Annotated in this window: 57 protein-coding genes (2 of these 57 cut by a window edge); 13 read left to right on the top strand and 44 right to left on the bottom strand. The window is 48.1% G+C overall.

What is annotated here, in order from left to right:
• Window positions 1–278: the 5' portion of a tRNA adenosine(34) deaminase TadA gene (gene tadA, locus SD53_RS02540; RefSeq protein WP_082101753.1), read on the bottom strand. The gene continues 244 nt to the left of window position 1, outside the view; the window shows 278 of its 522 coding nt (coding positions 1–278); its start codon is at window positions 276–278; the stop codon falls past the left edge of the window.
• 193 nt (window positions 279–471) lie between these two features.
• On the opposite strand from tadA, the gene SD53_RS02535 reads away from it, so the two are divergent.
• Complete coding sequence (locus SD53_RS02535) at window positions 472–690, top strand: hypothetical protein (protein ID WP_046518652.1); 219 nt, start codon at window positions 472–474, stop codon at window positions 688–690.
• 79 nt (window positions 691–769) lie between these two features.
• On the opposite strand, the gene guaA is transcribed toward SD53_RS02535, so the two are convergent.
• On the bottom strand, window positions 770–2,347 hold the full coding sequence (gene guaA / locus SD53_RS02530; RefSeq protein WP_046518651.1) for a glutamine-hydrolyzing GMP synthase: 1,578 nt from the start codon (window positions 2,345–2,347) through the stop codon (window positions 770–772).
• A gap of 74 nt (window positions 2,348–2,421) precedes the next feature.
• Entirely contained in the window at window positions 2,422–3,891 is a 1,470-nt protein-coding gene (guaB, locus tag SD53_RS02525; RefSeq protein ID WP_046518650.1) for an IMP dehydrogenase, read from the bottom strand.
• A gap of 254 nt (window positions 3,892–4,145) precedes the next feature.
• Here guaB and xseA point away from each other — a divergent pair, with 254 nt between their 5' ends.
• The 3 genes from xseA to SD53_RS02510 all read left to right on the top strand — a co-directional run bounded on the left by xseA (window position 4,146) and on the right by SD53_RS02510 (window position 6,603).
• Entirely contained in the window at window positions 4,146–5,498 is a 1,353-nt protein-coding gene (xseA, locus tag SD53_RS02520; protein ID WP_046518649.1) for an exodeoxyribonuclease VII large subunit, read from the top strand.
• Window positions 5,485–5,955, top strand: coding sequence for a hypothetical protein (locus SD53_RS02515; protein ID WP_046518648.1), 471 nt, complete (start codon window positions 5,485–5,487; stop codon window positions 5,953–5,955). The genes xseA and SD53_RS02515 overlap by 14 nt, the downstream gene beginning before the upstream one ends.
• 114 nt (window positions 5,956–6,069) lie before the next feature.
• Complete coding sequence (locus tag SD53_RS02510) at window positions 6,070–6,603, top strand: dihydrofolate reductase family protein (protein ID WP_046518647.1); 534 nt, start codon at window positions 6,070–6,072, stop codon at window positions 6,601–6,603.
• Between the two features lie 340 nt (window positions 6,604–6,943).
• On the opposite strand, the gene der is transcribed toward SD53_RS02510, so the two are convergent.
• The 18 genes from der to trmJ all read right to left on the bottom strand — a co-directional run bounded on the left by der (window position 6,944) and on the right by trmJ (window position 24,179).
• On the bottom strand, window positions 6,944–8,419 hold the full coding sequence (gene der / locus SD53_RS02505) for a ribosome biogenesis GTPase Der (protein WP_046518646.1): 1,476 nt from the start codon (window positions 8,417–8,419) through the stop codon (window positions 6,944–6,946).
• A 186-nt stretch (window positions 8,420–8,605) separates the two neighbouring features.
• Window positions 8,606–9,790, bottom strand: coding sequence for an outer membrane protein assembly factor BamB (gene bamB, locus SD53_RS02500; RefSeq protein ID WP_241481741.1), 1,185 nt, complete (start codon window positions 9,788–9,790; stop codon window positions 8,606–8,608).
• A 9-nt stretch (window positions 9,791–9,799) separates the two neighbouring features.
• Complete coding sequence (locus SD53_RS02495) at window positions 9,800–10,438, bottom strand: YfgM family protein (protein ID WP_046518645.1); 639 nt, start codon at window positions 10,436–10,438, stop codon at window positions 9,800–9,802.
• Between the two features lie 11 nt (window positions 10,439–10,449).
• Window positions 10,450–11,724, bottom strand: coding sequence for a histidine--tRNA ligase (hisS, locus tag SD53_RS02490; protein WP_046518644.1), 1,275 nt, complete (start codon window positions 11,722–11,724; stop codon window positions 10,450–10,452).
• Window positions 11,725–11,768: 44 nt separating this feature from the next.
• Window positions 11,769–12,884, bottom strand: coding sequence for a flavodoxin-dependent (E)-4-hydroxy-3-methylbut-2-enyl-diphosphate synthase (gene ispG, locus SD53_RS02485; protein WP_046518643.1), 1,116 nt, complete (start codon window positions 12,882–12,884; stop codon window positions 11,769–11,771).
• Window positions 12,884–14,068, bottom strand: a complete 1,185-nt coding sequence (locus tag SD53_RS02480) for a RodZ domain-containing protein (protein ID WP_046518642.1) — start codon at window positions 14,066–14,068, stop codon at window positions 12,884–12,886. Before SD53_RS02480 ends, ispG begins: the two co-directional genes overlap by 1 nt.
• A complete protein-coding gene (gene pilW / locus SD53_RS02475; protein ID WP_052749221.1) occupies window positions 14,065–15,381 on the bottom strand; it encodes a type IV pilus biogenesis/stability protein PilW in 1,317 nt (438 codons plus the stop codon). Before pilW ends, SD53_RS02480 begins: the two co-directional genes overlap by 4 nt.
• A 23-nt stretch (window positions 15,382–15,404) precedes the next feature.
• Window positions 15,405–16,529, bottom strand: coding sequence for a dual-specificity RNA methyltransferase RlmN (gene rlmN, locus SD53_RS02470; protein ID WP_046518641.1), 1,125 nt, complete (start codon window positions 16,527–16,529; stop codon window positions 15,405–15,407).
• Between the two features lie 163 nt (window positions 16,530–16,692).
• Window positions 16,693–17,124, bottom strand: coding sequence for a nucleoside-diphosphate kinase (gene ndk, locus SD53_RS02465; protein WP_046518640.1), 432 nt, complete (start codon window positions 17,122–17,124; stop codon window positions 16,693–16,695).
• 181 nt (window positions 17,125–17,305) lie between these two features.
• Window positions 17,306–17,644, bottom strand: a complete 339-nt coding sequence (gene fdx, locus SD53_RS02460; RefSeq protein WP_046518639.1) for an ISC system 2Fe-2S type ferredoxin — start codon at window positions 17,642–17,644, stop codon at window positions 17,306–17,308.
• Window position 17,645: 1 nt separating this feature from the next.
• Window positions 17,646–19,502 (bottom strand): Fe-S protein assembly chaperone HscA, encoded by a 1,857-nt coding sequence (gene hscA, locus SD53_RS02455; protein ID WP_046518638.1) that lies wholly within the window; start codon window positions 19,500–19,502, stop codon window positions 17,646–17,648.
• An 8-nt stretch (window positions 19,503–19,510) separates the two neighbouring features.
• A complete protein-coding gene (gene hscB / locus SD53_RS02450; protein ID WP_046518637.1) occupies window positions 19,511–20,035 on the bottom strand; it encodes a co-chaperone HscB in 525 nt (174 codons plus the stop codon).
• 12 nt (window positions 20,036–20,047) lie between these two features.
• Entirely contained in the window at window positions 20,048–20,371 is a 324-nt protein-coding gene (gene iscA, locus SD53_RS02445) for an iron-sulfur cluster assembly protein IscA (RefSeq protein ID WP_046518636.1), read from the bottom strand.
• A 3-nt stretch (window positions 20,372–20,374) separates the two neighbouring features.
• Window positions 20,375–20,758: a Fe-S cluster assembly scaffold IscU gene (gene iscU, locus SD53_RS02440; RefSeq protein ID WP_046518635.1), complete on the bottom strand. Its 384-nt coding sequence runs from the start codon at window positions 20,756–20,758 to the stop codon at window positions 20,375–20,377.
• Window positions 20,759–20,786: 28 nt separating this feature from the next.
• Entirely contained in the window at window positions 20,787–22,001 is a 1,215-nt protein-coding gene (locus tag SD53_RS02435; RefSeq protein WP_046518634.1) for an IscS subfamily cysteine desulfurase, read from the bottom strand.
• 19 nt (window positions 22,002–22,020) lie between these two features.
• Window positions 22,021–22,503 carry a Fe-S cluster assembly transcriptional regulator IscR gene (gene iscR / locus SD53_RS02430; protein ID WP_046518633.1) on the bottom strand — a complete coding sequence of 161 codons (483 nt, stop codon included), beginning with the start codon at window positions 22,501–22,503 and terminating at the stop codon, window positions 22,021–22,023.
• Window positions 22,504–22,636: 133 nt separating this feature from the next.
• Window positions 22,637–23,446, bottom strand: a complete 810-nt coding sequence (gene cysE, locus SD53_RS02425; protein ID WP_046518632.1) for a serine O-acetyltransferase — start codon at window positions 23,444–23,446, stop codon at window positions 22,637–22,639.
• A 10-nt stretch (window positions 23,447–23,456) separates the two neighbouring features.
• Window positions 23,457–24,179, bottom strand: coding sequence for a tRNA (cytosine(32)/uridine(32)-2'-O)-methyltransferase TrmJ (gene trmJ, locus SD53_RS02420; RefSeq protein WP_046518631.1), 723 nt, complete (start codon window positions 24,177–24,179; stop codon window positions 23,457–23,459).
• Between the two features lie 250 nt (window positions 24,180–24,429).
• On the opposite strand from trmJ, the gene SD53_RS02415 reads away from it, so the two are divergent.
• The 3 genes from SD53_RS02415 (at window position 24,430) to SD53_RS02405 (ending at window position 28,615) form a co-directional block, all read left to right on the top strand.
• Window positions 24,430–25,254, top strand: coding sequence for a class I SAM-dependent methyltransferase (locus tag SD53_RS02415; protein ID WP_046518630.1), 825 nt, complete (start codon window positions 24,430–24,432; stop codon window positions 25,252–25,254).
• Window positions 25,255–25,343: 89 nt separating this feature from the next.
• Window positions 25,344–26,630: a phosphoribosylamine--glycine ligase gene (purD, locus tag SD53_RS02410; protein ID WP_046518629.1), complete on the top strand. Its 1,287-nt coding sequence runs from the start codon at window positions 25,344–25,346 to the stop codon at window positions 26,628–26,630.
• Window positions 26,631–26,836: 206 nt separating this feature from the next.
• Entirely contained in the window at window positions 26,837–28,615 is a 1,779-nt protein-coding gene (locus tag SD53_RS02405) for an ExeM/NucH family extracellular endonuclease (protein WP_046518628.1), read from the top strand.
• Here SD53_RS02405 and SD53_RS02400 read toward each other — a convergent pair.
• Window positions 28,612–29,481 carry a TolB-like translocation protein gene (locus SD53_RS02400; protein WP_125060853.1) on the bottom strand — a complete coding sequence of 290 codons (870 nt, stop codon included), beginning with the start codon at window positions 29,479–29,481 and terminating at the stop codon, window positions 28,612–28,614. The two genes, SD53_RS02405 and SD53_RS02400, sit on opposite strands and share 4 nt — an antisense overlap.
• A 107-nt stretch (window positions 29,482–29,588) precedes the next feature.
• On the opposite strand from SD53_RS02400, the gene SD53_RS02395 reads away from it, so the two are divergent.
• Window positions 29,589–30,482 (top strand): phosphoribulokinase, encoded by an 894-nt coding sequence (locus SD53_RS02395; protein ID WP_046518626.1) that lies wholly within the window; start codon window positions 29,589–29,591, stop codon window positions 30,480–30,482.
• Between the two features lie 209 nt (window positions 30,483–30,691).
• Here the strand turns inward: SD53_RS02395 and speD are convergent, their stop codons facing one another.
• The 11 genes from speD to rpe all read right to left on the bottom strand — a co-directional run bounded on the left by speD (window position 30,692) and on the right by rpe (window position 41,158).
• Window positions 30,692–31,498 carry an adenosylmethionine decarboxylase gene (speD, locus tag SD53_RS02390; RefSeq protein WP_046518625.1) on the bottom strand — a complete coding sequence of 269 codons (807 nt, stop codon included), beginning with the start codon at window positions 31,496–31,498 and terminating at the stop codon, window positions 30,692–30,694.
• A 187-nt stretch (window positions 31,499–31,685) separates the two neighbouring features.
• Window positions 31,686–32,114 carry an OsmC family protein gene (locus SD53_RS02385; RefSeq protein WP_046518624.1) on the bottom strand — a complete coding sequence of 143 codons (429 nt, stop codon included), beginning with the start codon at window positions 32,112–32,114 and terminating at the stop codon, window positions 31,686–31,688.
• Window positions 32,115–32,183: 69 nt separating this feature from the next.
• Entirely contained in the window at window positions 32,184–32,534 is a 351-nt protein-coding gene (locus SD53_RS02380) for a DUF3802 family protein (protein WP_046518623.1), read from the bottom strand.
• A 171-nt stretch (window positions 32,535–32,705) separates the two neighbouring features.
• Entirely contained in the window at window positions 32,706–34,178 is a 1,473-nt protein-coding gene (gene astD, locus SD53_RS02375; protein WP_046518622.1) for a succinylglutamate-semialdehyde dehydrogenase, read from the bottom strand.
• 20 nt (window positions 34,179–34,198) lie between these two features.
• On the bottom strand, window positions 34,199–35,215 hold the full coding sequence (astA, locus tag SD53_RS02370; protein ID WP_046518621.1) for an arginine N-succinyltransferase: 1,017 nt from the start codon (window positions 35,213–35,215) through the stop codon (window positions 34,199–34,201).
• 103 nt (window positions 35,216–35,318) lie between these two features.
• Window positions 35,319–36,536 (bottom strand): aspartate aminotransferase family protein, encoded by a 1,218-nt coding sequence (locus SD53_RS02365; protein ID WP_046518620.1) that lies wholly within the window; start codon window positions 36,534–36,536, stop codon window positions 35,319–35,321.
• Between the two features lie 322 nt (window positions 36,537–36,858).
• Window positions 36,859–37,974, bottom strand: a complete 1,116-nt coding sequence (locus SD53_RS02360; RefSeq protein ID WP_046518619.1) for an HDOD domain-containing protein — start codon at window positions 37,972–37,974, stop codon at window positions 36,859–36,861.
• Window positions 37,975–38,004: 30 nt separating this feature from the next.
• The gene (locus SD53_RS02355) at window positions 38,005–38,601 is read right to left on the bottom strand and encodes an anthranilate synthase component II (protein WP_173425679.1); all 597 of its coding nucleotides are present in this window, start codon (window positions 38,599–38,601) and stop codon (window positions 38,005–38,007) included.
• Between the two features lie 167 nt (window positions 38,602–38,768).
• Window positions 38,769–39,800: a tryptophan--tRNA ligase gene (gene trpS / locus SD53_RS02350; protein WP_046518617.1), complete on the bottom strand. Its 1,032-nt coding sequence runs from the start codon at window positions 39,798–39,800 to the stop codon at window positions 38,769–38,771.
• The gene (locus SD53_RS02345; RefSeq protein WP_046518616.1) at window positions 39,801–40,484 is read right to left on the bottom strand and encodes a phosphoglycolate phosphatase; all 684 of its coding nucleotides are present in this window, start codon (window positions 40,482–40,484) and stop codon (window positions 39,801–39,803) included. It lies immediately after the preceding gene.
• Window positions 40,484–41,158, bottom strand: a complete 675-nt coding sequence (rpe, locus tag SD53_RS02340; RefSeq protein WP_046518615.1) for a ribulose-phosphate 3-epimerase — start codon at window positions 41,156–41,158, stop codon at window positions 40,484–40,486. Before rpe ends, SD53_RS02345 begins: the two co-directional genes overlap by 1 nt.
• Before the next feature lie 239 nt (window positions 41,159–41,397).
• Here rpe and SD53_RS02335 point away from each other — a divergent pair, with 239 nt between their 5' ends.
• The 3 genes from SD53_RS02335 to SD53_RS18990 all read left to right on the top strand — a co-directional run bounded on the left by SD53_RS02335 (window position 41,398) and on the right by SD53_RS18990 (window position 42,783).
• A complete protein-coding gene (locus tag SD53_RS02335; RefSeq protein WP_046518614.1) occupies window positions 41,398–42,150 on the top strand; it encodes a TorF family putative porin in 753 nt (250 codons plus the stop codon).
• A gap of 169 nt (window positions 42,151–42,319) precedes the next feature.
• Window positions 42,320–42,586 (top strand): hypothetical protein, encoded by a 267-nt coding sequence (locus SD53_RS02330; protein WP_046518613.1) that lies wholly within the window; start codon window positions 42,320–42,322, stop codon window positions 42,584–42,586.
• Window positions 42,587–42,588: 2 nt separating this feature from the next.
• Entirely contained in the window at window positions 42,589–42,783 is a 195-nt protein-coding gene (locus SD53_RS18990; RefSeq protein WP_082101752.1) for a DUF2970 domain-containing protein, read from the top strand.
• Here the strand turns inward: SD53_RS18990 and SD53_RS02325 are convergent.
• From SD53_RS02325 to SD53_RS02285, 9 genes are all read right to left on the bottom strand, one after another.
• A complete protein-coding gene (locus tag SD53_RS02325; RefSeq protein ID WP_046518612.1) occupies window positions 42,702–43,601 on the bottom strand; it encodes a Dam family site-specific DNA-(adenine-N6)-methyltransferase in 900 nt (299 codons plus the stop codon). The two genes, SD53_RS18990 and SD53_RS02325, sit on opposite strands and share 82 nt — an antisense overlap.
• Before the next feature lie 36 nt (window positions 43,602–43,637).
• Complete coding sequence (locus SD53_RS17895) at window positions 43,638–45,419, bottom strand: SPOR domain-containing protein (RefSeq protein WP_052749220.1); 1,782 nt, start codon at window positions 45,417–45,419, stop codon at window positions 43,638–43,640.
• Window positions 45,416–46,483, bottom strand: coding sequence for a 3-dehydroquinate synthase (gene aroB, locus SD53_RS02315; RefSeq protein ID WP_046518611.1), 1,068 nt, complete (start codon window positions 46,481–46,483; stop codon window positions 45,416–45,418). The genes SD53_RS17895 and aroB overlap by 4 nt, the downstream gene beginning before the upstream one ends.
• A gap of 38 nt (window positions 46,484–46,521) precedes the next feature.
• Window positions 46,522–47,040, bottom strand: a complete 519-nt coding sequence (gene aroK, locus SD53_RS02310; protein ID WP_008900467.1) for a shikimate kinase AroK — start codon at window positions 47,038–47,040, stop codon at window positions 46,522–46,524.
• A 158-nt stretch (window positions 47,041–47,198) separates the two neighbouring features.
• Window positions 47,199–48,908 carry a type IV pilus secretin PilQ gene (locus SD53_RS02305; protein ID WP_241481740.1) on the bottom strand — a complete coding sequence of 570 codons (1,710 nt, stop codon included), beginning with the start codon at window positions 48,906–48,908 and terminating at the stop codon, window positions 47,199–47,201.
• Between the two features lie 12 nt (window positions 48,909–48,920).
• The gene (locus SD53_RS02300; RefSeq protein ID WP_046518609.1) at window positions 48,921–49,460 is read right to left on the bottom strand and encodes a pilus assembly protein PilP; all 540 of its coding nucleotides are present in this window, start codon (window positions 49,458–49,460) and stop codon (window positions 48,921–48,923) included.
• The gene (locus SD53_RS02295) at window positions 49,457–50,056 is read right to left on the bottom strand and encodes a type IV pilus inner membrane component PilO (protein ID WP_046518608.1); all 600 of its coding nucleotides are present in this window, start codon (window positions 50,054–50,056) and stop codon (window positions 49,457–49,459) included. Before SD53_RS02295 ends, SD53_RS02300 begins: the two co-directional genes overlap by 4 nt.
• Entirely contained in the window at window positions 50,053–50,658 is a 606-nt protein-coding gene (locus SD53_RS02290; protein ID WP_046518607.1) for a PilN domain-containing protein, read from the bottom strand. Before SD53_RS02290 ends, SD53_RS02295 begins: the two co-directional genes overlap by 4 nt.
• Window positions 50,646–51,725: a pilus assembly protein PilM gene (locus SD53_RS02285; RefSeq protein WP_046518606.1), complete on the bottom strand. Its 1,080-nt coding sequence runs from the start codon at window positions 51,723–51,725 to the stop codon at window positions 50,646–50,648. Before SD53_RS02285 ends, SD53_RS02290 begins: the two co-directional genes overlap by 13 nt.
• Window positions 51,726–51,873: 148 nt before the next feature.
• Between SD53_RS02285 and SD53_RS02280 the strand changes: the two genes are divergently transcribed.
• Both SD53_RS02280 and SD53_RS02275 read left to right on the top strand, forming a co-directional pair.
• The gene (locus SD53_RS02280; RefSeq protein WP_046518605.1) at window positions 51,874–54,495 is read left to right on the top strand and encodes a penicillin-binding protein 1A; all 2,622 of its coding nucleotides are present in this window, start codon (window positions 51,874–51,876) and stop codon (window positions 54,493–54,495) included.
• 131 nt (window positions 54,496–54,626) lie between these two features.
• Window positions 54,627–55,322 (top strand): tellurite resistance TerB family protein, encoded by a 696-nt coding sequence (locus SD53_RS02275; RefSeq protein WP_046518604.1) that lies wholly within the window; start codon window positions 54,627–54,629, stop codon window positions 55,320–55,322.
• A gap of 69 nt (window positions 55,323–55,391) precedes the next feature.
• On the opposite strand, the gene argH is transcribed toward SD53_RS02275, so the two are convergent.
• The gene (gene argH / locus SD53_RS02270; protein ID WP_046518603.1) at window positions 55,392–56,771 is read right to left on the bottom strand and encodes an argininosuccinate lyase; all 1,380 of its coding nucleotides are present in this window, start codon (window positions 56,769–56,771) and stop codon (window positions 55,392–55,394) included.
• Window positions 56,772–56,838: 67 nt separating this feature from the next.
• Window positions 56,839–57,671, bottom strand: partial view of an argininosuccinate synthase gene (locus tag SD53_RS02265; RefSeq protein ID WP_221621808.1) — the 3' portion only. It continues 382 nt past the right edge of the window; only the last 833 of its 1,215 coding nucleotides appear in the window; the start codon falls outside the window, past its right edge — the gene reads right to left on this strand; it ends in the stop codon at window positions 56,839–56,841.

Here is a 57,671-nt window from a genome sequence, read left to right as displayed (position 1 = left end):
ACTAGAAGACCCGCACACATAGCACAAGGCTCTAAAGTGACATACAAAGTGCAGTCCAGCAGACGGTAATTGCCGACTTTTTCTGCAGCCTGGCGAATCGCCATCATTTCAGCATGAGCCGAAGGGTCGTTCAGTTGAATTGATTGATTCCAGCCTTCCCCCAGCACCAGACCGTCTTTGATCAGCACAGCCCCCACCGGAATTTCGCCACTTTGTTCGGCCTTATCGGCCAGTTGCAAGGCATACTGCATCCAGTATAAATCGTCGTCTGCTGTCACCTTGGCCTCTTCTCTCACTTCTGGATCTGGCTAATTTTACCAGCTCTGGTTAAGATTTTGACTATCTTTTAGTTATTTTGTTACAAATGAAATAGCCTAAAAAGAGCTAACACTTTGATAATCAATAAAATAATGACTATGGTATAGCTATTGCTTAATCAGTACTGTTTTTAATCTACACAGAGGGATGATCATGGGTGTATTTGACGTAGGCTTTATCGCAGTGTTAGGCGCTTTTGCCTATGCGTTTTATGAAAACCACAATAAAACTAAAATTAAGTTACAACAATCCTCAGCCAGCAGTGATGAGCTTCGTCAGCAAATTGAACAGCTCAAACAACGGGTTGCGACTTTAGAAGCCATAGTGACGGATAAATCCTATCAGCTAAAACACGAAATCAATAAGCTGTAAAAAACAAAAGGGGCAGAGTTAATCTGCCCCTTGTTGACCCAATAGACCCAAAGCTGCGGCTTCAAGTACGAAGGGGAGATTATTCCCACTCAATAGTTGCTGGTGGCTTACCGGAGATGTCGTACACCACGCGGGAAATGCCATTCACTTCATTGATAATGCGGTTAGAGATAGTACCTAACAGCTCATAAGGCAAATGCGCCCAATGTGCTGTCATAAAGTCGATGGTTTCTACCGCACGAATTGACACCACCCAGTCGTATTTACGGCCATCGCCCATTACGCCGACAGATTTCACCGGCAGGAAGACGGTAAAGGCCTGACTGACTTTGTCATACCAACCTGAATTACGCAGCTCTTCGATAAAAATTGCGTCGGCTTTGCGTAATAAATCACAGTATTCTTTTTTCACTTCACCCAGTACCCGTACCCCTAAACCCGGGCCTGGGAAAGGGTGACGATACAGCATGTCGTAAGGTAAACCTAACGCCAAACCTACTTTGCGCACTTCATCTTTAAACAGCTCACGCAACGGCTCGACTAAGCCCATTTTCATATCCGCGGGTAAACCACCGACGTTATGGTGCGACTTAATTACATGCGCTTTACCGGTTTTAGACGCGGCAGATTCAATCACGTCAGGATAAATAGTGCCTTGTGCTAACCACTTGGCATTGGTCAGTTTTTTCGCTTCTTCGTCAAAAACTTCGACGAAAACGCGGCCAATAATTTTACGTTTGGCTTCAGGTTCGGACACACCTTTTAACGCATCCAGGAAGCGATCTTCGGCTTTAACATGGATAATGTTCAGACCAAAATGATCACCAAACATTTCCATCACTTGCGTGCCTTCATTTAAACGCAATAAGCCGTTATCGACGAAAACACAAGTCAGGTTTTTGCCGATGGCACGGTGTAACAGCATGGCGACCACTGAAGAGTCAACCCCACCTGATAAACCTAAAATCACCTGATCATCACCGACCTGCTTTTTGATGTTAACAATAGCGTCATCAATGATAGTGGCTGGCGTCCAGAGTTTTTCACAACCACAGATATCGACCACAAACTGCTCTAACATCCGCAGGCCCTGACGGGTGTGCGTCACTTCAGGGTGGAACTGCACGCCGTAGAACTGACGGGCCTCATCGGCCATGGCAGCATGAGGGCAAGTTGGAGTTTGTGCCGTCGTGACAAAACCTTGTGGGATTTGCACCACTTTGTCACCGTGACTCATCCAGACATCCAATAAACCACGGCCTTGTTCGTTCAGATGATCTTCAATGCCTGTGAACATGGCATTCGGAGCAATCAGTTCCACCTGAGCATACCCAAATTCGCGCTGCTCAGAACTGGCGACTTTACCGCCCAGTTGCTCTGCCATAGTCTGCATGCCGTAGCAGACACCCAGCACTGGCACACCAGCTTCAAACACATAAGCAGGTGCACGGGGCGAGCCGGCTTCGGTCACACTCTCAGGACCACCGGATAAAATAATACCTGTTGGCGCAAATTCAGCGATTTGTTCAGCAGTAACGTCCCATGCCCAGAGTTCACAGTACACGCCAATTTCACGCACCCGACGGGCGATAAGCTGAGTGTATTGTGATCCGAAATCGAGGATCAAAATACGATGGAAGTGAATGTTTTTGCTCATAATCACCTTATTTTCACAAATATCGACTATCAAAAAAGACAGAGGCTGGCGCTAAGCCAGCCTCGAAAACACTATTAGCCCAGACGGTAGTTGGGGGCTTCTTTGGTGATTTGCACATCATGTACGTGCGATTCACCCATACCAGCAGACGTCACTTTCACAAACACCGGCTTAGTGCGGACTTCAGCAATAGTAGCGCAACCTGTTAAACCCATAGAAGAGCGCAGGCCACCCATTTGCTGGTGAATAATAGTGCCGATTGGGCCTTTATAAGCCACACGGCCTTCAATACCCTCTGGTACTAACTTCTCGGCATTATTGCTGCCCTGGAAATAACGGTCCGACGAGCCATTACGTTGTGCCATAGCACCTAAGGACCCCATACCACGGTAAGACTTGTAGTAACGGCCCTGATACAGCTCCACTTCACCCGGTGCTTCTTCAGTGCCGGCAAACATAGAACCGACCATCACACAATGTGCGCCAGCGACCAGTGCTTTGGCGATATCACCGGAGAAACGAATACCACCGTCAGCAATAATACAAACGTCCATACCCTGCACGCCATCTACTGCATCAGAGATAGCGGTCAGTTGAGGAACACCACAACCTGTCACTATGCGGGTGGTACAAATAGAACCTGGGCCTATACCCACTTTTACCGCGTTAGCACCAGCTAACGCTAAAGCTTTGGCGCCTTCGGCAGTGGCGACGTTCCCCGCTACGATTTGTAAATCCGGATACATGGCGCGGGTTTGACGCACGCGCTCTAACACACCTTCCGAGTGGCCGTGTGAGGTATCTATTAATAACACATCGACACCGGCTTCGACTAAAGCGGCAATACGCTCGTCAGTACCAGGACCAACACCCACAGCAGCACCTACACGTAAGCGACCAAATTCGTCTTTACAGGCATTTGGTTTGCTGGCGGCTTTGTTGTAATCCTGTACTGTGATTAGGCCTTTAAGTTTAAAGGCGTTGTCGACCACTAATACTTTTTCGATACGGTGTTTATGCATTAAAGCCAGAGCTTCTTCACGCGGGCCAGCTTCGTTGACCGTGACTAAACGCTCTTTTGGTGTCATCACAGAAGAAATCGCAGCTTGCGGATTGGTTTCGACGTTCAGATCCCGTCCTGTCACTATGCCCACCAGATTATTGTCGGCATCGACCACAGGGAAACCAGAAAAACCATGCTGAGCGGCCAGTTGCTGCACTTCGCGGATACTTTGTTCCGGACGTACAGTCACAGGGTCTGACACTACACCACTTTCGTATTTTTTTACTTTACGAACATTGGCTGCCTGCTCTTCGATAGTCATATTCTTGTGAATAAAACCTAAGCCACCTTCCTGTGCCAAAGCAATAGCTAAACGCGCCTCGGTCACAGTGTCCATAGACGCTGATACCATAGGAATATTTAACGTAATTTTGCTGGTCAATTGAGTCCGCAGGTCTGCGGTATGGGGTAACACAGTGGAGTGTGCCGGTACAAGTAACACGTCGTCAAATGTAATGGCTTCTTTCACGATCCTGAGCATTGCAACAATCTCGCTGTTAACTAAAGATGGGGGGAATGTTGCGGCGCAATTTTATCCGCTTTTGCCCTTTGCCACAATCAGTTTTTCGCTTTTGTGTTACATTAACCACAAAGTAAGCCCCAAAGTAATTGGAGTTGCAGCGCGACGACAAGTACTCGAGACCCCAGGAGCATAGTTAACCTATGTGACTGGGGCGAGAGAACGCAGTCAACAAAGCTGCGGCTTCAAGTACGAAGGGGGTTGAGGAATCCTTTATGTCGCAAGCTGATATTTACACTGTCTCCCGCTTAAACTCTGAAGTTCGCCTGACTCTGGAGCTGCAATTTCGCCAGCTTTGGTTAGTAGGTGAAGTCTCCAATTTTATCGCCGCCTCTTCCGGTCACTGGTACTTTTCACTCAAAGATCAGGCCGCTCAGGTCAAAGTGGCAATGTTTAAACAAAGCAACAGATACGCCAGCCTGCAGCCAAAAAATGGTCAGCAAGTTCTGATCCGCGCCCGTATCAGTGTGTATGAACCCCGGGGTGAATATCAGTTACTGGCTGATATGCTAGAACCTGCTGGTGATGGTTTACTGAAGCAGCAGTATGAACAAATCAAAGCTACACTGGCTGCTGAAGGTTTATTCGCGCCAGAGCGCAAAAAGCCGCTGCCGAAAAAAGTACAAAAAGTTGGGGTGGTCACCTCCCCTACTGGTGCAGCCATCCGCGATATCATTACAGTACTGCAACGCCGCGCTCCGGCTTTGGAAGTGATTATTTATCCTTGTTTAGTGCAGGGCACTCAGGCGCCGGCGCAAATTTACCATGCCATCCAAAAAGCTATATCCCGCAATGAAGTGGATGTGTTGCTGATTGGCCGGGGGGGTGGTTCGCTGGAAGATTTGTGGTGTTTTAACGACGAACAGGTGGCACGTTTAATAGCCCATTGCCCTATTCCAACCGTCAGTGCTGTAGGTCATGAAATTGACTTTACCATAGCTGATTTTGTGGCCGATGTGCGCGCAGCCACACCTTCTGCCGCCGCTGAGCTGGTATCACCGGATCAGCAACAACAACTGCAGTTGGTGCAAGCTGCAGAGCAGCGCTTGCAACGCTCCATGCAAAGTTATTTACGGCAGCAGCAACCCCGTTTAACCGCCTTAGTGCATCGTTTAACCCTGCTCGACCCGGCCCGGGGTTTACAGCAACAACAGCAGTATCTGGATGAACTGCAAATGAGGCTACAAACTGCATTACTACGGCGTATCGATAAAGCGGCGCAGCAACAGCAGTTTTTACAACATCGCCTGCAACAATTAACTCCGCTGGTGCGGATTAAACAGCAACAACAAAAGCTGAGTCAGCACCAGCATCAGTTGCATCAGTCGATGCAACACTTACTGAAACAAAAGCAGCAGCAATGGTTATTGCAAAGCAGCCGTTTGCATACCGTCAGTCCCCTCGCCACGTTAGAGCGTGGCTACAGCATCAGCTTTGACGCAGAGCAGCAAGTCATTACTGACGCTTCATCACTTGTGATAGGCCAACAGATAAAAACCCGGTTGGCGAAGGGGCATTTTATCGCCCGTGTCGAACAGGTTTCTCCGGGTACCGATGCAAACCACTGAGATCAGGCAAGTCGCCGCAGAGTTAGTGCAACTGCTCGGACCCACAGACTGGGCCATAGGCGGCAGTTTTTTACTACAAAGTTATGGCATAGAAGCCCAGGCCAGGGATTTGGATCTCGTTTGCACACTGGAACGCTTTGAGCAGTTTAAAACCCTGCTGGGTAGGTATGCTCAGCTTCTGCCTGTCTCTCTTCATCCTATTTATCGCAGCCAGGGCTTTGCCCGTTTTGACAAAAACGGCCTTGTGATCGAACTGATGGCCGGCATACAAGTGCTCAAAGACCAGGGTTTACAAGCCTTTGAGTTTCAGCCTGAAAAAACCAGTTGGCAACAGGATTTACCGCTGATGCAGTTGTCCGACTGGCTGGAGTTGTATCAGTTGTTTGAACGACCCAAGCGGGTGGCGCAATTGCAACGATATTTGAATGAAATGCCCCACACTATTAAAGACGAATAGATAAAAACTTTCGTTCAAGCCGAAATACAAGTTGTAACTGTTCTGTAGATCATTTTATGTTTTGATAGTAGCTGTATTTTTGTAAGTTAACGCGCAAACAGAAGGCACATATCAATGGAAGTAAAAGTATTTATAGCCACTAGCCTGGACGGCTTTATCGCTAAAAAAGATGGTGACATCAATTGGTTAACCTCTGCCACTGACTCCACAGACGATCATGGCTACGGTGCTTTTATGGCTGGCATTGATGTGATGTTAATGGGGCGCATCACCTTTGAAAAAGTGCTGAGTTTTGGTATCGACTGGCCTTATCCGGTGAAAACCGTGGTACTCAGTCATCAACTACGCTCTGCTGATTTACCGCCTGAACTGCAAGATAAAGTCGACATCCGTCAGGGCGCTATGGTTGATATTATTCATCAGTTGAAGCAGCAAGGTTACAAAGCAGTTTACCTGGATGGCGGCAACATTATTCAACAAGGCCTGCGCCATCAGTTGGTCGACGAACTGACACTCACCCGAATTCCGGTGTTGATTGGCGAAGGCATAACGCTATTTGGCGCTTTACCTGCCGATCTCAAATTACAGCATCTGGAAACCCGGGTCTATCAGAGTGGATTTGTGCAGAGCAGGTATAGTTGCAGATAAGCTGGAGCTGAAATAAATCCTGCGCATATGGCAAAACCTGTCCCCAGCATTTAGTGGCTATTTGCTACATTTTTACTTTAAAGCTTTAGCCTTTGGCGAGATACTTTAAAGTAAAAAATATTGCAATTAAGAACTTAGCTAATCAGCGCTAAAAGACTGTCATTAATCGCCTGACACCAGGAGTGTGTATAAGACCCGCTCGTATAATTTGTTTTGAATGCGAAGAACAAATGCAAGAACCCAACAGAGACTGGCAGTTATCATACTAACCGCAACCATCTCCGACATACACAACCCACAAACAACAAGGCCAGCTTGCGCTGGCCCTGAGAATCACAACTTACTTCTTATTCACCAGATTCGCCCTGGCTTTTAGGATACGGTCGCGTTTGTACTGCTGATTTGGTGTCAGCGTATTACGTCGGGTCGCGAAGGGGTTTTCACCTTCACGGAACTCAATCCGCACTGGTGTGCCCATCATCTGCAGCGACTTACGGTAATAGTTCATCAGATAACGCTTGTACGAATCTGGCAGATCTTCTACCTGATTACCGTGGATCACGATAATAGGCGGATTGTAACCACCGGCGTGAGCGTATTTCAGCTTCACCCGACGGCCTTTCACCATAGGTGGTTGGTGATCTTCCACGGCCATTTTCATTATGCGGGTTAAAAGCGCTGTGCTGACACGACGGGTAGCCGAATCGAAGGCTTCTTCGACCGATTCAAATAAGTTACCGACACCTGAGCCGTGCAAAGCCGAGATAAAATGCAAGCGGGCAAAGTCAATAAAACCTAAACGTCTGTCGAGTTCACGTTTTACATCATCTTTAATGCGATCGTCCAAACCATCCCACTTGTTCACCGCAATCACCAAAGAGCGACCAGAATTGAGCACAAAACCCAAAATACTTAAGTCCTGGTCGGAAATCCCCAGACGGGCGTCCAGCACTAAAATCACCACGTTAGCGTCTTCAATCGCCTGCAGAGTTTTAATGACAGAGAACTTTTCGACCATATCGTCAATTTTGCCACGGCGACGCACACCGGCGGTATCAATCAGCGTATACTCGCGCTCACCGCGGGTCATAGGGATATAAATCGAATCCCGAGTGGTGCCCGGCATATCGAATACTACCACCCGCTCTTCGCCTAAAATACGGTTGGTTAAGGTGGATTTACCTACGTTTGGACGACCGACTATAGCCAGCTTGATATGCTGGTCCTTGGCCTGAGTAATGTCCTCTTCGCTTTCCTCTTCTTCAAACTCGTCCGGTAATTCTTCGCCACTTTCAATAGCGGCAATACGTTGTTGTTGCTGTTCAGACAACAAAGGTAACAACGCATGTTGCAGCAAAGACACTACGCCACGGCCATGTACGGCAGCTATTGGATACACTTCACCCAGCGCCAGACTGTAGAAATCGGCTGTAGCTGTGTCTGCGTCTAAACCATCGGTTTTATTAGCAACCAGGAACACTTTTTTATTAATACGGCGTAAGTGCTGGGCAATCGCATCATCAGCCACCATGGCACCAGCCCGGGCGTCGACCATAAAGAGCACGACATCGGCTTCGTCTATGGCTTTGAGTGACTGCTCCGCCATTTCTACTTCAATGCCTTGCTCATTGCCGTCTATACCACCGGTATCGACCACAATAAATTCGTAACCTTCGTATTTGACTGAACCGTATTTGCGGTCACGCGTCAGGCCCGGGTAATCCGCCACTAAGGCGTCACGGGTGCGGGTTAAGCGGTTAAATAATGTTGATTTTCCAACGTTGGCTCTGCCAACCAAAGCCACAACAGGTAACATGGTTTTACCTCAAATAAAATTACTATGTATCCTTGTGGATACCGCAGGCCAACTGGCCTTCTTACTCTGCCATGCCGGGCTTTTGACAGCCTGACACTGGCCACAATCACTACAGGCTATGAAACGACAAGGCCGGAGACGATATTTTATCGGCTCCGACCTCGTCCTTTTCCATACCAGGCAGGGTTAAGGCAAGCGTATTAAACTTAGCTCACCATCCCGGGTTTGGATCACTAATTCGTCGGCTGTGCTGACACCCTGCACATAAAAACCAGAGCCGTAAGTCTCTTGGGCAACAAACTCACCGGTGTTTTTATCCAACCAGAATAAGTTACCTTCTACATCGCCCACAGCCAGATAATCCTTATACACCGCGGGTCCGGTCAGGAAATGTTTGTGCAAGCCAAGTTGAGCCCACTGTTCTAAGCCATTACGACGGTCTATGGCGAAGATTTTACCAACACTGTCCACCAGGTAGATGGTATTGCCTTCAATCACCATATCGCGGAAGCTGGCGTACTCCCGTTTCCAGATCACCCGGCCTGTGCGCAGTTCCAGCGCCACCAGCTCACCGTTAAAGGCAATAGCGTAAATAGTTCCATCCACCACTATAGGTGTTGCATCCACATCGACCATACGGGATAAGTCAGTGGCACCTTTAGGCACTGCGATGGCAGCATCCCAGGCCAACACACCTTTGTCCGCTATCAGTACTGAAACCTTGCCGGCACCACTACCAAAAATAACCCCCCCATTGGCCACCACGGGCTCACTGGTCCCCCGTAAACTGAGTAATGCACTTTCCTGTTCATGCATCCAACGCTGTTCGCCAGTGTCAGGGTGCAGGGCAAACATGTAGCCGGCTGACGTATTTACCAGCACATAACCGTCACCTGCTGCAGGGCTGGCAATGACTTCGCCTTTGACTTTCACCCGCCAGACCAGCTCACCGGTTTCGGGGTTAAGCGCTACGACATCGCCGTTTTCAGTGCCGACAAACACTTTGTCATAACCGGCACTGACACCACCGGAAACCCGGGCTGTTTCCGAATTCCAGAACTTCAGGCCATCGAGGAAACTACCAGTACCGTCGTCGCGCACATCAAAGGTCCATAGACGATCGCCGGACTCTTTGTCAAAAGCCATGACTAAACCAGCGCGGCTGGCCGCAAAGACTTTATCTTTGTAAATCAATGGCCGTAGCGCTGAATCATAATGTTCAACGCCATCCCCTACGGAGGCACTCCAAATTTCTTCGGGTTCAATTTTGTTGTTAATTTCCGGATAAACCAATTCCTCTTTCGAAGAACAGGCCGCCAAAGTCGTCAACAACACCAGCATGAAGCCGATACGGGACTTGAATAACTTCACTCTTACACCTTAAGCAGCAGTTACGTGCGCCAGTTCGTCTAATTTTATTTTCAGAAGTGGATTCTGAGCATCTTTTGTGGCAGTGACAGCGGCCTGATAAGCCGTTTTCGCTTTTGCCGGCTCGCCGGAATTCAACAGTACATCGCCCAGTAATTCCTGCTGTTGTGCCTTAAACGCTTCAGGTACAGCTAAGGCAAGGGTTGCTATAGCCGCTGGATAATCTTTCTGCTCATTTTGTACCCGGGCTAAACGCAACTGCGCCAGCGCCTTAATTTCCGGCTGTTTGGCGGTGGTCAGCACCCAGTTCAGTTGCTTGGCTGCGGTTGCATAATCTTCTTTTGCTACCGCTTCTTTGGCTGCAACAAAAGCCGCCAGCAGTGCGTAAGAGGAGTCGCTGTTTTCGTCAACAAAAGCCTGAAACTGTGCTAACAACTCTGGGTTATCTGCGGCTTTTTGTTGCTGCTCCAGTAACTTAGTGTAGGCACTTGATGCAGCCATAGTAGTTTCGAGCTGCTGGTCCTGAAAATAACGCCAGCCATACAAGCCGCCTAAACCTAAAACAACCCCGGCGATAATAGCGGTGCCGTTTTCTTTCCAAAAGCGCTTAATAGCTTCGACTTGTTGTTCTTCGCTGTTGTAAATTTCCATCTTCGATCCCTTTAAACCAGCTGCTTCAGAGCGCTGCTTAATTCAGTCAATTTAATATTTTGTTGGGTTTTTTCTGCTCTGAGCCATTTCAGCGTAATTTCGCCTGCGGCCAGTTCAGTTTCACCTAGCAGCAGACCAAGACTGGCACCAGACTTGTCCGCCTTTTTCAGTTGTTTCTTTAAATTGCCACCACCTGCATGGGTCATTAAACGCAGGTCCGGTAAATCATTGCGCAGGCCTTCGGCAATAGAAACCGCCGCAAGTTCCGCACTCTCACCCAAGGCCATCAGATAAATATCAGTTTGGCTCTGCTCTTGTGGCAATAAATCTAAGGTTTGCAGCAATAATACCAGCCGCTCCATACCTAAGGCAAAACCAACTGCAGGCGTGGCTTTGCCGCCCAGTTGCTCGACTAAACCATCGTAACGGCCACCGGCGCAGACAGTGCCTTGTGAACCCAAACTACTAGTGACCCATTCGAATACAGTTTTGTTGTAATAATCCAGGCCGCGCACTAAACGCGGATTTATCACAAACTCAACGCCTGCGGCTTTTAACCGCTTTTGTAAGCCATCAAAGTCGGCTTTGGATTCATCATCTAAATAATCCAGCAACTGTGGCGCTTTGCCCAGCATCTCCTGCATAGCCGGATTTTTGCTATCCAGTACCCGCAGCGGATTGCTGTACATGCGGCGTAAGCTGTCTTCATCCAGCAGTTCTTTATGCTGTTCTAAATAAGCGACCAAAGCGGCACGGTAATCCGCACGCGCCTGATTCGAACCTAAAGAGTTCAGCTCTAGCGTGACATGAGACGACAAACCTAAACTTTTCCATAAACGGGCACTGAGTAGAATGACTTCGGCGTCAATGTCTGGGCCTGCCATACCAAAAGCTTCTAAACCAAACTGGTGAAACTGGCGATAACGGCCTTTTTGCGGACGTTCATGGCGGAACATTGGCCCCATATACCACAGGCGTTGCTCCTGGTTATACAGCAAGCCATTCTGATTGGCGGCACGCACGCACACTGCTGTGCCTTCAGGCCTTAAGGTCAGGCTGTCACCGTTACGATCGGCAAAGGTGTACATTTCTTTTTCAACGATGTCAGTCACTTCGCCGATAGAGCGCTTAAACAGCTCCGTCATTTCCACTATAGGAAAACGAATTTCTTCATAACCATAGTTGCGTACTGTTTTACGTAAAATCTGTTCCACATACTGCCATGCCGGAGTTTCGGCCGGCAAACAGTCGTTCATGCCACGAATGGCCTGGATATCTTTTGACACGGGTTTTATCTCTTTGTCCAAAGCGGATCATGCAGCAATGCCGCTTAATCCAACTGTTTAATTTCAATCAGGCGTTTTTGCTCTTCCAGATACAGCCGTACCTGGGCTTCTAATTGTTCTGCGACGTTGTTGTTATCGATGCGTAGTTTTTGCCGCTGGCCTTTGAGGTAGAAACCACTCATCCGGTTGGCTCCTGCTACGCCCAAATCGGAGATCAAGGCCTCCCCAGGCCCATTCACTACGCAACCTATCACCGAGACCGTCATAGGGTCGACCACGTCTTCCAGCCGTTGCTCCAACTCATTCATGGTTTTGATCACATCAAATTCCTGGCGGGAGCAGCTTGGACAGGCAATAAAGTTAATACCACGGGAGCGAATACGCAGTGATTTTAAAATATCAAAACCCACTTTCACTTCTTCAACCGGATCAGCCGCCAAAGAGATGCGCAGGGTATCGCCTATGCCCTCAGACAACAGAATACCCAGACCTATTGCAGATTTAACAGCACCGGCACGGGCGCCCCCAGCTTCTGTAATACCTAAATGCAGAGGCTGTTTGATTTGTTTCGCCAGCAAACGGTAAGCACCCACGGCTAAAAACACATCGGATGCTTTGACACTGACTTTAAACTGGTCGAAGTTCAGTCTGTCCAGGATTTCAACATGACGCATCGCCGATTCCACCAAAGCTTCTGGTGTAGGTTCGCCATACTTTTCCTGTAAATCGGCTTCCAGCGAACCACCGTTGACGCCAATACGGATCGGAATATTTTTATCACGCGCCGCTTCGACCACAGAACGGATACGATCTTCCCGGCCTATATTGCCTGGGTTAATCCGCAGACAATCAACGCCGTATTCCGCTACTTTCAGCGCGATACGGTAATCAAAATGAATATCGGCCACCAGTGGAATAGGCGATTGCTGTTTAATCAGCTTAAAGGCTTCAGCCGCTTCCATGGTTGGCACAGACACCCGCACTAAATCAGCGCCTGCTTTGGCAATGGCCTGAATTTGCGCCACTGTGGCGGCTACATCTGTGGTTTTGGTATTGGTCATCGACTGCACTGCAATAGGCGCATCACCGCCTATCAGCACATTGCCCACTTTAATTTGCGTGGACTGGCGTCTTTTAATAGGATTTTCTGCGTAACTCATCAGTTTTGTCCGAGGGTTAACCGGGCGACCCGACCTGTTGGATAGCCTGACAGGTCGATGGCTTCGCCATTAAAGCTAAGAGTGGCGGCGGCTGCGTTACCTAATAACACTTTGATTGGCGCAACACCGCGTAAATTCAGTTGTTCACCCGCCTGACGACTGCCAAACACCAAACGCTTACCTGTCGCATCTACTATATCGACCCAACATTCAGCAGTTAAAGACAGGCTAATAGCAGCCGTCGCTGTTGCATCAACTTCAGTACTGGTTTGGTTTTCGGCAGCGGCGGTAGCAGGCTGCTGACTGGCTGTCTCAGCGTTGACCACAGCAGCGCCCTGCGCTGGCAAAGGCTCTGGCGATTGTCCTTGGCCTTGAACTGGTGTTGTTGCCGCTGGCAACGAAGGTTGCTGCGTTAGGGGCTGTGTTGAGGTCTGCGTTGGGGTCTGATTGTCCACAACAGCTACAGTCTCTGCGCCTGCAGTCGTAGTGCTGGTCGAATTCGTAGCGTTCTGAGTTTCTGGCTCAGTCCCCTGAGTTTGGTCAGCTTGCGTTACAGCAGAGATCACAGTCGGCGCATCTGTGGTTAACGCGTTTTGTGCAGGGGCAGTGTCTGCCTCAGTCTGCTCCAACTGAGTGACAGGTATAGTCTGTTGTGTCGACGCTGTTGACTGGTATGAGGGGGATTCAACAGACGTGCTGTCTTCACTGACCTGCATAGTTTCGTCTGTTTGCGCCATAGGCAAAGCAGAACCTGAGGCTGAACCGCCATAGCGGCTTTGCCAGAAGCCCAGGACCAGCAACACCACAAAAACCGCAATCACAAAATAGGTCACCCACATAAAGCGATTTTCTGTCGCTTCTTTGGCGGTACGCTTGGAGAAACTGCGGGTCAGGCTGGGCACCTGATGCAAGCCTTTCGAGTTACTGCTGTAGATGTCCAGTATGTGCTGAGCTGGTATTTTCAATAATTTGGCGTAGGAGCGCAAATAGCCCCGCACAAAAGTAGAAGACAACTTGGCATCCACCTGATCCTGTTCAATATCCTCGATCAGGCTTCTGCTTAAATTCAGTTGCTGTGCCACTTGGGCTACGGTCAGATTTTGTTGCTCTCTGGCCTGGCGTAGGGTTTGTCCTGCGCTCAATACTGTTACTGCGCTACCAGGCTGCGTTAATTCAGTCGTCATAATTCCAATTGTGCCGGATCTTTTAAGTAGATAAATTGCCCAGCCCTTATCGGGCTTTGCTCAGTTAAGTTGTTCCATTGCAGCAGGCTGGTTAGTTTCACCCTGTAACGCATCGAAATCCGAAATAAGGTATCGCCATACTGGATTTGATAACGTTCTGGTACTTCAATTTGTGGTTCGATCTGCCGGGGTGCTTGTTGTCCAATCCAAAGGATCTGCCCCCTGACTATAGGCTGATTATCACGCAAAGAGTTCCAGCTGATTATATCGCTAATAGTAACACTGTAACGCTCTGCTATGCCATACAAGGTTTCATCTTGTTGTACTTCATGTTGCTGAACCAGAGTTTCAGCCTGACTTTGTGTCTCTGTCGTCCGTTCAGCAGGCACAATCTCTGGTTGTATTGCCACAACTGCGGGTGGCTTTTTCCGGGTGATTTTGATTTTAGGCTGAACTACCCCAGTTTTGCGTTGTTCAGCCGGCTGTTGCAGTAACTGCTGTTTATAGTCTTGTCTGAGTTTACTGAATTCGGACTCGTTCAATTTGCCCTGACTAAACAACAAGCTTTCCTGACTCTGCGGATAAGTGGTCAGCAGTAATTGCTCTGCCGTTTGCATCCTGCTGTAGTCCTGTTGCTCCTGCGCGATCTGATAGCTCAATAACACAGAACGGGGCGAAATTTGCGACGCGTTTTGCATTCTGTCGAGCAGCACCTGGGCTGCTGATAAATCCGTCATCGCATAATGGACAGAAGCTAAATTAAACAAAGCGCTGGGCCTGCTGGCGTTGTGTTTAATGGATAAGTCGAGATAGGACTTGGCTTGAATAAAGTCTTTTTGCTCCAAGCGGCACAAAGCAATATTTTCGTAGCTATCAGCAGCACGGATATAACCAGGGCGGCTGATTGCCTGCAGCAGTAACTGTTCGGCTTGCTGATACTTACCACGCTGGCATAAAAAAGCACCGTAGTTGTTGTAGGAGTCAGCGTTATCAGGCTCGAGATCTATAGCTTTTTGGTAGGATTTTTCAGCAGCGTCATATTCGGCCACCTGCTGATAATAATAGGCCATGGCGTTATGCACTTCGGCCAACTCTGGCGCTAAGCTTTTGGCTTTCTCCAGATTAAACTTGGCCTGAGCATTATCGCCCCTTTGCAGGTAATTAATACCTAAAGCGATGCGGGTACGGGCCGCTTCTTTTTCATCCGTCTTAGGGCGAACCTGGCGGTCACTGCCGACAACAGTAGTCTCAGTGACACAAGCTGCCAATTGTAAACTGAACATAACACAAGCGAACAGCCTGAGTTTTTTCATAGCTATACCAGTGCAATGGAGTGTTACACCATTTTTACTGAAATCTCCTGACCTTTCATCTGTTTTTTTGCTAAACGTTTGGTACGGTCAATCACATCCCCGACCAACTGACCACAAGCAGCGTCAATATCATCACCACGGGTCTTACGCACCATCACCGTATAACCATGTTCCTGCAGCACTTTATTAAAGCGATCGATACGGGAATTGCTGGAGCGTTTGTACGGAGAACCCGGGTATGGGTTAAAAGGGATCAGGTTCACTTTGGACGGCGTGCCTTTCAGCGCCTGTGCCAGTTCATGGGCTTGTTCCATGCTGTCGTTCACGCCATCGAGCATCACATATTCGACTGTGACTTTGTCGTTTGCCCGGGAATCTGTGACATAACGTTTCGCTGCAGCGAGGAATTCTTCCATAGGGTATTTTTTATTCACTGGCACCAGTTCATCACGCAGCGCATTGTTTGGTGCATGCAGAGAAATAGCCAAAGCCACGTCGATACGCTCTTTGAGCATATCTAAAGCCGGCACTACACCTGAAGTACTTAAAGTAACGCGGCGTTTGGATAAACCAAAACCAAAGTCTTCCAGCATCAGCTCCATGGCAGGTACTACGTTATTCAGGTTCAGCAAAGGCTCGCCCATGCCCATCATCACTACGTTGGTCACTGGTTTTTCACCGGTATCACCGTAGCTGCCGATGATTTGCGCCACACGCCAGACCTGACCAATGATTTCAGACACTTTCAGATTGCGGTTAAAGCCCTGCTGAGCTGTGGAGCAAAAGGTACATTCTAAAGCGCAACCTACTTGTGAGGAGACACATAAAGTACGACGGTCTTTTTCCGGGATCCAGACAGTTTCCACTTCCTGACCACCAGACAAGCCCATCACAAACTTGATAGTGCCATCGGCGCTGTCCTGTCGTGTCACCACTTCTGGTGCTGCAATCACAGCTTTTTCTTTTAATTTGTCACGCAACTTCTTGTTGATGTTGGTCATTTTGTCAAAGTCGTCGATGCAGAAATGGTAAATCCATTTCATCACCTGATCGGCTCTGAAGCCTGCTTCACCAATAGAGACAAAAAACTCCTTCATCTGGGCGCGGGTCAGATCAAGCAGATTGACTTTGTTTTCTGTTTGGCTCATTTGGGCTTTCCTCACAACAATAACTTAATAAAAATAGGACAGTTTAAATAGATAGAAAGGGAGCTGTGCTCCCTTTTATCGAATCGTCCATGTAACTCATTCTAAACCTAAGTAATTGGAGTTGCAGCTGCGCTGCCTCTTCAAGAACGACGGTTTAAATAAATTAACGAGTACGTGAACACAACTCAGCTTCAGTGAAGAAGTAAGCAATTTCACGGGCAGCAGAAGCAGCGGCGTCTGAACCGTGCACAGCGTTTTCGTCAATGCTGGCCGCATAGTCAGCACGTAAAGTACCGGCAGCAGCGTCTTTCGGGTTAGTTGCACCCATGATTTCACGGTTTTTACGTACAGCGTCTTCGCCTTCTAATACCTGAACCATCACAGGGCCAGACGTCATGAAAGAAACTAAAGCGTTGAAGAATGGACGCTCTTTGTGCTCCGCATAGAAGCCTTCAGCCTGTTCACGGCTTAAGTGCAACATTTTGGCAGCAACAATGCGTAAACCTGCAGTTTCAAAACGGTGGTAGATAGCACCGATATGGTTTTTCGCTACTGCATCTGGTTTTACGATTGAAAAAGTACGTTCTAAAGCCATGACAGACTCCTGTAATCAAAAGGGTGAATAAATTTAAGGCCGCGAATTATACGCTAAGGAAAATAAAAAACCTATTTTTTCTAAATGGTGCGAATAAAGCTTTTGTGTTGTGATCTGAACCTGCGTTGTAGTGATAAAAAAAGCAGCCTGAAGCTGCTTCTTTTGTAGCAACAGAGCAGTATTAATGGCCTTCGCTGACCATATTGACAGTGTACTTAGGAATCTCGACCACTAAGTCTTCATCGGCAATACGGGCCTGACAACCTAAGCGTGAATCCGGCTCTAAGCCCCAGGCTTTATCCAGCATATCGTCTTCCAGCTCATCGCTTGGGTTCAGCGAGCGGAAACCTTCCCGTACTATGACGTGACAGGTGGTGCAGGCACAGGATTTTTCGCAGGCATGCTCAATCGAAATGCCTGAACGCAGTGCCACATCCAGCACGGTTTCGCCTGTTTTGGCTTCAACTGCCGCACCTTCAGGGCATAATTCGGCATGGGGTAAAAAGATGATTTGTGGCATATCAGACCTCGTCGACCTTATGACCCTGCAATGCGCTGCGGATGGAAATATCCATACGGCGTGCTGCAAACTCATCCGTTATATGATTGGTATGTTCAATAGCCGCTTTAATAGCGGCCGTGTTGTCGCCTTGTTTCACTGTGGCCAGCTCAGCCAAGGCTTGTTCTACATTTAACTTTTCTTCTGCGGTTAAAAGTGCAGCATCCGCTTTTAACGCTGCAGTCACCGCTTCCAGCACACGCTCAGCTTCGACTTGTTGCTCTTTTAACAAACGCAGTTGCATATCCTGTTTGGCGTAGAGCATAGAGCTTTTGATCATGGTCGCGACCTGATCATCAGTTAAACCGTAAGAAGGTTTGACCTGAATACTGGCGCTGACCCCAGTGGATTTCTCCTGCGCTGTGACACTCAATAAACCGTCGGCATCGACCTGAAAGGTCACCCGAATATGAGCGCCACCCGCAGCCATAGCCGGGATATTAGTCAGGTTAAAACGTGCTAAAGAACGACAAGCATCGACAAGTTCACGTTCGCCTTGCAGCACGTGAATCGCCATAGCAGTCTGGCCATCTTTAAAGGTAGTAAATTCCTGAGCACGGGCCACCGGAATAACGGTATTGCGTGGAATGATTTTTTCCACTAAGCCACCCATGGTCTCCAAGCCTAAAGACAGCGGGATCACATCGAGCAGCAAGGTATCGTGGTCCGATTTATTGCCGACCAGTACATTGGCCTGAATAGCAGCGCCTATAGCTACGACTTTGTCAGGGTCGATCGAGGTTAAAGGCTCGGTGTTGAAAAACTCTGCCACAGCACTTCGTACCAATGGTACCCGGGTAGAACCGCCGACCATCACCACCTGCTGAATTTCTTCAATGTCTAAACCTGCATCCCGCAGCACTTGTTTACAGGCACGAATCGTCTTGCGCACTAAGGGCTGGATTAATGCATCAAAATCAGCACGGCTGATCTGGCCTTTAAATTCACCGGAGGCGAGTGGCAACACAAAATCAAGCTGTTCTGTGGCGCTTAAGTTTTCTTTGATTTGGCGGGCTGTCACCAGATACTGGCGCAACTCGGAATGCGACAGTGTGTTTTGGCCCGTTTGCTGTTGCAACCAACTGACTAGGGCGTGATCAAAATCATCTCCACCTAAAGCCGAGTCGCCACCTGTGGCTAAGACTTCAAACACACCCCGCTTTAAACGCAGAATAGAGATATCAAAAGTACCACCACCTAAATCATAAACCGCAACCACCCCTTCCTGACCTGAATCCAGGCCATAAGCTAAGGCCGCTGCTGTAGGTTCGTTTAATAAACGCAATACATTCAGACCCGCCAGTTTCGCTGCATCTTTGGTCGCCTGGCGTTGTGAGTCGTCAAAATAAGCAGGCACGGTAATGACCACACCGGTCAGCTCGCCGCCTAAGGTTTGACTGGCGGTATCGGCTAGGGTCGCCAGAATTTCTGCTGACACTTCGACCGGGTTTTTAATACCCTGAATGGTATTAATCGCCACTAAACCGGATTGATCGACAAGCTCATAAGGGATCTGTTCGGCATCGGCACTGATTTCAGCAAAACCACGGCCCATCAGGCGTTTCACTGACACTATGGTGTTGTGAGGGTCCAACACAGCATCCGCTGCAGCGGCATGACCAACAATAACGCTGTCTTTGGTGTAGCGCACCACAGAAGGCACCATATCCTGGCCTGCTGTATTAAACAGCGTTTTGGCTTCGCCACTGCGAACAGTAGCAACCAGCGAATTGGTGGTGCCCAGATCAATACCTGCGGCTAACTTGTGCTGATGTGGAGCCGCGCTTTGACCGGGCTCTGCAATTTGTAATAACGCCATGCTGCTCTTTAGTCTTGTGTTTGTTGTTCCAAAAGCTCCAACTCTTGCTGCAGCTTAAAGAAAAATTTGAGTTTGCGGATTATATCAGCCGCCTGATGATCATGCTCAGGTGTGTTGGCATCCAGTGCCGATTGCAATTGTCGTAATAGAGCTTTTTTCTGTTGCTGAATTTGCTGGTCGGCTTCATCTATTAAAGCGTCTGGATCCGCCGCATCACTGATCTCAGCCAGTAATTCGCGTAATTCCATTTGCTGCATTAAAAACGCAGGTTCCATAAAGCTGCGCTGCTCGTTACTGATTTTTAAACCCCGTAACGCCAACAAATGTTCCGCACGCAATAACGGCTGCTTTAAGCTGTGATACGCATCATTGATATTGGCGGCTTGTTGCACCGCCATCAGCTTGTCACGCTCAGAGCCTGCGGCATATTTATCCGGGTGGAACTGGCGTTGCAGTTCCAGATAACGGGTGCCTAATTCAGTCAAATCCAGCTCGAACTGAGCTGGCAGATGAAAAAGCTGAAAGTAATTCATCGGCGCCCTTCGTTAAACGGTGAAGCTTTCGCCACAACCACATTCGCCATTGACGTTGGGGTTGTTAAACTGAAACCCTTCGTTTAAACCTTCTTTGACAAAATCCAGCTCAGTACCATCGATGTACACCAGGCTTTTACCATCGACGATCAATTTCAAATCATCCTGTTCAAATACCTGATCATCATCATTTAACTCGTCAACAAACTCCAGCACATAAGCCAGCCCGGAGCAGCCGGTGGTTTTCACACCGACACGCAAACCCAGGCCTTTGCCTCTGTTGGCCAGAAAATTTCTGACGCGATCGGCTGCCGCTGGTGTCATTGAAATCGCCATAACTTAATTCCCGTGACGTTGTTTGTAATCGGCAATGGCTGCTTTGATTGCATCTTCCGCCAAAATAGAGCAGTGAATTTTAACCGGGGGTAAAGCCAGTTCCTGCGCTATATCGGTGTTTTTGATTAAGGCCGCTTCGTCGATGCTTTTGCCTTTGACCCATTCAGTTACTAATGAGCTGGATGCAATAGCGCTGCCACAGCCATAGGTTTTGAACTTGGCATCTTCAATAATGCCCTGGTCGTTAATTTTTAACTGTAACTTCATTACATCACCACAAGCAGGTGCACCCACCATACCTGTTGCGACGCTTGGGTCGTCTTTGGCGAATGAACCTACGTTGCGTGGGTTTTCGTAATGGTCTATGACTTTGTTGCTGTACGCCATGGCTTATGCCCTCTAATCCAGATAATTACTAGTGTGCAACCCAGGCTACACTGCCTAAATCCACGCCGTCTTTGTACATTTCCCACAGAGGTGACATGTCGCGTAATTTACCAATGGCGTCATGCACTATCTTAATGGTGTGATCAATTTGTTCTTCCGTGGTGTAACGGCCGATACTGAACCGGATAGAACTATGTGCCAACTCGTCGGTTAAACCTAATGCACGTAACACGTACGAAGGTTCCAGACTGGCTGAAGTACAGGCCGAACCTGAAGATACGGCGATGTCTTTTAACGCCATAATCAAAGATTCACCTTCGACATAGTTAAAGCTGACGTTGGTAATGCCAGGTACACGTTGCACCGCATCACCATTCAAAAACACCTGTTCTATGTCTTTAATACCGTCTAATAAACGGTCACGTAACACAGCAATACGTTCACGCTCAGCGTGCATCTCTTCTTTGGCAATACGGAAGGCTTCACCCATGGCGACAATTTGGTGGGTGGCTAAGGTACCTGAGCGCATACCGCGCTCATGACCACCACCGTGCGTCTGGGCTTCTAAACGAATACGTGGCTTACGGCGCACATACAAAGCTCCAATGCCTTTCGGGCCGTAGGTTTTGTGACCTGAGAACGACATCAGGTCTACTTTTAACGTCTCTAAGTCGATATCGACTTTACCAGTGGCCTGAGCCGCATCGACATGGAAAATAATGCCTTTGCTGCGGCACAGCTCGCCAATAGCAGCGATATCCTGAATCACACCAATTTCGTTGTTCACGAACATAATGCTGATCACAGTGGTATCAGGACGGATGGCGGCTTCTAATTTATTCAGGTCCACTAAACCATTGGCTTCCACATCCAGATAAGTCACTTCAAAACCTTCACGCTCTAAAGAACGCATGGTATCCAATACCGCTTTGTGTTCGGTTTTAGCCGTGATCAGGTGTTTACCTTTTTTATGGTAAAACTGTGCCGCCCCTTTAATAGCTAAGTTGTTGGATTCAGTCGCACCTGAAGTGAATACAATTTCACGCGGGTCGGCGTTGACTAATTCGGCAATTTGCGCACGGGCAATTTCTACCGCTTCTTCTGCCTGCCAGCCGAATTTGTGCGAACGTGACGCCGGATTACCAAAAGAACCATCCATAGTCAAAAATTGCATCATCTTTTCGGCCACCCGCGGATCAACCGGGGTTGTGGCTGCATAGTCTAAATAAATAGGTAGCTTCATTTTCTGCTCCGGCTTTTGCCTACAACTGGCAACTGACTTCGATTTCAGTTGCTGGATTTTTTAACACACGGCCATCTTGCCGTTTCGCCACTTTTTTCACTTCATTCTGGCGAACCAGTTCACCTAAGGTGATACCGGTGAGGAAGTCTTCGATGCGTTCGCTTAAATCGCTCCACAAGCTGTGGGTTAAACATTTAGCGCCGCTTTGGCAATCAGATTTACCCTGACAACGTGTGGCATCTACGGATTCATCCACTGCGCTGATCACCGCAGAGACCGATATTTGCATCGGGTCTAATCCCAACTGATAACCACCACCGGGACCACGCACGCTGCTGACCAGACCTTGTTTGCGTAAACGGGCAAAGAGCTGCTCAAGATAAGACAGGGATATACCCTGCCGCTCAGAGATATCCGCCAGTGATACCGGGCCAGACTCTGCATGTAACGCAACATCCAGCATAGCGGTCACAGCGTAACGGCCTTTTGAAGTTAAACGCATAACGGACTCCCTGAAACGAATGGCGCAAATTGTACATTCTTGACTGTTTTAGTCAAGTATTAATCCTACCAATTTAGTCAGGTATTATCCGTTTAGGTTCAACTCTTTTTCCGATGAAAAACTCTGCAGCAGGTTAAATAGTCGGGTCAAAAGCCTCGACAGCTTTTTTGCGCTGCTCCGCCGCTTCGCGCTCCGCCTGGATGAAGGCTTCATCTTCGATAGCGATTTCCGGCACTATGTCACAGACATTGCCACCGAGCTTGTTGACGCTCTGGCACAGCTCCGTCACTTTATTGTCTAAAAAGTGCATATGGTCCAGCATGCGCCCCATTGCATTGGCGACTGGATCCGGGTTGTCGCTGGACACTGCATAGGCATCAAAGCCAAACTTCTTTGCCATTTGCTGCCGTTGTTCTGTCAGAGCCATATCCTGTTTGGCCACAATACGCCCCGGAATACCGACCACTGTCGCACCGGGAGGCACATCTTTGACCACCACAGCATTGGAGCCAATACGGGCGGACTCACCGACATACAAAGGCCCTAATACTTTGGCGCCAGCCCCTATCACCACGCCGTTACCTAAGGTGGGGTGGCGTTTACCCGGACTCCAACTGGTGCCACCTAAGGTCACACCGTGATACAAAGTGACGTCGTCGCCAATTTCAGCCGTTTCACCTATCACTACACCCATGCCATGGTCGATAAAAAAACGACGGCCAATTTTAGCGCCCGGATGAATTTCAACCCCGGTCAGCCAACGGGCTATAGTACTTAAAAAACGCGCCAGCCATTTCCAGTTGGCTTGCCACAAGCGATGGTTCATCCGATGCCACCAGATGGCGTGCAAGCCAGGATAGTTCGTCAGTACTTCAAACGCACTGCGCGCCGCCGGGTCCCGCTCGAACACACTTTTAATGTCTTCTTTGATACCTGCAAACATGGTCTAGATCCTATGACTTGGTGGTGCGTTGAATCGAGGCCAGAATACCCCGCAAGATATTCAGTTCCTGATCATCGGGTCTTGAACGGGCAAACAGCCGGCGCAATCTGGTCATCACAATGCCTGGGTGCTGCTTGATAATAAAACCTGTATCGCTCAGGGTTTGTTCCAGGTGGACATAAAACTTCTCCATCTGGTCGATGTCCGGATAAAGAGTTAAATCGGCTTCAGGCGTTTTATCCTGCTGCGCTAAAAAGGCGACCCGTACTTCGTAAGCAATAATTTGCACGGCCATCGCCAAATTCAAGGAGCTGTATTCAGGATTGGCCGGAATACAGACGTGAAAGTTGCACATTTGTAACTCTTCGTTAGTCAAGCCGTTGTTTTCACGCCCGAATACCAAAGCCACAGGTTTTTGGCTGGCCTCCAGTACGGCTTTTTCACCACATTCACGCGGCTCCAGCATAGGCCAGGACAAGGTACGGGAACGGGCACTGGTGCCAACCACTAAACCACAATCGGATATGGCCTGCTCCAGAGTCTCCACCACCTGAGCATTGGCCAGAATATCACTGGCACCTGCCGACAATGCATAAGCCTGACCGTCCGGTAATTCTTTCGGAGATACCAGCACCAGCTTGCTTAAGCCCATAGTTTTCATGGCGCGGGCAACCGAACCTATATTTCCGGTATGAGAAGTACCTACTAACACAATACGGATCTGATCTAACATGCCCACTCCAGCCTAATACACTGTTTCAATTCTGAAGCTATCTTCAGCCCAACAGCACGCTTACCAATTCAAGGGGCAGCATTTTATCACAGCATAAAATTTTTGTTGATTGAAATTTAGCAGTCCAGCCATCCAAAAATCGATAAGCAGACCCGTCGTCCCACAAATATCGCCGCTGGTGATTTCTCACTGCAAAAGCCTTTGTGCTTTGTTACACTAGCGCAGGTTTTTAACTCAGAAGGATCGTGTTATGAAGGCGTTATCGCAATTCGTTTTAGTATCCAGTTTAGTGCTCACTCAGTTTTCTTTTGCCCATGCTGATACCACAGCATTACAGCAGGCGGTACAAAATCCTGCCCGCACAGAAGCCAATAAAGCGCGTGATCAGTACAGACATCCGGTTGAAACCTTGGCTTTTTTTGGGGTGACACCACAAAGTACTGTGGTTGAAATCTCCCCAGGCGCTGGTTGGTATACTGAAATTCTGGCGCCGTTACTGGCCAAAGAAGGTAAATACTATGCGGCACATTTTCCGGCCAACAGCACCTCAGACTATGCCAAACGCAATTTAGCCGCTTTTAAACAAAAACTGGCGTCCGATCCTGTTTATAGTCAGGTCGTAGTCACCGAATTCTCTCCATTGCCTAACCAGCAAGTGGCACCAGCGAATAGCGCTGATGTAGTACTGACCTTCCGTAATCTGCATAACTGGTATATGCAAAAAGGTGAACAAGGCATGATTGATGCGTTTAGTTCTTTTTATGCCGCGTTAAAGCCAGGTGGCGTATTAGGTGTGGTTGAGCACCGTTTACCTGAAGCGAAAAAAACAGCGGACTGGTTAAAGTCGGGTTATTTCCCCCAAAGTCTGGCCATTGAACTGGCGCAAAAAGCTGGTTTTGTTTTAGAGGCCAGCAGCGAAATCAACGCCAATCCTAAAGATACAGCCGATCACCCGGGTGGTGTCTGGACTTTACCTCCGACTTTGTCGCAAAAAGAGCAGGATAAAGACAAGTATCTGGCCATAGGTGAAAGTGACCGCATGACGCTGAAATTCCGCAAACCAGCAGCCAACTAGGCTGCTGTTTGTTTTAGTGACACTGATGTTGAGTATTTGATTGACCTTGTTTGAATAAAATTTCTGGACTGATTAGGGCGAAACTGACGATGAAAGTATTAGTAATAGGTGGTGGTGGTCGTGAACATGCGCTGGCATGGAAAGCTGCACAATCGGCTCATGTGACACAAGTCTTTGTCGCTCCGGGTAATGCAGGTACTGCACTGGAAGCCAATCTGACCAATGTGGCTATTGCCGCAGACGATGTGCCAGCCCTGACTGCTTTTGCCAAAAGTGAAGGCATAGCTTTGACTATAGTGGGCCCCGAAGCCCCACTGGCCAAAGGTGTGGTGGATACTTTCCGTCAGCACGGCCTGGCTATTTTTGGTCCGACTCAGGCTTCAGCTCAACTTGAGAGCTCGAAAGCTTTTGCCAAAGACTTTTTAGCCCGTCATAACATTCCAACTGCGTCTTACGCCAACTTTACTGACATTGAACCGGCCAAAGCTTACGTTCAGGCCAACGGCACTCCAATTGTGATTAAAGCCGATGGTTTAGCCGCAGGCAAAGGCGTAATTATCGCTCAGACCGAAGCTGAAGCTTTTGCTGCGATAGAGGATATGCTCGCAGGCAATAAGTTTGGCTCTGCTGGCAGCCGTGTGGTGATTGAAGAGTTTTTAACAGGCGAAGAAGCCTCCTTTATCGTAATGGTCGATGGCACTCACGCTTTAGCTTTTGCCTCCTCTCAGGATCACAAAGCCCGCGATGATGGTGATAAAGGCCCAAACACTGGGGGTATGGGCGCTTATTCTCCGGCACCAGTAGTAACCCCTGCAGTGCATGAGTGGGTGATGCAGAACGTGATTTACCCTACAGTCAATGGGATGGCGTCTGAGGGCCATATCTACACTGGTTTTCTCTACGCAGGTTTGATGGTAGCACCGGATGGCACCTGCAAAGTGCTGGAGTTTAACTGCCGTTTTGGTGACCCTGAAACTCAGCCTATTATGATGCGTTTACAGTCCGACTTGGTCGAGCTGTGTCAAGCCGCTGTGGAAGGCAAATTAGCTCAGCAAGAGATTAAATTCGACAGCCGCGCTGCTGTCGGCGTAGTGCTGGCGGCTGGAGGTTATCCGGATGAGTACCGTAAAGGGGATGTGATTTCAGGGTTACCGACAGAGGACAGCCGTGAAGCCAAAGTATTTCATGCGGGTACTGTGTTAAAAGACGGTCAGGTATTAACAGCTGGTGGCCGCGTACTCTGCGCTACGGCTTTAGGTGTGAATGTAACGGCTGCACAAAAAGCGGCCTATGAGCTGACCGATAAAATACAGTGGGATGGCGTATTTAGCCGTAGAGATATAGGGTATCGTGCAATCAAACGTGAAAACAGCTAACTACCCGCTGTACTTGAAGCTGCAATCTTGTTGATTGCAACATCAATTACTCAGGATATTGTTTTATCTTTAAGGCGCCGTTCGGCGCCTTTTTGCTATTCACAGCAATTTCATACGAAATTCAACGATTTATCCTTGTAGATTTTTCTCACTGCCTTAGGCTGTACACATCTGTGTTTTTGCCCCTGAATTAAAGGACTCTTTGAATGAAACTCTCTGTATTTACCTTATTGGTGCTGACTGCCGTATCATTTGGTGCGACCGCCACTTGTCAGATTGAAACTCCTGTTTCTGCTATTCAGGGCGAAACGAAACAAAGCCCGTTGCTGAACAAAACAGTCTCTACTTCCGGAGTAGTCACAGCTGTCTTGTATCCAGATAGCAAAGCAGCAGGGATGCTGCTGCAAAGCCTGACCCCAGATAACAATCCAAAAACCAGTGAGGCTTTGTTGATTGCCGATCAAGCTCTGGTACAAAAAGTAAAGCCGGGCCAACTTTTAGAAGTAAAAGGCAAGGTTGTTGAACTTAATGGCATGACAGCTTTGGTAGATGTATCAAGCTCGGTTTGTGGCCAACAAGCTGCGCCACAACCTGTCACAGCAAAAGTGCCTGTTCAGTCGAAGCAAGACTGGGAAGCGCTGGAAGGTCAGTATTTGTCTTTTCCACAGCAACTAGTGGTCAATGACACTTATGGCTTGTCCCGTTATGGCGAAGTGTTGTTAGCCGATAAAAGACTCTGGGTCGCGACTGAATTATACAGACCGGGCAAAACGGCTAATACGTTTGAACAACAACAGCGTTTAGCTGAGCTGATTTTGGACGATGGTATTTTTAAGCAAAACCCTGATCCTGTGATTTTTCCGGATGGCAACTTATCGGCCGGCAATACAGTGCGTGTGGGAGATACAGTACACAATCTGCAAGGCTACCTGATTGAAACTAAACAAGGCTATCGTTTAGTTGCAGCACAGGTGCCTGATTTTAAGGCCAGTAATGCCAGAGCTGAAGCGCCAAAAGCTAAAGCTGCGGATCATATCCGAGTCGCCAGTTTTAACGTGCTGAACTTTTTTACCGGTGAAACCGCAACTAACCCTTTCCCTACCCGTCGTGGTGCTACTGATGCCAATGAGCTCAAACGCCAGCAAGCCAAAATGATAGCGGCTTTATCCCGGATGGATGCTGATATCATCGGCTTGCTGGAAGTTGAAAATAATGGTTTTGATAAGCGCAGTGCTTTAGCCACTCTAGTGCGTGAGCTGAATAAAACTTTAGGTGAGGAGCGGTATGCTTTTGTTAAACCAGAGGCTTCACAAGGCAATGATGCGATTAAAGTGGCTATTATCTATAACCAGCAAAAAGTAACAGAAGCAGGCAAAGCGGCGGTGACAGCGCAAGGGCCTTTTGCTTATGGCTCACGTCCACCGCTCGCACAGAGCTTTCAAGCCAAAAACACTTCCACCACTTTTACGGTCAGCATCAATCATTTTAAATCCAAAGGCAGTTGCCCGGAACCACAGTCTGGCATTGTTGATAAAGCCAATGCTGATCATAACGATGGTCAGGGCTGCTGGAACCAATCCCGTGTTGAAGCGGCTAAAGCCTTAACGGCCTGGTTGCAGACTCAACCTACAGGGGTCAATACACCACATCAACTGGTGATAGGTGATTTAAATGCCTATCGTCAGGAGGATCCGATTTATACACTGGAACAGGCAGGTTGGGTGCATTTGGCACCAACCGGTGACGCGGGTCATTATTCTTATGTTTACAAGGGCCGCACAGGTTCTTTGGATCATGCCCTTGCCAGCAAAAACATGGCGAAACAACTGACTCAATTCCAGCACTGGGCTATCAATGCCGACGAGCCCGCCGTATTGGATTACAACACAGAGTTTAAATCAAAAGCTCAGCAACAAAGTTTGTATGCACCGGATCCATTCCGTTCATCAGATCATGACCCGGTGCTGATTGACTTTAAGTTTTAAACCTTACAGACAAAAGCCAACTGACTGCGCTCTTTATTGAGCGCAAAACGGCTGATTTCAGTGCCACAGTCTTTGGATAAATCCAACCATAAAGACCAGCCTTGGCTGCCTGATGACTGCCACTGATAAATTTTGCTGCCAGCAGACACCAGTAAAGTATCTGCCGACCACCAGACCAAATCCTGTCCCCCTGCCGGCAGCGCCAGTTCGGTTTGTGTTGTGGTTTTTGTTTTTACATCATAAAAACTTAAATACAGTTGCTGCTGTTTCACTTCAGTGAAAAACCCTTTCTGAGTACCAGGCTGCCAGCTTAAAGCCCGCCCTACGCCAGTCGCCAGCGTGGTCAGCTCTCCGTTTTTATCCAGATAGCGCACAGTGTGGTTGTTTTCTTGGTCGCCCAGAATAAACAACAACAGATCCTGATCAGGCCCCCAGGCATGATACCCCACCCCCTTAGGGTTGGCGTTGAGCACACTGGCGTTGCCCTGCCAGTCCACTTTCCATAATCGTTGTGTTTGGTCCGCTTCGACCACCACCACAGAAACACCTGAACCATCCGGCAATAAAGTCGGTGAGTATTCACTTAAGGCTGTTTTTGTGAGTAAATCCTGTGTTTTATCAGCGATATCATAACGGCCGATATCGGTTTGCACTGCTGTACCCAAACCTTGCTCCAGGGTAAAAAATAAGCTTTTTCCGTCCGTACTAAAAGCAGGCTGATTGATGTACGTTGTAGTGTTATTGATTTTCACGCTGTTAGACACAGACAAATCTTTCGATAAATCAGTCAGATATAAATTGTATTGCGGTAAGGCAGCGGCGACAGGCCACACCATAACAGCCAAAGCAACAGAGAGTAGTCGCACTTGATAGTCCTTGTCAGTTAATCAGCACCAGTGTTATGACGGTGCTTGCAGTCACCTTACTTTATCCTTTATGGTAGTCGGCTGACAATCAACACAGCCTGGCTTTTATGTCTCACAAAAATCCTATTATTGCGGTCACAGGTTCTTCAGGTGCAGGCACCACCACCACCATCAGCGCCTTTTCCCATATCTTTCGCAGTCTTGGTATAGACGCTGGTTTTGTTGCAGGAGATTGTTTTCACAAATACAGCCGACCAGAGATGGATCTGGAGATCCGTAAAGCCAAAGAACAAGGCAAACATATCAGCTACTTTGGCGCTGAAGCCAACGATTTCGCCGCTTTAGAAGCACTATTCGCCAGCTATGCCGAAACGGGCACCGGCAAAGTGCGGCAGTATTTACATACCTTCGATGAGGCCGTGCCTTATAACCAATTACCCGGCACCTTCACCCCATGGCAGGACTTGAGACCCAATACGGACTTATTGTTTTATGAGGGTTTACACGGCGGCGTAGTGACGGAACACAACAATGTAGCGCAGCATGTGGACTTGTTGATCGGCATGGTGCCTATAGTCAACTTAGAGTGGATCCAGAAAATCATCCGCGACACCTCTGAGCGGGGCCATAGTCGTGAGGCGGTGATGTCAAGCATAGTGCGCAGCATGGACGATTACGTGAATCAAATTACCCCGCAATTCTCCCGCACTCACATTAACTTCCAGCGGGTACCTACAGTGGATACTTCGAATCCATTCAGTGCGAAAGATATTCCGTCATTAGATGAAAGCTTTGTGGTGATCCGTTTTCGTGGTATCAAACATGTCGATTTCCCCTATTACCTGCAAATGATTAATGGCTCTTTTATGTCGCGGGTCAATACGCTGGTGGTGCCGGGAGGCAAAATGAATCTGGCAATGGAGTTGATTTTAACGCCACTGGTGGAGCAGTTGATGATTAAAAGGCGCCAGGCGAGGGGGCAGATTAACTGGCTAGAATAATTAGCCTTCGTACTTGAAGCTGCAGCTTTGTTGCCTGCAAGCTCTCGCCCCAGTAATTCTGAGAAAAACCGCCAGACATGACTGGCGAGTTCTCGGGTCAAACCAATTCCACATAGGCGAACTATGCTCCTGGGGTCTCACGCTCTTGTCGCCACCCTGCAACTCCAATTACTTTGGGTATGAAAGGGGCAAATCACATTTTTAAATGCTTATTCCATTTCCGGTAAATTGCGGCCGTAGAAAATTTCCCGCATTTCACGTTTTACTTTTTTGTTGATCACTTTACGTTGTGCCTCATCCAGTTCATCCACCCCGGTACCAAACAAGTAGTTGTTCAAATCGTATTCTTTGAGCATCATTTTGGTATGGAACAGGTTTTCCTGGTACACATTGACATCCACCATCTGGAAGGCATTTTTGGTCTGCTCATCCATGAAGTTCTGAATCGAGTGAATAGGATGGTCGATGTAATGCTTGACCCCATTGATATCCCGGGTAAAACCACGCACCCGGTAGTCTATCGTCACTATGTCTGACTCAAAGCTATGGATCAGGAAATTCAAGGCTTTGAGTGGAGAAATCAAACCACAGGTTGAGACTTCAATGTCAGCACGGAAAGTGCAAATACCGTCATGCGGATGCACCTCAGGGTAGGTGTGCACACAAATGTGGCTTTTATCTAAGTGAGCCACCACTGAATCTGGCAAAGGACCAGGATTTTCAGAGTTGTCCGGCGAACCCTCTATAGGCTCCTCGCAGACCAGAATAGTCACGCTGGCACCTTGTGGGTCGTAATCCTGCCGGGCAATATTTAAAACATTAGCGCCGATAATATCCACTACTTCGCTGAGGATATCGGTCAGACGGTCGGCATTGTATTGCTCATCGATGTAGGAAATATATTCCTGACGATGCTGCTCAGTCTGGGCATAACAAATATCGTAGATGCTGAAACTCAGGCTTTTGGTCAGGTTATTGAACCCATGCAGTCTTAGTTTTTCAAAAGGTTTTACCACGTTTTCTTACCTCACTAGTCGGCGCCAAAGTCCGGTATATACCCGTTGTCCTTGAAGCTGCGGCTTTGTTGACTAGGCCCTCTCGCCCCGGTCACGTAGGTTAACTATGCTCCCGGGTTTCGAAGCCTTGTTGCCTCAGCGCAACTTCACCTGTCTTGGGTATAGAACTACAGCACCTATGCAATCTTTATTCAGCCGCAGGCTGCACTTCGGATTGTTTCACACTAAACGAATGGGTCACTTCAACACTTTGTGACAACATGATGGACACTGAGCAGTACTTTTCCGCCGACAGATTCACCGCTTTTTCCACATGCTTTTCGCTGACATCAAAACCAGTCACGACAAAATGCAGATGAATTTTGCTAAAAACACGGGGAATAGTTTCTACACGCTCAGCCGTTAGAATCACTTCGCAATCCGTGACCTGCTGTCTGGCTTTTTGCAAAATACTGACCACATCCACAGACGAACAGGCCCCTGCTGCCATCAACACCATTTCCATAGGGCTGGGGGCTGCGCTACCTTCTTTATTGGCATCAAATACTACATTGTGGCCACTATCAGAACGGCCGATAAAAGTCTGATCACCGGCCCATTTTACGCTGGCTTGCATAGAAGATCCTGTTGTCCGCATTAAAGGTTGGCTATTTTACGGAAAACAGTCAGATGAGGCTAGCGAAGATTAATCCATCAAATCTGCGATGGCGTTATCAAACAAATTTTTAATCAGCAAAGATATTTCCTGGATAAGCTCAGTCTGCTGTGCCGTAGCAGGTTGTTCTAACACCGATGCAAGAACTTCCTGAAAATCATACAAAATACCATCGACTTCACGCACTATCATGCTGCGATGGTTCATCTCCAGCTCAGTGTGTTGAGTACAGAGCTGAATAATTTGTTCTGCGATGGACTCTTCCAGCACTTCCCCCAGAGTTTTAGCTCCGGCAATGATGGGACCACGTTGTTCGAACAACGACAAATGCTCCGTCAGGAACTGGATCAGATGCTCATAGCCGGGTTTATCAGTAACCATACAAAAAGGACACCTATAGTGCACAACGCAGAAATTCAACTCTCTGAGCATGGCACAAAAGCACAGACAAGTTGTAGTTAAGTGAGTGTCATTTAAGCAAATTTTGTTTCATAAAACAAATCGGGGCTATGCCCCGATTGAAATAAAACTAAAATACGCCTGTGATCCGGATCAGAAACTTAGTCCCGGTGATAACTGTTCTGGTAACTGTAACTGTTCCAGCTCCACGGAAGCGACAGGATAAGCACAATAATCCGCCGCATAATAAGCACTGGCTCTGTGATTACCACTGCCGCCTATACCACCAAAAGGCGCGGCTGAGCTGGCTCCGGTAATAGGCCGGTTCCAGTTGACAATACCAGCACGGATTTTGCGGAAGAACAACTGATACAAATCAGCATCATCCGACAACAACCCCGCAGATAAACCAAAACTGGTGGTATTGGCTGCTTTGATCGCATCATTGAAGTCAGCGAAACGGAAAACTTTTAGCAGCGGGCCAAAATGCTCTTCATCCGGCATATCCACGACCTTGCTGCAATCCAGAATACCAGGGCTTAACATCGCCGGGCTTTGCGGCTGTTGCTGCATGGTCAGCAGCACGCTGGCGCCACGTTCTATTAAATCCTGCTGGGCTTTGAGCATGCCTAAAGCGGCTTTTTCAGAAATCAAAGTGCCCATAAATGGCTGCTCTGCATCATCATACAGCCCTACTTTTAAGGCTTTAGTCACTTCAAGCAGACGTGCCAGTATCGCATCGCCTTCAGCCCCAACAGGTAAATACAAACGACGGGCACAAGTACAACGCTGACCGGCGGAGATAAAAGCCGACTGAATAATATCGTGCACAGCAGCATCAATATCGTTGACCTTTTGCACAATCAGAGGGTTATTTCCCCCCATTTCCAGCGCCAGAATTTTATGCGGCTGACCGGCAAACTGCTGATGTAAATAATGACCAGTGCCAGAACTACCGGTAAAAAATAATCCATCAATGCCCGGATGAGTTGCAATGGCTTTGCCTGTCTCCACCTCGCCTTGCAGCAAATTCAGTACCCCGGCAGGTAAACCGGCTTTTTGCCATAACTGCACTGTCAGTTCAGCGACTTTTGGCGTCAATTCACTGGGCTTAAATACCACTGTATTACCAGCCAACAAAGCTGGCACTATGTGTCCGTTGGGTAAATGTCCGGGGAAATTATAAGGCCCAAATACGGCCACAACTCCATGAGGCTTATGCCGTACCCAGGCCTTACCTTGTGGCATAGGATTTTCTTTCACCCCGGTTCGCTCCTGATAGGCCCGGGCAGAAATATCAATTTTACCAATCATAGCCGCGACTTCGGTACGGGTTTCCCACAAGGGTTTCCCTGTCTCTTCGGCAATACACAACGCGAGTTGCTCTTTGTGCTCAGTCAACTGGGTGGCAAAGGCACGGGCTATCTGTAAACGCTCGTCAAAACTTAACTCGCTCCAGTATTCAAAAGCCGCTCTGGCAGCCTCAATAGCACTGTTCACCTGAGCTGCGTCTGCACTCTGGCCTTGCCAAATCACCTGCTGTTTTGCCGGATTTAATGAACTAAATAAGCGCCCTGCACCTTGTTGCCATTGGCCATTGATCAATTGCACTGCTGATGTTGTCATTGTTGTTATCCGCTAAAAAATTAAATCCGTGCTAAACGCACCCAATCGCCATTACTGACCTGCAACAGTTCTGCACATTCAACAGGCAAGGTCACTATGTCACTATCCTCTTCTAACTGCAGATACAGCCAGGTGGCTCTAAAATCCTGCAATTTGGTGTTGGACACCATATAAGGCTGACCGGCACTGACAGGACCAATCTGAACTTGTAACCTGCGACTACTGCGCACGGTACGGATATGTTCCACCTTGGCTTCAACTGTTGGGCCTGCGTCAAAAATATCGACATAACCTGTGTTGGAAAAACCTTCCGATTGCAGCAAGGCTAAAGCGGGCCGGGTTTTTTCATGCACTTTACCAATCACAGCCTGCGCTTCTTTGCTAAGTAAACTGACGTATATCGGATACTTCGGCATCAGCTCAGCGATAAATACCTTCTGGCCTATACCAGTCAGATAATCTGCAGTCGGAAAATCAACCGAAAAGAAACTGTCCTGTAACCACTTCCAGAATGGCGAGTGACCATCCTCATCCGACACACCACGCATTTCAGCGATGACTCTGTCGGCAAAACGTGAGCGAAACTCGGCGATAAATAAAAAGCGGAATTTCGATAACAAACGACCATTATTTTTTTTGCGGCAGGATTCGCGTAAAAACAAAGTGCAAAGCTCAGAAACCCCAGTGTAATCATTACAAAGTGTCAGAATATCGACCGGGTTATAGACGCCAAGAGCACGGGAGGTATGCACCACTTTACCTAAATGGTAGTGATAAAACGCATCGTCCAGCCCTACCGCCGCTTCAATAGCACTGGTGCCGACCACAGCGCCGGTTTCGGGGTCTTCCAGCACAAACAGGTAACCCTCATCACCAGGTTTATCGACTTTTTTGGCAAAAGAAGCCTCAGAGCGGCTGATTTTACGCTGTAACAACTCATCATTGACGGGCAACGAAGTAAAGCCATGACCTGATTCGACAGCAATGTCGTACAGTTCCGGATAATCTTCGGCTCGGATTGGGCGAATGACCATCATAGTCGCTTACTCCAGTTAATTTGCTTCAGAGCGCCCGATCATGGCGGGCGCTTCATTTTTTGCTGTATTGTGGTTGTAGTCAGACAGTGCAGAAGGCCGCAGTTCAGCCTTGTTTCACTTGTGCTACGGCTTTTTCAAAACGCTTCATCCCTTCGATAATGTCTGCTTCAGGGATCACTAATGAAGGGGCAAAACGGATCACATCCGGACCTGCCACCAGAGCAAATAACCCCTGATCGGCAGAAGCCAGGAAAAAGTCGCGTGAACGGCCTTTAAACTGATCATTCAGTACGGCGCCAAGTAACATGCCCTGACCACGCACTGTGCTGAATACCTGATGTTTTTCATTGATGGCCGCCAGTTCGCGACGAAATAGTTTTTCCCGCTCCAGCACACCATCTAACACTTCAGGCTGGTTGATGGTATCCAAAGCAGCTTCAGCGACAGCACAAGCCAGTGGATTACCGCCATAAGTACTGCCGTGCGTCCCGACTTTTAAATGGCTGGCAATAGCAGTTGTGGTTAACATGGCTCCCACAGGGAAACCCCCACCTAAAGATTTAGCCGTTGTCAGAATGTCGGGCACTACATTAGTGTGCATATAGGCATAGAGTTTACCGGTACGGCCTACGCCGGATTGCACCTCATCGTAAATCATCAGAGCGTTAAACTGATTACACAGATCTCGCACGCCTTGCAGGAATGCCGCATCGCCCGGAATAATGCCACCTTCGCCCTGTAAAGGCTCCAGGATCACCGCACAGGTATTGTCTGACATCAGAGCTTTGAGGCTGTCGAGGTTGTTGTATTCAGCGTGATCTATGCCACCAGGTTTAGGGCCGAAACCATCGGAATACGCCGCCTGACCACCGACTGTGACCGTGAAAAAAGTACGGCCGTGGAAGCTTTTACCAAATGAGATAATTTGCTGTTTTTCTGAACCAAACTTATCCAACGCCCAACGCCGTGCCAGTTTTAATGCCGCTTCGTTGGCTTCAGCACCCGAGTTGGCAAAATAAACTTTTTCGGCAAAGGTACTGTCGACTAACTTTTGTGCCAGTCGTAGCGCCGGCTCGTTGGTCATCACATTGCTTAAGTGCCATAATTTATCCGCTTGCTCTTTTAAGGCGGACACTAAAGCCGGATGGCAATGCCCCAACGCATTGACCGCTATCCCGCCTGCAAAATCAACGTATTCACGCCCAGCTTGGTCCCAGACACGAGAGCCCTGACCACGGACCGGAATAATAGGTGCCGGTGCATAGTTTGGAACCATAACTTCATCAAAAAGTGCGCGGGTGACCTGAATATGTTCTGCCATTTTTTACCTCTGCTGCCATAAAAGTCCGCAGTTTAATCTGGCTGCTTTTTCAGCGGAAAAACGTCGGACGGAAATCGATACTTCATCGCATTATTACAGATAAAAAATGAAAAGTCTTGCGTTCAAAACGGCTAAAAGCCTTGATAAATAAGGCTTCCAGATAGTTTTGCATAGGATGTGAATAACTAGTTATTCGCCTAACTGAGGAAACAGCGCAGAAAAACCTCGAGCAACGAATGCCGCTGTTGATCTGCCCTGTTTTTTAGCGCAACAGAAGCACTGTTGAAAAAAACTGCATGTTTATTGATTAATTTTTTTTAAATTATTCAAAAGACAACTTTTTCAGGTCCAATCCGGCCAACATTTTGCGCATTTCATTGTGGATACCAGCATCATTTAAAGCTTTATTAGCCTCTTCCACGTCCAGACGCTGCTCCTGAATTAAAAACTTCACCTGCACATAGGTATCGGCCTGTTTCACCGCTCTGGTTAAATCCATGCAGCTACTCAATGCCGTCTGATCCGCGATCTGATCCAGAATAGCAGCCAGCGGCATACGTTTAAGCTGCCAGCGAGCAATCAGATCGGCACTGATGATACCGGCAAATTCTTCAATACTGCTGGATAAGAACCCCGCATCGGCATCCAGGGCCTCCAGAGCGTCCGTCAGTTCAGTATCACGGGCATCTCGGGCACGCAACAGTTCAGTACGTTTGACCTGAGCATAACTGCGCAGGTAGTTGCGGATCACCACCATATGGCCCATGGTCTGAAACATGGCCGCGCAAAAGGCAACAAAACCATTCAGACCTTGGGAATCCGCGATAGCTCGCGCCGCTATCGCTGTGGCTAAAGAGTAATCCCAGATCTTCACTTTAAACTGGACAAAAGGTTCAGTGGAATGCGGAATACAATGGCGAAACGCATACACAGGGACCAGTGACTGCAAGGCCTCCACGCCTAAAAAACGCAAGGCGGTTTTAATATCTTTCACCAGATTGCCTGAACTGGTTTTATTGCGGTAACGGGGCTGATTGACTAAACGCAGCACGTCCTCTTTTAACCAATCGACATTGCTGATCAGCGGGTCCAATTGGTTTAAGGTCACGGCTTTTGCACTCAACGCATCAAGTAAAGCCGGGAAATTAGGGCCTAAATCAAACAGGGAGCTACTGACCACTTCGATACTGCTCAAACGCTGCATCAATTCTTGTGCAACTTCGTCATGTAAATGGGCCTGGGTAAAATCGAGAAAAATCTTTTTTGCGTTTTCACCAGACTGCCGGGCTTCCAGAGCCTTCCGCTCTACTTCCAGCATCTGGCGATTGCCTGTGTCTTGTTGCTGGTTTTTTAAGTAACGCAAGCGCTTCTGATTCGGGTCAACGCCGATCAGATTATCTATAAACAATTGCTCCAGTGAGGAGGAAGACAAAGACATAACTACCCTTTACTCCTGTGTGTACACAGCTTATTTATCATTATTGTTCAGGCCTTTGCACAATGTCAGAAAATTCTGTAATAACTGATGTCCTTGCTCAGTTAAAATTGCCTCAGGATGAAATTGCACTCCATACAAGGGCAGCTTTTTATGCGACAACGCCATAATTTCCGCTTCATCTGATTCTGTCCAGGCTTCAATACTGAACTCATCCGGCAGCGATTCTTTTTGCACAACCAAAGAGTGGTAGCGAGTGACGCTTAACGGGTTATTCAAACCTGCGAATAAATCTCTTTGCTGATGCTTAATCAGGGAATTCTTGCCGTGCATCACAGTCTGAGCCCGCACGACTTTGGCACCGAACACCTGAGCTATCGCCTGATGCCCTAAGCACACGCCGAGAATTGGCATCCGTCCGGCGAAATGCTCAATAGCAGCCAGTGAAATACCGGCCTGATCAGGACTGCACGGGCCTGGTGATATCACCAGGCTGGAAGGCCGGATCGCTGCTATTTGCGTCAGGCTGATTTCATCATTACGACGCACCACAACCTGCTCACCCAACTCAGCAAAATACTGAACTAAATTGTAGGTAAAAGAATCGTAATTATCTATCAATAAAATCATAACAATCCGGCTTTTACAGCATTATTCCACGCAACTATCTGTCGCAACCTGACTAATGGACGTTGCAACAAGACCCACTGGTATTGAGGCCCTGCTCACAGCATTGAAGTATCAGCTCGGGGCAGAGGTACGACATCCATACCGCACTATCTTCAACTCCAACGGCGTTAGGCTGGTAAGACAAAACCTACGGCATCATAGACTTTTCCGAGGGTCACAGCCGCACGAGCTCTGGCCTCGGTTGCACCTTGTTTTAATACCTGCGCCATCAGAGTCTGATCCTGACGGATTTGATGGAATTTAGCCTGCACGGGCTCCAGTAAGGCAATAACAGCATCTGCCACATCAGTTTTTAAGTGGCCATACATTTTACCTTCATACTCAGCCACCAGACTGTCAATCGACTTGCCGGTCACACCGCTTAAAATACTCAGCAAATTGGCAACACCTGCTTTGTTTTCCAGATCATAAGCGACACGAGGTGGATCCTCAGAATCTGTCATGGCTTTTTTGAATTTTTTACTGATCATCTTTGGATCTTCCAGCAAACCGACAAAATTCCATGGATTCTCATCCGACTTGGACATTTTTTTCGTCGGTTCCTGCAAACTCATTACCCGGGCTGCGACAGTCGGGATATAAGGTTCTGGTACAGTAAAAATATCACCGTGTAACGCATTAAAACGATTGGCTATATCGCGAGCCAGCTCCAGATGTTGCTTCTGATCATGCCCCACCGGGATTTGATGCGCGTTATAGACCAGAATATCGGCGGCCATCAGCACAGGGTAAGTAAATAAACCGGCATTGACGTTATTGGCATGGCGCTCGGATTTGTCTTTAAATTGCGTCATACGGCTAAGTTCGCCGAACTGGGTGTAGCAATTTAAAATCCAGTTCAACTGACTATGCTCAGGCACATGCGACTGCATAAAAACACTGGAACGGTTCGGATCTATGCCACAGGCCAAATACAAGGCCAGACTGTCTAAAGAGGCATTGCGTAAAGCAACAGGATCCTGCCGAACAGTAATGGCATGCAAATCAACGATACAGTACAAACAGTCATAGTCATCCTGCATCTTGTCCCACTGCCGCAAAGCACCAAGATAATTACCAATGGTAAGCTGGCCTGAAGGCTGAGCACCACTTAAGACTATAGGTTTGGCCTTTGGTGCAATGGATTTTGACTCTGACATCTATCTTTCCTGTTCTAAACTAGAGATGGCATCTGGTAGCAGAGAAAAACACTCCAACACCAGATCCGGATTACTATGCGCTATCGGTTGGCCGTGATTATACCCGTAGCTCAGCGCAATAACAGGCATACCAGCAGCACGGGCGGCAAATATATCGTTTTCGGAATCTCCGACCAGCAAAATATCCGCCGTTGACACCCCTTGTTGTCTGGCCAGAGCTAACAGCATGTCAGGTTCAGGTTTGGCTTTAGCGACATCATCAGCACACCAGAGCGCGGAAAAAAAACGCGCGATCCCCATGTTTCGTAGCAAAGGAGCCGTAAATTGCCGGGGTTTATTGGTCACTACCGCCAAAGGATAACGCTGGCTTAAGCGGGCTAATACTTCAGGCACCTGATCAAACAGGCGGGTCGCTGCCCCATTCGTTTGCTGATAAAACTCAACAAATAGTTGCTGAGCCTGTTCAAACTCGCTGACATCATAGTGGTCCGGACAGAGCTCCCCAGTTAGTGCTCTTTGGATCAGCACAGCCATACCATTGCCCAGCCATTGCTGCACCTGAAGCAAGCTGACGTGCGCTTTGCCTAAGCTTGCCATCATTTGATTTAAAGCGGGCAAAATATCAGGCGCACTGTCTACTAAAGTGCCATCTAAATCAAAGGCTACCAAGTGAAATGGCCGCACTACTTCACTCCAGCCAGTTCAGCTCTCATCGCCTTGATCACCTGTTGGTAGTCGCTTTGGCTAAAAATAGCTGAGCCTGCGACAAAAGTATCAGCACCGGCTTCGGCTATCTCACGGATATTTTCAACTTTAACACCACCATCAATTTCCAGCCGAATAGGCAAGCCACTCTGATCGATAATGTGCCGGGCCTGTTGCAGCTTTTGTAAGGTCGCCGGAATAAAAGACTGACCGCCAAAACCCGGATTGACCGACATCAACAGCACTAAGTCTACTTTATCCAACACATAATCTAAGTAGGTGAGAGGTGTCGCCGGATTAAATACCAGACCGGCCTGACAGCCATGCTGGCGAATGAGCTGCAAAGTGCGATCGACATGCTTCGACGCTTCCGGATGAAAACTGATGATCGAAGCCCCGGCCGCTGCAAAAGCAGGGATCAGGCTGTCAACGTTTTCTACCATCAGATGCACATCCACCGGGGCAGTGATGCCATAACTGCGCAAAGCGCTGCAAATCATAGGACCAAAAGTTAAATTCGGTACATAGTGATTGTCCATCACATCAAAATGCACTACATCAGCTCCCGCCTGCAGAACACGGCTGACATCCTCGCCCAGACGGGCAAAATCTGCAGATAAAATTGACGGAGCTATCCAATTCGGTTGACGCATCTGATCTCCAAACACCAGTATGAGAAAGCAAAACCCAGACTTTACTGAATCATCAGAGAAAAATCATCTTTGCCACCAGTAGCTTATGCACAATAAACAGGCAATAACGCACCAACTTTGCACACAAATCATAAAACCCTGCGCCAATTTTTGTGTATCCACATGATTTAATTATAAATATTACGATGGCACAAAAAATGGACAGTAATAGCGGGAACTCATAGATAAGGGCAAATAAAATGACAAAAAAAGTAACACTGGGATCAAAAGCAACAGGTAAATCAATTCGCCGCAGCCTCATCGCATTATGTATTGCAGGCAGCAGTTTCGGTGTGGGTGCGGCCAGCCTGACTGGTAACGTCGCATTGACCTCTGATTATTTATTCCGTGGTATCTCGCAGACGGATGAAGGCCCGGCGGTGCAGGGTGGTTTTACATTAAGCGGTGAATCAGGTTTTTATTTGTCAACCTGGGGGTCAAATATCAAGTTCGGTGAAGGCAGTATGGAACTGGATATTTTAGCGGGCTGGACTGGCGCTCTGAATGATAGCTGGAATGTTGACGTTGGTGTGATGCAATACCGTTATCCAAAAGGCGACAACGCTGTTGATGAGTTTAACTTTTACGAAGGTTACGCCAAGTTTTTCTATGACAGCTGGACCTTAGGCGTGGCCTATTCACCTGATTATTTTGGCACTGGCGTCGACGACTATTACTACCTGTCAGCAGACTACAAATACAGTCTGGTAGAAAATATTGCCCTGGATTTACACTTTGGCTATAACGCTTTTGAAGACGAAGCAGAATTTGAAACCTTTTTGGCTGCAGGTCCTGTTGACAGCGATACCTACATTGACTGGAGCATTGGCTTTAGCACCGAAGTATTAGGCGCGGGCCTGTCTCTGAAATATGCCGATACAGATATTGATGGCTCGGCTGAATGTAATTTATGTGATGGCCGTGCTGTCCTGACTATCAGCAAAACCTTCTGATCCGGTGCAAGGGGCAAAGTGTCTGACTTTGTCCCTTTGGGTTGTCTGACTGCGTTGAATTTACATCAGCATAAAGTGACTTTTGTCACTACCCGGCTAAGTTATAAACTTGTAACTTGTTGTCAACTTGAGTATCATCCAGCACATAATTCAACCAGTTGAGGTTCGTATGAAGCAACTAGCAAATCGCAAAGTAGTGTCCGTTGTGGTCATTAGCTTGTGTCTTGGTATTTTTGCGCATCAACACACAGCCTCGACCACTGAGTTATGTCAGGCGGCTGTCCAGGCCGACCCAGCCAAACCTCTGGCTATCAGTTCCTTGTGCAAACCCTCTCAGCAAAGCTGGTTCAGTTGGTTACAAGGCAATAGCCGTTCAACTCAATTCCACTTTGTTGATTTACTTGAGCTGCTCAATCGTTTTGACCGCAGAGGTTAAAGATGGCGGAAGCTCCGGGCTTTAAGCAAGTTCTCAAAGCAGTGTTCGGAGCTATAGTTGGGGTTCAGTCTGAGCAACAACGTCAACAAGACTTTCAAACTACGGTGGTCTGGCCTTATTTGGTAGCCGGTATTTTTGCCGTTATTGTGTTTGTGGCTGTGTTATTGCTGCTCGTCAACTGGGTTGTGCCCGACTGAGCTGTGGTGGAATACAGCGCAAAAAGCTCAGCCACCTTGCCACGTGTTTCACCTTTTTGACTGATAGAGCGCCCAACCTGAATTGAAGTTAATTTGGCCTTCTCATACAACTTACGGGTTAACCTGGTGTCGTGATTACTGATCACAACACTGACTCCGCGGCTTTGGCAGCGCTCTGCCAAATTCGCCAGTTCGGCCTGATCATCCAAATCAAAACTATTTTTCGCATAGGACGTAAAGCTGGCCGTGCGGCTTAATGGCACATAAGGTGGGTCGCAATACACCACTGCAGGTGAGTTGACTTGCTGCATCAGCTCACTGTAATTCATACAGACGAACTTAGCTTTTTGCGCTTTTTCAGCAAAAAACCATAACTCCGCCTCTGGAAAATAAGGTTTTTTATAGCTGCCAAAAGGCACATTAAATTTGCCGCTGCTGTTATAACGGCACAAACCATTGTAGCCATGCCGGTTTAGGTACAAAAATAACAAGGAGCGCTGATAACTATCCGAACTTTGGTTAAAGGCATCCCGAAATGACAGATAACTGCTTTTTTGATTACTGCTGTGTACGAATAAACTTTGGGCATCAGCAATAAAATCAGCAGGTTTGGTCTGTAATAGCTGATACAAATTAATCAAATCAGCGTTGATGTCATTCAACAAATAGGATGGATAGTCCGTATTCAAAAACACCGAACCTGCGCCAACAAAGGGCTCCACCAGTAAGGGAGCCTGCGGCAACTGCCGGGCAATGGCGTCAACTAAATTGTATTTACCACCAGCCCATTTCAGGAAGGCTCTGGACTTTTTCAGCATAGATAAGCGACCTGCGAAATCTCTGGCTGTATCAGGTTAGTTCGCATTGGCTGACCGGATCTCTCGCTGAATATCGCTTAATGGCTTTACAAAAGGCGTTTGCTGCCGCAACTCCTCCGGCATAGATTTGACTTGCTGACGTGCGGCGGCCCCATTGACATAGGAGGCAGACACCACCACAAACTGCGTTTTGCCCTGCTGCTGACGTTTGTAAAGCTGTAGATTTAAACTCGAGTATTGCTGCAAAAACTTTTTCGCTGCAGCTTCCTGAGAAAACACCCCCAACTGTATCGCTACGGTATCAGGCAACATGCTCAATAACACGGCTGCATCATAGGGAGCAGAACCGTCAGAGGCTACAGTTTTGGCTGCAGGCTCAGCACTAATCTCGGCCGCATCGGCTGCCATTTCGGCTACCAGATCATTTTGCTCTGTAACCACTTCTGCTGCTTGTGGTTGCGAAGTAGTTTCCGCTTCTGGTTCGGTCACCACCGCTTCTTCACCTGCCGCAGGCAAGGCCGGGATCACGGGCTGTTCCCGCATAGGTTCAGATTCAATGGTCATAGTCGAGACAATTTGTTTCTGTGGCAGACCATTTTCGTCTTTCACCACTTCTTGCTGTACTGTCATGCTGGCTGCATCCGTGGTTCTCTCCATGGCCATCTGTGGCATTCCCTGCCCGCCTGCATCAGTGCGCACCGTATTGCTTTCAGTTGTAGCTGGACTGGCCGCTGCTGTTGCTGCAGGCAATTCAGGCTTAATCTCGACTGTAGGCTCAAACTGGCGATCTTGCTGCAGACGCTGTGCCGCAGTGGTCTCTGTTGAAGACGGATAATAAGGAACCATATCGTCGGCGATAGGCTGTCGGAACTGCTGCTCAGTCCATAACCAGAACATCACGACTGCAGCTATTAAACCAAAACCTATGCTTAATACCAAAAAAGGAGAGAAAAACTGGCCTGAAGCCTGTTTGGCAGACTTTTGTGGCTCACGCGAGCCTGCGCTGTAGTCGGTCCGTCTTTCTGTCTCTATCGAAAAAGACGGCGGCTCATCCACCTGATCTGTCGCCCGCAAGCCTAATGGATTGTCTCTGCTGTTTAAGTCAAAAGCTGGTTCTGCCTTACTGGCAACAAATACAGGGGCGCTGATCTCTTCACGTGCTGAAAATGCTAATGGTGAAGCTGAGCTTTCTACCTGAGCTTTGGAAACAGCAGGCGCTTTACGGGGCGCGGCGGCATTGAGTCCATGCAGTAACAAATGCAAGTCACCGGCACAGTCTTCGATACGCTCCCGTTGTTCACGACCCGCTAAATGGTAAGGCGCAAGCAGTTCAGCCGCCTCGTCTTCAGTAAAAGCAGGAATATTCATCGCCAGACGAATGTCCGTTTTTGCTTTTAAACAACTGACAAAAACACTGACAGGCAATTGTTGGATCAACTGCCAACTGGTTTCGTTCAGTTGATCGGCATCGTCAATCAAGAGCAGGTAGTGTTCAACTTTATTTAACTGCGCGACAAAGTCAGGCAAGGTGCGAGGCATAGCGGTTGCACCAATCCATTGCTGCTGCAGCACTTTGAGTATATCGACCGGAGCCAGACTGCTATCAGCCTGTACCAGGGCTACATTAAACTGCTCAGAGCAAATTTCAGCTAACGTCAGGATCAGGGTGGATTTTCCACTGCCACTGGAACCGACCAATTGCAAACGATCCGGCTGATTAAACTCCAACTGCAACAACAAGCGTTGCAGTAACTGACGCTGAGAGGCTAAAAGACCTGAATACTGGGTTAAACGCTGTTGCAGAGCTTGTTTACTCATATGCTAAAGAGAGCCATTAGTTCTTGTTCGGTCACATCATCGACTATTGCACTTTGTCCCAACGCCGTAGGAACAATAAAACGCATTTTGCCGGCCTGTACTTTTTTGTCTGTTTTCATGTAGGGCATAAAGTCTGCAATGCTCATCTGTGCTGGCGGAGCCACAGGTAAACCAAAAGCAGACAATAAATCAATAATACGCTGTAATTCTTCTGTGTTGACGGCGCCGCGACTGACCGCCAATTGGGTAGCCATCACCATGCCCACAGCAACAGCCTCACCGTGCAGCCAGTGGCCATAGCCTAAAAAGGCTTCAATCGCATGACCAAAGGTGTGGCCTAAATTTAATAAAGCACGCTCACCCTGCTCAGTTTCATCGCGGCTGACAATATCGGCTTTCATCTGACAACAATGCCGGATCATGTCGCCTAACACTTCAGGTTGCTGCGCGCGGATAGCCTGCTGATTCTGCTCCAGCCAGTGAAAAAAGGCCAGGTCGCTGATCAGTGCATACTTAATCACTTCTGCCATGCCTGCCGCGAATTCGGAAGATGGTAGCGAACTTAATACTGACGTATTGATCAGCACCAGATCCGGCTGCTTAAAAGCACCAATCATATTTTTACCCAGCGGATGGTTCACCGCTGTTTTGCCACCGACGGAAGAATCCACCTGAGATAACAAAGTGGTTGGGATTTGGATAAAACGTACACCACGCTGATAACAGGCTGCGACGAAACCTGTCAGATCACCAATAACACCGCCACCTAAAGCAACCAATAACACATCACGGTTGATTTTATGCTCAAGTAAAAAGGACATCACCTGTTCAAAAGACTGCAGGGTTTTGTAGGCTTCGCCATCGGGTAAGATAAAAGAGTGCACTGCAGAGTCAGGAAACAACGCAGTAACGGCAGGTAAATACAGCTCTGCAACGACTGGATTAGAGACAATCACCACCTGACGGGCTTTGGGTAAAAACTCCGTCAGAGGCTGACTGAATAACTGGGGACTGATCAGGATAGGGTAGCTGCGCTCTCCAAGTTGTACTGCAACTTTTTGCATCCACAGCTCTCCTTATATCCCTGAAAAGTTATCTCAAACTAGAAACCAAGTTGTTCGACGATTTGATTCGCCACTGAACGGGCGCTTTGCTCGTCAGTACGCACAGTGAAGTCAGCGATTTCTTCATACAGAGGGTTACGCTCAGCGGCCAGACGTTCCAGCACCTCTTTTGGCGCTTCTTCGGTTTGTAACAACGGACGTCTTTTGTCCCGTTGGGTCCGGGCCACTTGTTTCTCTATAGGAGTTTCTAAATAAACTACTATGCCACGTGCGGATAAACGGTTACGGGTTTCTTTGCTCAGCACTGAGCCACCGCCCGTCGCTAATACGATGCCTTGTAATTCTGTTAAGTCCGAGATCACGTTTTCTTCACGAACACGGAATCCCTCTTCGCCTTCCAGATCAAAAACCCAGGCTATATCTGCACCAGTGCGGCGTTCAATTTCCTGATCTGAGTCGTAGAATTCGAGATGAAGCATGTCTGCTAAATGACGGCCAATTGTACTTTTGCCTGCACCCATTGGGCCTACCAGGAAGATATTGCGTTTTTCTGCCATAGTTCGTAATGCTGCTGCGCTAACTTAGAAGGTTAATTTCAGGACCCGAAAGCTCCCACGGAAATTTGAAGCGGTGAATTATGTCAGCAATCCGCTTGGCTTGGCAAGCGAATTTTCTGCCGGAGCCAGCGTCAGCTCCGGCCTCGCTTTTATTCGGGTTACAAGCTCTCCGTCAGAATTTTTGGTGTAACAAAAATCAGTAATTCGGTTTTCTCATTAAAATCATTACGCCGCTTAAACAAATTGCCTAAGTACGGAATATCACCAAAAACCGGTACTTTTGAGGTGGTATTGGTCATCTGCTGCTGATAGATACCGCCCAAGACCACAGTAGCGCCATTATCGACCAGTACCTGGGTCTGAATACGTTGTGTATCAATGGCCTGAGCAGGACCATTGCCGGTCGAGACTGTCTCCCCCCGGGTATCCTGAGTGATCTCCAAATCCAGAATAATTTTATTATCCGGTGTAATTTGCGGAGTGACCTCCAGGCTCAGTACGGCCTTTTTAAAAGTCACTGTGGTAGCGCCACTGCTGGATGCTTCCAAATAAGGGATTTCAGTACCCTGCTCTATCCGGGCCTTTTTCTGATTGGCCGTGGTGATACGCGGGCTGGCAATAATTTCACCTTTATTTTCTTGCTCCAAAGCCGACAGTTCCAAATCCAGCAAAGTACCATCGGCAAATTTAGTCACATGAAAAGCGATACTGCCCGCCGGATTCGCCACAGGTAAATTGACATTCCAGCGGTCATCCAAGGCTGGCACTGTGCCACCAGCCAGGTCATTAGCGCCGGGTGCTGTGCCGGACCAGGCTCTGTCATTTTGCTGATCACTAAAGCCCCAACGTAAACCAATTTCATCCCGCACGTTGTCTTTGACCGTCACCATACGAGACTCAATTAACACCTGTTTTACCGGCACGTCCAGTCTTCTGAGTAACCGACGCACATTTTCAATAGTGGTCGCGGTATCTTTCACCAGTAAAGTATTGGTTCTGTCATCCACCGCGACATTGCCACGAGCCGATAATAAAGTCGCTTCTTTGTTGTTCAGTAAGGTTGCTATATCCGCCGCTTTGGCATAATTAATGGGCAAAAATTCGGAAATCAGAGGTTCTAGCTGCTCTACCTGCTGCTGCGCCTGTAACTCTTTGGCTTCCCGTGCAGCCAGTTCGTCGGACGGGGCTATCATCAGAATATTGCCATCCATACGTTTGTCCAGACCCCGTACTTTCAGCACTATATCCAGCGCCTGATCCCATGGCGTACCATCGAGGCGTAGCGTGATATTGCCTGTGACCGAATCACTGGTCACCAGATTAAATCCGTTATAATCCGCAATAATTTGCAGCACAGTACGAACTGGAATATCCTGAAAATTCAAAGAAATAGCACGCCCCACATATTGGCCGGCCGCCACGGAAGCAGTTTGCTCTGCAGATTTCTTCTGCACCACCAACTGAAACACCTCATCAATTTGCTGGTAGCTGTAACTAAAAGCAGCAAGGGTTTGAATCACTAACCTGGCTTTGTTGCCTTCACGGAAGGTTTCAATACCCTTCACCACAGTGGCAAAATCCAGTACGTCCAGTTGATACAATAACTCATCACTGATCTTGGTATCATGGAAATCCAACTGAATTTGACCGTTTTGCTCCACCACATCCACTGCCGCTGCGTTTTGCTGCAAAAACACCAGAACCTTGGCTTCGCCCAGTTCACCACGGCGAAAATCTATTGAATTAATTTCATTAATAAAAGCCGTGCTACCCTGCTCTGCCGAGACAAAAGAGCTGATAAGCAGGCCACAAAGCACTATGGCTTGACTAATGCGGAGGAGCCTGGAGCTTGTTTTAATTTTTCTCATAATTCAGGTCACTCAGTTAGTTTCGGTTGCATCAACAGATGCGTCCAGTAGTTGCAACTTGCTGTTTCGCTCTACAGTACAACCACTGCCATCGGGGATATACTCAGTGATTTCAATAGAGTCTGGCTGTACGGCAATCACCTTGCCATGAAATAAACCCAACCTGTCATTCAGGCCTACCCTGTGCATACTCTGATCAGAGGCTTCAATCAAAGCCCAGAGTTCATCTGCATGACCCAAAGTACCGCGCATGGTTAAATTGTCTGTGGCGTAATGCTCCAGTGGCTGTTTTTCGCGCTGATGGTCCAGTTGAATACAACCCGGCTGGTGCATAGGTTGCTGGTTGTAAGCCTGAGGCACAGGCAGACTGAAGGGGCTGCGTAATTCTGCACTGGTGTAAGGTAAATGCTCAAAAGCCTTCACCGGAGGCAAGGGCGGAATTTGCGCACTGGTACTGGCTTTCACTTCTGCCATAAACTGTTGAATGTCAGTCGTATCATCAAAACAGCCAGCAAGCGCCGTCAGCACCAGCAATATAGCAATCTGCTTCATTGCTTCAGCTCCTTGTATCTGTAAGTTTTGGCGACCACGCTAAAACTCTGATTGCCCTCTTCCCGGCTTTGGATCACAAAATCGTGCAAACTGACAATACGGGGTAGTTTGGCAATTTCACTGACAAAATTGCCGATCTGGTGATAATCCCCAATCACCTCTATCTGGATCGGCAACTCGGTATAAAACTCTTTTTCTATCTCAGGCATCCAGTTAATCCGCACAAACGTCAGACCGACTGAAGTACCGGCAAAGGTAATATCGTCCAGCATGCCGGGCGTTTCATGAGTCGCCGGTAACTGTTTTAATAACACCGAAAAGGTTTTTTCCATCTCCTGCATCTGTTGCTGATACAGCTCCAGATTAATAGCTTTGCCATATTTATCCCGATAATCAGAGCGTAACTGCTGCTCCTTCTGCTGCTGTAGCTCTAAATGAATACGCTGATCTTTAATCAGAAACAGGTAACTCAACAGCATGACAGCCGCAGCAACCACCAAAGCCAATGCGACTTTACCGGCCTTGGGCCAGGCCCCCATATTGTTAAAATCGATTTCAGATAAATCGATATCAGATAAGTTGATGTTCAGATTCATCCCTGTGCTCCGACTTTGGCTGCCGTTTTAGCCGCAGGTTGTGCCTGTGCTGGCGGCGGCTCAGCACCAGCTAAACGCAGATGCATTTTAAAATCGCTTAACAGACCACTGTCCTCCTTGCTGGCCTGAATAAACTCCAGTACAGGCTGGGTCAATAAAGGAGATTGTTCAATAATCCGCAGCATGCCGGACAATCTGTTGTTCGACTCACTTTTACCCGTGATCAATAACCTGTTTAATTTTTTATCCAAAGACAGCAGATAAACACCGGCAGGTACAGTTTTAGCCACTTCGTCCATAATTTGTGTGCCCAGATTTCTACTGCGCTGTAACTGCTCTATCAGTGACATTCGCTGCTGCAGGCCTGCTTTTTGTTTTTCCAGCTCTCGGATCTGCGCTATACGCAGATCAAGCTGCTGAATTTCTGTTTCAAGTAAGCTGTTGCGACTGATTTGCCCCTCCACCCGAGCCTGATACAACCAATACACCAAAAACATCAGCACAAAAGCCAGTACAGCCACTTGGGCCAATACCGTCAGATAATTGAGCTGTTGCTGTTTGCGCGCGGCTTCACGCCATGGCAGCAAATTTATTGATGCCATGAATTAAAACTCCGCATAGCCAACCCGGTGGCAATCATCAGGCAAGGGGCTTTTTCAGTAAGCTGCTGACGATTGACTGTTGCAGCTAACTCCATGTAACGGAACGGGTTAGCGACCACAGTTTGGATCGCTAACTCATCACTGATCAGTGTGTCTATGCCCTCCAGCAAGCTGGTGCCGCCGCTGATCAGGACATAATCAACCTGCTCTTTACCACTGGTAGTCAGGTACATTTGAATAGCTCGGCGAATTTGTTGCAATAACATGGTTTGAAACGGCGCCAGCACTTCAAAGCTATAACTGGGGGGTAAGTCCGCCAGAATTTTCGCCTGCTCGGCTTCTTCGTAGGTTTTATTGTAGTAATTCATGATGCTGCGGCTGTACTGCTCACCACCGAAGGCAATGTCTCTGGTGTAAAGATTTTTGTCACCTTCGACTATACTCAATAATGTCATAGTGGCACCTATATCGATGACAGCAACTACTTTTTCAGCCGCATCTTCAGGCAATTGGTCCAGACATAATTCGGCTGCACGGCTTAGAGCAGAACTCTCGACATCGATCACTTTAGCAATAAAGCCAGCCGACTCCAGTGCGGTCACTCTGGCCTGCACACTTTCAGTGCGGGCGGCACTTAACAGCACATTGACTTTACTGGGGTCGGTCTGGTTAGTTTCCAGTCGTTCAAAGTCTAAACTGACTTCATTCAGCGGGTATGGAATTAAGCTATCGGCTTCTAATTCAATCTGGCGGGCTAATTCAGCGTCGGACAAACTGGCATCCATAAAAATTACTTTACTGATCACCAGAGACCCTGACACAGCAGATGATGCATACTTAATTGATTTATCTATCTTTTTTCTAATGTTCAATAACGCATTGGCGACAGCTTCGATGTCCTGAATTTCACGATCGACCATTGTGCCCTTCAGCATAGGTTCTATTGCAAAGGCTTCTACTTTATAATGCTGGTTATGCTGACTGAGTAATACCGCTTTGACAGCATGCGAGCCGATATCGACTCCTAACATCAAGGCTTTTTTTGTCTGAAACAGCTTTTTTAGCATAGAGTCTCGTGCACAGGTCAATGATTTATATTGAACTTCTGTCAAGAGCTTAGTCGTTTCAACAAAAATTGCGTAGGCTCCACAACAGCTTTTTAAAAAACAGACTGACATTCCCGTCAGTTCCGAAAATATACATTGAGGTTAATCAGTGTCGTGGCTTAAAAAACTAATCATTCTGGTGATTGCAGGTGCTTTTTCCGTTGTAGCTTTGGTTGCGGCCAGTTACTGGTATGTCAAAGATGACTTACCCAGTGTGGCTACATTAAAAGATGTGAAGCTGCAAACACCTATGCGGGTCTTTAGTCAGGACGGTGAGCTTATTTCGCAATTCGGTGAAAAACGCCGTATTCCGTTAACACTGGAAGAAATGCCTGATTTACTGATTAAAGCTGTACTGGCCACTGAAGATAACCGCTTTTATGAACATCCGGGCATTGACGTCATTGGTATGTTTCGTGCTGCGACAGTGGTTGCATTCAGTGGTGAAGCCAAACAAGGTGCTAGTACCATCACTCAACAGTTGGCACGGGTATTCTTTCTGACCCGTGAAAAAAAGCTGATCCGTAAAATCAAAGAAATCTTTTTAGCTCTGCGTATCGAACAGGAACTGAGCAAAGACGAAATACTGGAACTTTACTTAAATAAAATCGAGTTAGGCCAACGCTCTTTTGGCGTAGGGGCTGCGGCTCAGGTTTATTTTGGTAAAAATATTCAGGATCTGACCTTATCTGAAATCGCTATTATCGCTGGTTTACCGCAAGGTCCTTCCGTATTAAACCCGGTGCGCTCGCCCAGTCGTGCCCGCGCCCGCCGTAATATAGTGCTGGGCCGTATGTTAAATGAAGGCTACATCACACAGGCTCAGTACGATGAAGCGCTGCAGGAGCCTATTTTATCCAAACTGCATGGCGCACAAATCACAGCATCAGCACCTTATATTGCTGAAATGGTGCGCCAGGAAGTAGTGGATAAATATGGCGAGGAGGAAGCCTACTCCAAAGGTTTTCAGGTATTCACCACAGTAGACTCCAGATTACAGGGCAAAGCCGTCGCTGCAGTACAAAAAAATGTTATAGGCTATGACGAACGTCACGGCTACCGTGGTCCTGTTGCCACTTTATGGCAAGCCACAGCCGCACCACAGGCCGATGGTTCAGTAAAATTTGTTGAAAAGGACCGACTGAGTGATGAAGCCATTCTGGCTTATCTGGACAATCAGGATGGCCTGGAAGATTTAATTCCGGCCGTGATCACTGAAGTCACAGGTCAACAAGCTCAGGCTATTTTATCGGGTGGACGTAAAATTACTCTGCCCTGGCAAGGTCTGAACTGGGCCCGCGCTTTTATCAGTCACGACAGACAGAGCCATCCGCCCAAAGCTGCTGCTGATGTAATAGCACCAGGTATGCATGTGCTGGTGCGTCCTGCAGGTGGCGAGTGGCGGTTGGGCCAGATCCCCGGAGTCAGTGCGGCGCTGGTGGCAATTAATCCAAAAGATGGTGCTGTGCAAGCTCTGGTGGGGGGCTATAGTTTTGCCATGACCCAATTTAACCGGGCTACACAAGCGAACCGTCAGGTTGGTTCAAACATCAAACCTTTTATTTACTCAGCGGCGCTGGAATCTAATCTGACACTGGCGACTTTAATGAATGACGCCCCCATTCACGAATGGGATGAGGGAGCCAATCAGGCATGGCGCCCCAAAAACTCACCTGAAGTGTACGACGGTGCTATCCGTATCCGTGAAGCGTTAGCGAAGTCGAAAAACGTGGTGGCCGTGCGCTTATTACGGGCTGTGGGTATAGAAAAAACCCGTCAGCATCTGACGAAGTTTGGTTTCAGAGAAAAAGACTTGCCCCACAGTGAAACTCTGGCGTTAGGTTCAGCGTCGTTAACGCCGCTGGAATTAGCAACAGGTTATGCCGTATTCGCTAATGGCGGTTATTTAGTCAAACCTTATGTTATTACTAAGATCCTGGATGATCAGAACAATCTGATATACGAACATGTGCCTGTGCCTGTTTGTTCGGACTGCGAACAACAAGATTTAGCAGCCAAAGCGGCCGCTGCTCAAGCGGCAAAAGAAGCGGCAGCCTTGGCTGAGTCTGCAGATGCAGAAGCGCTGCTGGAGGCCACTTTTGCAGAGCAAACAGCTACAACTGAACAAAGCCCGGTAACACCAACTCCTGCATATGCACCACGGGTCATCTCAGCTCAAAACGCCTTTTTAATAGCGGATGCGCTGAAAAGTTCCATTTGGGGTGGCGGTGACTGGAAAGCAGGAACTGGCTGGAACGGTACAGCCTATCGCTTAAAAGAATTAAAACGGCAGGACTTATCGGGTAAAACCGGTACAACTAACGATGTCAAGGATGCCTGGTTTTCTGGTTTTTCACCAGAACTGGTCGTCACCTCCTGGGTCGGTTTTGATGATGCAGAAAGTCGGTTAGGCAAAACGGCCTGGAATAACAATCTGGGTAAAGATCAGGTTGCCGGCAGCGAATCTGGGGCAAAAACCGCGATGCCTGCCTGGCAAGAATTTATGGGATTTGCCTTAAAAGACAAACCGCAGATTTTTGTTCAGCCACCTGTGGGCATCACTTCTGTGCGTATCGATCTGAAAACAGGTTTATTGACTCAGGCCACGGATAACAGCAGCGGTTTTGAGTTCTTTATCCAGGGCACAGAACCTAAGACCTATGTCAATTCCTCAGTACAACCTCTGCCGACACAAAACAACCAGCAGCAGGAAGAAATAGAGCTGTTTTGATCAGGCTATCTTGCGTGTCATAAAAGGTCGCTTCGCAGCGGCCTTTTTTACATCTGCTTACAACTACCACTGAATTTTCTGTGCTGAAACAAGTCTGATAACAACTCGCAGCAATTCAAGGACTTCTCATCATGAATACAAAGGCTTTATTGGATCAGTTGCTCAAGGCCGGTTCCGATTTGATGCAACAGAAATCAGCATCACAGCACAGTCACAAATCTTCCGGGTCCTCTTCGGTCGGTCATTTAATGTCCGGTTTTGGCGGTGGAGCTTTATCTGGTGGTGCCTTGGCTATGTTACTGGGTTCAAAAAAGGGTCGTAGCCTGGGCGGAAAAGTCATCACCTATGGCGGCTTAGCCGCACTGGGGCTGCTGGCTTACAAAGCCTATGGCAACTGGCAACAGCAGAATAAAGGCACTGTAGACCAGCATGAACCTCAAACTGTAGACCGTTTGCCTGCTCCTCAAGCCGAACAACACTGTCATGCGATTTTAAAAGCATTAATTGGTGCAGCCAAAGCCGATGGTCATATTGATCAACAGGAACGCCAGTTGATCGACAGCGAAATTGCCAAACTGACGTCGGATTTCAGCCTGCAACGCTGGTTTGATCAGGAACTGGCCAAACCTTTAGACCCAGCCGATGTTGCCAGTGCAGCCACTACAGAGGAAATGGCGGCGGAGATGTATCTGGCAAGCCTTTTGGTGATCAACGAGCAAAACTATATGGAAGGGGCTTACCTGCAAGAGCTGGCGCGTCAGTTAAAACTGCCCCCTGAGCTCAAAGCTGAGCTGGATTTTCAGGCCAAGCAGGCGTTAGCTGCTTAACTTTTGGCTGCGGTAAAAAGCAAAAAGCCGGATTCAAAAGTCCGGCTTTCTCTTGTGGAACAGAACAATTCAGAGTGCTTCAAACCACAGCTTGGTGGCATCCAACGCTTCTTTCACTCTGTCAGGACTGGTACCGGCTAAAGAGGCGCGTTTGGCAAGTCCAGCTTCGATGGTCAGGGCTGCGTAGACATCCTCGCTGATTGAAGGCGAGACCTGCTGCATTTCGGCTAAAGCTAAAGCTTCCAGCGGTTTTTGCTGCTTCGACGCCACCAGCACCAGCTCCCCAGACAGTTCATGAGCATCACGGAAGGCAATGCCTTTGCTGACCAGATAATCAGCCAGGTCAGTGGCATTGCTGTAGCCAAGCTCAGCCGCTAAACGGCAACGCTCCACATTCACCGATAAATGCGGCAGTACTGTCGCCAGTACCAGCAGGCATTGTTGCCAGCTTGCCATCAAATCAAAAAAGCCCTGTTTGTCTTCCTGCATATCTTTGTTGTAGGCCAAAGGTAAGCCTTTAAGGACATGCAAAATAGCCACTAAATGACCTAAGACACGGCCGGTTTTACCACGTAATAACTCAAACACATCAGGGTTTTTCTTTTGTGGCATTAGTGATGAGCCGCTGCTGATGGCATCACCGAGTTTAAAGAAAGCCGCTTCGCCTGAGCAGAAGAAGATCACATCTTCGGATAAACGCGATAAATGTGTCATGCACAAAGATGCAGTAGCGGATAGCTCCACCACATAATCGCGGTCCGACACTGCATCTAAGCTGTTGAGCGCCGCAGATTGAAAACCCAAACGCTGTGCTAAAGCGCTGCGGTCGATTTGAATGCCAGTACCGGCTAAAGCGCCACAACCTAAAGGACAAACATCCATCCGTGCTAACGCATCGTCAATCCGGCTTAAATCGCGTTTTAACATTTCGATGTAGGCCAAAGCCCAGTGACTGACCAGCACAGGCTGGGCTCGTTGCAGGTGAGTAAAACCCGGCATCACAGCACCAAAATGGGCGTCCGCAAAAGTGATCAATGCACCAATGGCGTTGATTAAGGTGCTGCGAACCTGTTTGGCATTCAGTTTGGTCCACAAGCGTAAGTCGGTCGCCACTAAGTCGTTACGGCTGCGGCCTGTGTGTAGCTTTTTTGCGACCACACCAATTTTTTGCTGCAACTGAGCTTCCACCCAGCTATGAATATCTTCTTCCTGCGTCTGCAATGGCAGCTTAGGATTAGATTCCACAGCCAAAGCTAAATCCGCCAACGCATGATCCAGTTGCTCTGCTTCAGTGGCAGTAATAATGCCCGCCTCCAGCAAACCTGTGGTCCAGGCGCGGGAGGCCTGAATATCCTGTTGCGCCAGCAGATAATCAAAACTTAATGAGTCATTAAATTCACTAAACTCGGCCAGACTGGCTTCGGTAAACCGACCACCCCACATCGCCATGATAAATACCCCAAAACTGTATTAAAAAAGCGGCCCGGTCGGGCTGCCCTGAACTTCAGACCAAAAATTACTGACCTGCTTTTGTGTGCAAAGCACGAATACGGCTGGCTAAGCTATAGAGGCGGATAAAACCTGCCGCATCTTTTTGGTTGTACACTTCATCACCTTCAAAAGTGGCAAAGGCTTCAGAGTACAGGCTGTTCGGTGAACGGCGCTGCGTTACAGTCACGTTGCCTTTGTACAGTTTGACCACTATGTCACCTGTCAGTTGGTCAGCTAAAGAAGTCGCTGCAGCTAACAAAGCATCTTTTAACGGCGTAAACCAACGGCCATCATAAACCAGTTGAGCAAACTCTAAGCCCACTTCTTCACGGTATTTTAGTGAAGTGCGGTCATAGACCAGAGACTCCAGTGCACGTAAGGCTGCCACTAAAATAGTGCCGCCAGGCGTTTCGTAACAGCCACGGGATTTCATACCCACTAAACGGTTTTCAACAATGTCGATACGGCCTACGCCATGCTCCGAACCTATAGCGTTCAGCATTTCAATGGCTTTGACAGGAGCTACCACTTCACCATTTATTTTGGTCAGTTCGCCTTTTTCAAAACTCAATTGAATATGTTCGGCTTTATCCGGTGCTTGCTCCGGAGATTTAGTCCACATCCAGATTTGGTCTGATGGCTCATTCCATGGGTTTTCAATCTCACCACCTTCGTGCGAGATATGCCATAAGTTGGCATCACGGCTGTAAATTTTGGTGGCAGAAGCTGTGGTTGGCACATTTTTTTCAGCCAGATAATTCAGCAATGACTGACGAGAGTTAAATTGCCATTCACGCCATGGCGCTATCACTTTTAACTGCGGCGCTAAGGCAGCAAACGCGCCTTCAAACCGTACCT

The organism is Rheinheimera mesophila, assembly GCF_000986865.1.
Lineage (GTDB): Bacteria > Pseudomonadota > Gammaproteobacteria > Enterobacterales > Alteromonadaceae > Pararheinheimera > Pararheinheimera mesophila.
The sequence above is the reverse complement of the archived record's forward strand: the minus strand, read 5'-3'. Positions and strand labels throughout refer to the sequence as shown.

Excerpts from the sequence above, each read along its gene's own strand:
- SD53_RS02535 (WP_046518652.1), top strand. The coding sequence starts at position 472 with ATGGGTGTATTTGACGTAGGCTTTATCGCAGTGTTAGGCGCTTTTGCC.
- guaA (WP_046518651.1), bottom strand. The coding sequence starts at position 2,347 with ATGAGCAAAAACATTCACTTCCATCGTATTTTGATCCTCGATTTCGGA.
- guaB (WP_046518650.1), bottom strand. The coding sequence starts at position 3,891 with ATGCTCAGGATCGTGAAAGAAGCCATTACATTTGACGACGTGTTACTT.
- xseA (WP_046518649.1), top strand. The coding sequence starts at position 4,146 with ATGTCGCAAGCTGATATTTACACTGTCTCCCGCTTAAACTCTGAAGTT.
- SD53_RS02515 (WP_046518648.1), top strand. The coding sequence starts at position 5,485 with ATGCAAACCACTGAGATCAGGCAAGTCGCCGCAGAGTTAGTGCAACTG.
- SD53_RS02510 (WP_046518647.1), top strand. The coding sequence starts at position 6,070 with ATGGAAGTAAAAGTATTTATAGCCACTAGCCTGGACGGCTTTATCGCT.
- der (WP_046518646.1), bottom strand. The coding sequence starts at position 8,419 with ATGTTACCTGTTGTGGCTTTGGTTGGCAGAGCCAACGTTGGAAAATCA.
- SD53_RS02495 (WP_046518645.1), bottom strand. The coding sequence starts at position 10,438 with ATGGAAATTTACAACAGCGAAGAACAACAAGTCGAAGCTATTAAGCGC.
- ispG (WP_046518643.1), bottom strand. The coding sequence starts at position 12,884 with ATGAGTTACGCAGAAAATCCTATTAAAAGACGCCAGTCCACGCAAATT.
- SD53_RS02480 (WP_046518642.1), bottom strand. The coding sequence starts at position 14,068 with ATGACGACTGAATTAACGCAGCCTGGTAGCGCAGTAACAGTATTGAGC.
- pilW (WP_052749221.1), bottom strand. The coding sequence starts at position 15,381 with ATGAAAAAACTCAGGCTGTTCGCTTGTGTTATGTTCAGTTTACAATTG.
- rlmN (WP_046518641.1), bottom strand. The coding sequence starts at position 16,529 with ATGAGCCAAACAGAAAACAAAGTCAATCTGCTTGATCTGACCCGCGCC.
- ndk (WP_046518640.1), bottom strand. The coding sequence starts at position 17,124 with ATGGCTTTAGAACGTACTTTTTCAATCGTAAAACCAGATGCAGTAGCG.
- fdx (WP_046518639.1), bottom strand. The coding sequence starts at position 17,644 with ATGCCACAAATCATCTTTTTACCCCATGCCGAATTATGCCCTGAAGGT.
- hscA (WP_046518638.1), bottom strand. The coding sequence starts at position 19,502 with ATGGCGTTATTACAAATTGCAGAGCCCGGTCAAAGCGCGGCTCCACAT.
- hscB (WP_046518637.1), bottom strand. The coding sequence starts at position 20,035 with ATGAATTACTTTCAGCTTTTTCATCTGCCAGCTCAGTTCGAGCTGGAT.
- iscA (WP_046518636.1), bottom strand. The coding sequence starts at position 20,371 with ATGGCGATTTCAATGACACCAGCGGCAGCCGATCGCGTCAGAAATTTT.
- iscU (WP_046518635.1), bottom strand. The coding sequence starts at position 20,758 with ATGGCGTACAGCAACAAAGTCATAGACCATTACGAAAACCCACGCAAC.
- SD53_RS02435 (WP_046518634.1), bottom strand. The coding sequence starts at position 22,001 with ATGAAGCTACCTATTTATTTAGACTATGCAGCCACAACCCCGGTTGAT.
- iscR (WP_046518633.1), bottom strand. The coding sequence starts at position 22,503 with ATGCGTTTAACTTCAAAAGGCCGTTACGCTGTGACCGCTATGCTGGAT.
- cysE (WP_046518632.1), bottom strand. The coding sequence starts at position 23,446 with ATGTTTGCAGGTATCAAAGAAGACATTAAAAGTGTGTTCGAGCGGGAC.
- trmJ (WP_046518631.1), bottom strand. The coding sequence starts at position 24,179 with ATGTTAGATCAGATCCGTATTGTGTTAGTAGGTACTTCTCATACCGGA.
- SD53_RS02415 (WP_046518630.1), top strand. The coding sequence starts at position 24,430 with ATGAAGGCGTTATCGCAATTCGTTTTAGTATCCAGTTTAGTGCTCACT.
- purD (WP_046518629.1), top strand. The coding sequence starts at position 25,344 with ATGAAAGTATTAGTAATAGGTGGTGGTGGTCGTGAACATGCGCTGGCA.
- SD53_RS02405 (WP_046518628.1), top strand. The coding sequence starts at position 26,837 with ATGAAACTCTCTGTATTTACCTTATTGGTGCTGACTGCCGTATCATTT.
- SD53_RS02395 (WP_046518626.1), top strand. The coding sequence starts at position 29,589 with ATGTCTCACAAAAATCCTATTATTGCGGTCACAGGTTCTTCAGGTGCA.
- SD53_RS02385 (WP_046518624.1), bottom strand. The coding sequence starts at position 32,114 with ATGCAAGCCAGCGTAAAATGGGCCGGTGATCAGACTTTTATCGGCCGT.
- SD53_RS02380 (WP_046518623.1), bottom strand. The coding sequence starts at position 32,534 with ATGGTTACTGATAAACCCGGCTATGAGCATCTGATCCAGTTCCTGACG.
- astD (WP_046518622.1), bottom strand. The coding sequence starts at position 34,178 with ATGACAACATCAGCAGTGCAATTGATCAATGGCCAATGGCAACAAGGT.
- astA (WP_046518621.1), bottom strand. The coding sequence starts at position 35,215 with ATGATGGTCATTCGCCCAATCCGAGCCGAAGATTATCCGGAACTGTAC.
- SD53_RS02365 (WP_046518620.1), bottom strand. The coding sequence starts at position 36,536 with ATGGCAGAACATATTCAGGTCACCCGCGCACTTTTTGATGAAGTTATG.
- SD53_RS02360 (WP_046518619.1), bottom strand. The coding sequence starts at position 37,974 with ATGTCTTTGTCTTCCTCCTCACTGGAGCAATTGTTTATAGATAATCTG.
- SD53_RS02355 (WP_173425679.1), bottom strand. The coding sequence starts at position 38,601 with ATGATTTTATTGATAGATAATTACGATTCTTTTACCTACAATTTAGTT.
- trpS (WP_046518617.1), bottom strand. The coding sequence starts at position 39,800 with ATGTCAGAGTCAAAATCCATTGCACCAAAGGCCAAACCTATAGTCTTA.
- rpe (WP_046518615.1), bottom strand. The coding sequence starts at position 41,158 with ATGCGTCAACCGAATTGGATAGCTCCGTCAATTTTATCTGCAGATTTT.
- SD53_RS02335 (WP_046518614.1), top strand. The coding sequence starts at position 41,398 with ATGACAAAAAAAGTAACACTGGGATCAAAAGCAACAGGTAAATCAATT.
- SD53_RS02330 (WP_046518613.1), top strand. The coding sequence starts at position 42,320 with ATGAAGCAACTAGCAAATCGCAAAGTAGTGTCCGTTGTGGTCATTAGC.
- SD53_RS18990 (WP_082101752.1), top strand. The coding sequence starts at position 42,589 with ATGGCGGAAGCTCCGGGCTTTAAGCAAGTTCTCAAAGCAGTGTTCGGA.
- SD53_RS02325 (WP_046518612.1), bottom strand. The coding sequence starts at position 43,601 with ATGCTGAAAAAGTCCAGAGCCTTCCTGAAATGGGCTGGTGGTAAATAC.
- SD53_RS17895 (WP_052749220.1), bottom strand. The coding sequence starts at position 45,419 with ATGAGTAAACAAGCTCTGCAACAGCGTTTAACCCAGTATTCAGGTCTT.
- aroB (WP_046518611.1), bottom strand. The coding sequence starts at position 46,483 with ATGCAAAAAGTTGCAGTACAACTTGGAGAGCGCAGCTACCCTATCCTG.
- aroK (WP_008900467.1), bottom strand. The coding sequence starts at position 47,040 with ATGGCAGAAAAACGCAATATCTTCCTGGTAGGCCCAATGGGTGCAGGC.
- SD53_RS02305 (WP_241481740.1), bottom strand. The coding sequence starts at position 48,908 with ATGAGAAAAATTAAAACAAGCTCCAGGCTCCTCCGCATTAGTCAAGCC.
- SD53_RS02300 (WP_046518609.1), bottom strand. The coding sequence starts at position 49,460 with ATGAAGCAGATTGCTATATTGCTGGTGCTGACGGCGCTTGCTGGCTGT.
- SD53_RS02295 (WP_046518608.1), bottom strand. The coding sequence starts at position 50,056 with ATGAATCTGAACATCAACTTATCTGATATCGATTTATCTGAAATCGAT.
- SD53_RS02290 (WP_046518607.1), bottom strand. The coding sequence starts at position 50,658 with ATGGCATCAATAAATTTGCTGCCATGGCGTGAAGCCGCGCGCAAACAG.
- SD53_RS02285 (WP_046518606.1), bottom strand. The coding sequence starts at position 51,725 with ATGCTAAAAAAGCTGTTTCAGACAAAAAAAGCCTTGATGTTAGGAGTC.
- SD53_RS02275 (WP_046518604.1), top strand. The coding sequence starts at position 54,627 with ATGAATACAAAGGCTTTATTGGATCAGTTGCTCAAGGCCGGTTCCGAT.
- argH (WP_046518603.1), bottom strand. The coding sequence starts at position 56,771 with ATGGCGATGTGGGGTGGTCGGTTTACCGAAGCCAGTCTGGCCGAGTTT.